The organism is Mesorhizobium carmichaelinearum (genome assembly GCF_900199455.1).
GTDB lineage: Bacteria > Pseudomonadota > Alphaproteobacteria > Rhizobiales > Rhizobiaceae > Mesorhizobium > Mesorhizobium carmichaelinearum.
On record NZ_FZQR01000010.1, the window covers coordinates 113981 to 169325 of the forward strand.

General features: G+C 63.6%; 54 protein-coding genes and 1 other RNA gene (2 of these 55 cut by a window edge). 38 read left to right on the forward strand and 17 right to left on the reverse strand.

All coding sequences use genetic code 11. The features are described 5' to 3' along the window. Positions 1–147, reverse strand: partial view of a hypothetical protein gene (locus CKW40_RS22880; protein ID WP_095202128.1) — the 5' end (the start) only. 276 nt of this gene lie to the left of the window's left edge; only the first 147 of its 423 coding nucleotides appear in the window; its start codon is at positions 145–147; its stop codon lies off the left edge, out of view. A gap of 196 nt (positions 148–343) precedes the next feature. Here CKW40_RS22880 and CKW40_RS22885 point away from each other — a divergent pair, with 196 nt between their 5' ends. Next, positions 344–901, forward strand: a complete 558-nt coding sequence (locus CKW40_RS22885; protein WP_244571255.1) for a TetR/AcrR family transcriptional regulator — start codon at positions 344–346, stop codon at positions 899–901. Positions 902–918: 17 nt separating this feature from the next. After that, the gene (locus CKW40_RS22890) at positions 919–1536 is read left to right on the forward strand and encodes an MOSC domain-containing protein (protein ID WP_095202130.1); all 618 of its coding nucleotides are present in this window, start codon (positions 919–921) and stop codon (positions 1534–1536) included. Between the two features lie 67 nt (positions 1537–1603). On the opposite strand, the gene CKW40_RS22895 is transcribed toward CKW40_RS22890, so the two are convergent. Both CKW40_RS22895 and CKW40_RS22900 read right to left on the reverse strand, forming a co-directional pair. Beyond that, positions 1604–2443: an SDR family oxidoreductase gene (locus CKW40_RS22895; RefSeq protein WP_095202131.1), complete on the reverse strand. Its 840-nt coding sequence runs from the start codon at positions 2441–2443 to the stop codon at positions 1604–1606. Between the two features lie 132 nt (positions 2444–2575). Continuing rightward, entirely contained in the window at positions 2576–3538 is a 963-nt protein-coding gene (locus CKW40_RS22900) for a D-amino acid aminotransferase (protein ID WP_095202132.1), read from the reverse strand. Between the two features lie 158 nt (positions 3539–3696). Here CKW40_RS22900 and CKW40_RS22905 point away from each other — a divergent pair, with 158 nt between their 5' ends. After that, positions 3697–4206 (forward strand): hypothetical protein, encoded by a 510-nt coding sequence (locus CKW40_RS22905; RefSeq protein ID WP_095202133.1) that lies wholly within the window; start codon positions 3697–3699, stop codon positions 4204–4206. Between the two features lie 5 nt (positions 4207–4211). Here the strand turns inward: CKW40_RS22905 and CKW40_RS22910 are convergent, their stop codons facing one another. Together CKW40_RS22910 and tsaA are read right to left on the reverse strand one after the other, a co-directional pair. Then, positions 4212–4526 carry a DUF2293 domain-containing protein gene (locus tag CKW40_RS22910; protein ID WP_095202134.1) on the reverse strand — a complete coding sequence of 105 codons (315 nt, stop codon included), beginning with the start codon at positions 4524–4526 and terminating at the stop codon, positions 4212–4214. Next, positions 4523–5062 carry a tRNA (N6-threonylcarbamoyladenosine(37)-N6)-methyltransferase TrmO gene (gene tsaA / locus CKW40_RS22915; RefSeq protein WP_095202135.1) on the reverse strand — a complete coding sequence of 180 codons (540 nt, stop codon included), beginning with the start codon at positions 5060–5062 and terminating at the stop codon, positions 4523–4525. The genes CKW40_RS22910 and tsaA overlap by 4 nt, the downstream gene beginning before the upstream one ends. 192 nt (positions 5063–5254) lie before the next feature. Here tsaA and CKW40_RS22920 point away from each other — a divergent pair, with 192 nt between their 5' ends. Both CKW40_RS22920 and metF read left to right on the forward strand, forming a co-directional pair. Further along, the gene (locus CKW40_RS22920) at positions 5255–6271 is read left to right on the forward strand and encodes an ArsR/SmtB family transcription factor (RefSeq protein WP_095202136.1); all 1017 of its coding nucleotides are present in this window, start codon (positions 5255–5257) and stop codon (positions 6269–6271) included. Then, positions 6271–7188, forward strand: a complete 918-nt coding sequence (gene metF / locus CKW40_RS22925) for a methylenetetrahydrofolate reductase [NAD(P)H] (RefSeq protein WP_095202137.1) — start codon at positions 6271–6273, stop codon at positions 7186–7188. The genes CKW40_RS22920 and metF overlap by 1 nt, the downstream gene beginning before the upstream one ends. A gap of 482 nt (positions 7189–7670) precedes the next feature. Here the strand turns inward: metF and CKW40_RS22930 are convergent, their stop codons facing one another. Continuing rightward, the gene (locus tag CKW40_RS22930) at positions 7671–8588 is read right to left on the reverse strand and encodes a DMT family transporter (protein ID WP_095202138.1); all 918 of its coding nucleotides are present in this window, start codon (positions 8586–8588) and stop codon (positions 7671–7673) included. A 222-nt stretch (positions 8589–8810) separates the two neighbouring features. Between CKW40_RS22930 and CKW40_RS22935 the strand changes: the two genes are divergently transcribed. Then, positions 8811–10031: an alanine racemase gene (locus tag CKW40_RS22935; protein WP_095202290.1), complete on the forward strand. Its 1221-nt coding sequence runs from the start codon at positions 8811–8813 to the stop codon at positions 10029–10031. 97 nt (positions 10032–10128) lie between these two features. Here the strand turns inward: CKW40_RS22935 and CKW40_RS22940 are convergent, their stop codons facing one another. Continuing rightward, a complete protein-coding gene (locus CKW40_RS22940) occupies positions 10129–11307 on the reverse strand; it encodes a lytic murein transglycosylase (protein WP_095202139.1) in 1179 nt (392 codons plus the stop codon). 239 nt (positions 11308–11546) lie between these two features. Beyond that, positions 11547–12347: a glycoside hydrolase family 25 protein gene (locus CKW40_RS22945; protein WP_095202291.1), complete on the reverse strand. Its 801-nt coding sequence runs from the start codon at positions 12345–12347 to the stop codon at positions 11547–11549. Between the two features lie 282 nt (positions 12348–12629). Between CKW40_RS22945 and CKW40_RS22950 the strand changes: the two genes are divergently transcribed. Then, positions 12630–14009, forward strand: a complete 1380-nt coding sequence (locus CKW40_RS22950; protein ID WP_095202140.1) for a serine hydrolase domain-containing protein — start codon at positions 12630–12632, stop codon at positions 14007–14009. Positions 14010–14022: 13 nt separating this feature from the next. On the opposite strand, the gene CKW40_RS22955 is transcribed toward CKW40_RS22950, so the two are convergent. The 6 genes from CKW40_RS22955 to CKW40_RS22980 form a co-directional block, all read right to left on the reverse strand. Continuing rightward, positions 14023–14331 (reverse strand): HigA family addiction module antitoxin, encoded by a 309-nt coding sequence (locus CKW40_RS22955; RefSeq protein WP_095202141.1) that lies wholly within the window; start codon positions 14329–14331, stop codon positions 14023–14025. Positions 14332–14339: 8 nt separating this feature from the next. Beyond that, positions 14340–14636: a type II toxin-antitoxin system RelE/ParE family toxin gene (locus CKW40_RS22960; protein WP_095202142.1), complete on the reverse strand. Its 297-nt coding sequence runs from the start codon at positions 14634–14636 to the stop codon at positions 14340–14342. 129 nt (positions 14637–14765) lie between these two features. After that, positions 14766–15449, reverse strand: coding sequence for a class I SAM-dependent methyltransferase (locus tag CKW40_RS22965; protein WP_095202143.1), 684 nt, complete (start codon positions 15447–15449; stop codon positions 14766–14768). Then, on the reverse strand, positions 15446–16744 hold the full coding sequence (locus CKW40_RS22970) for a BtaA family protein (protein WP_095202144.1): 1299 nt from the start codon (positions 16742–16744) through the stop codon (positions 15446–15448). Before CKW40_RS22970 ends, CKW40_RS22965 begins: the two co-directional genes overlap by 4 nt. Positions 16745–16804: 60 nt before the next feature. Then, the gene (locus CKW40_RS22975) at positions 16805–16999 is read right to left on the reverse strand and encodes a hypothetical protein (protein ID WP_095202145.1); all 195 of its coding nucleotides are present in this window, start codon (positions 16997–16999) and stop codon (positions 16805–16807) included. A gap of 13 nt (positions 17000–17012) precedes the next feature. Beyond that, a complete protein-coding gene (locus tag CKW40_RS22980) occupies positions 17013–20885 on the reverse strand; it encodes a hydantoinase B/oxoprolinase family protein (RefSeq protein WP_095202146.1) in 3873 nt (1290 codons plus the stop codon). 180 nt (positions 20886–21065) lie between these two features. On the opposite strand from CKW40_RS22980, the gene CKW40_RS22985 reads away from it, so the two are divergent. The 7 genes from CKW40_RS22985 (at position 21066) to CKW40_RS23015 (ending at position 25041) form a co-directional block, all read left to right on the forward strand. Further along, on the forward strand, positions 21066–21275 hold the full coding sequence (locus tag CKW40_RS22985; protein ID WP_095202147.1) for a hypothetical protein: 210 nt from the start codon (positions 21066–21068) through the stop codon (positions 21273–21275). Positions 21276–21435: 160 nt separating this feature from the next. Then, positions 21436–22155 (forward strand): J domain-containing protein, encoded by a 720-nt coding sequence (locus CKW40_RS22990; protein WP_095202292.1) that lies wholly within the window; start codon positions 21436–21438, stop codon positions 22153–22155. Beyond that, on the forward strand, positions 22152–22907 hold the full coding sequence (locus CKW40_RS22995) for a peptidoglycan recognition protein family protein (protein ID WP_095202148.1): 756 nt from the start codon (positions 22152–22154) through the stop codon (positions 22905–22907). The genes CKW40_RS22990 and CKW40_RS22995 overlap by 4 nt, the downstream gene beginning before the upstream one ends. 211 nt (positions 22908–23118) lie before the next feature. Further along, positions 23119–23820, forward strand: coding sequence for a lytic transglycosylase domain-containing protein (locus CKW40_RS23000; protein WP_095202149.1), 702 nt, complete (start codon positions 23119–23121; stop codon positions 23818–23820). Between the two features lie 77 nt (positions 23821–23897). Beyond that, positions 23898–24297, forward strand: an RNA gene (rnpB, locus tag CKW40_RS23005) — RNase P RNA component class A. Between the two features lie 168 nt (positions 24298–24465). Then, a complete protein-coding gene (locus CKW40_RS23010; protein WP_095202150.1) occupies positions 24466–24741 on the forward strand; it encodes a type II toxin-antitoxin system ParD family antitoxin in 276 nt (91 codons plus the stop codon). Between the two features lie 96 nt (positions 24742–24837). After that, positions 24838–25041: a type II toxin-antitoxin system RelE/ParE family toxin gene (locus CKW40_RS23015; RefSeq protein WP_244571256.1), complete on the forward strand. Its 204-nt coding sequence runs from the start codon at positions 24838–24840 to the stop codon at positions 25039–25041. Between the two features lie 9 nt (positions 25042–25050). On the opposite strand, the gene CKW40_RS23020 is transcribed toward CKW40_RS23015, so the two are convergent. Further along, complete coding sequence (locus CKW40_RS23020) at positions 25051–26166, reverse strand: cystathionine gamma-lyase (protein WP_095202151.1); 1116 nt, start codon at positions 26164–26166, stop codon at positions 25051–25053. Positions 26167–26574: 408 nt separating this feature from the next. Between CKW40_RS23020 and mraZ the strand changes: the two genes are divergently transcribed. From mraZ to CKW40_RS23125, 21 genes are all read left to right on the forward strand, one after another. Next, a complete protein-coding gene (gene mraZ, locus CKW40_RS23025) occupies positions 26575–27033 on the forward strand; it encodes a division/cell wall cluster transcriptional repressor MraZ (RefSeq protein ID WP_019859099.1) in 459 nt (152 codons plus the stop codon). Continuing rightward, positions 27030–28046 carry a 16S rRNA (cytosine(1402)-N(4))-methyltransferase RsmH gene (gene rsmH / locus CKW40_RS23030; RefSeq protein ID WP_095202152.1) on the forward strand — a complete coding sequence of 339 codons (1017 nt, stop codon included), beginning with the start codon at positions 27030–27032 and terminating at the stop codon, positions 28044–28046. The genes mraZ and rsmH overlap by 4 nt, the downstream gene beginning before the upstream one ends. 5 nt (positions 28047–28051) lie before the next feature. Beyond that, the gene (gene ftsL, locus CKW40_RS23035) at positions 28052–28447 is read left to right on the forward strand and encodes a cell division protein FtsL (protein ID WP_095202153.1); all 396 of its coding nucleotides are present in this window, start codon (positions 28052–28054) and stop codon (positions 28445–28447) included. Further along, positions 28444–30153 (forward strand): peptidoglycan D,D-transpeptidase FtsI family protein, encoded by a 1710-nt coding sequence (locus CKW40_RS23040; RefSeq protein WP_095202154.1) that lies wholly within the window; start codon positions 28444–28446, stop codon positions 30151–30153. The genes ftsL and CKW40_RS23040 overlap by 4 nt, the downstream gene beginning before the upstream one ends. A gap of 54 nt (positions 30154–30207) precedes the next feature. Further along, the gene (locus CKW40_RS23045) at positions 30208–31662 is read left to right on the forward strand and encodes a UDP-N-acetylmuramoyl-L-alanyl-D-glutamate--2,6-diaminopimelate ligase (protein WP_095202155.1); all 1455 of its coding nucleotides are present in this window, start codon (positions 30208–30210) and stop codon (positions 31660–31662) included. Then, positions 31659–33110: a UDP-N-acetylmuramoylalanyl-D-glutamyl-2,6-diaminopimelate--D-alanyl-D-alanine ligase gene (locus CKW40_RS23050; RefSeq protein WP_095202156.1), complete on the forward strand. Its 1452-nt coding sequence runs from the start codon at positions 31659–31661 to the stop codon at positions 33108–33110. The genes CKW40_RS23045 and CKW40_RS23050 overlap by 4 nt, the downstream gene beginning before the upstream one ends. 18 nt (positions 33111–33128) lie before the next feature. After that, positions 33129–34211, forward strand: coding sequence for a phospho-N-acetylmuramoyl-pentapeptide-transferase (mraY, locus tag CKW40_RS23055; protein ID WP_095202157.1), 1083 nt, complete (start codon positions 33129–33131; stop codon positions 34209–34211). Between the two features lie 9 nt (positions 34212–34220). Beyond that, positions 34221–35621: a UDP-N-acetylmuramoyl-L-alanine--D-glutamate ligase gene (gene murD / locus CKW40_RS23060; RefSeq protein WP_095202158.1), complete on the forward strand. Its 1401-nt coding sequence runs from the start codon at positions 34221–34223 to the stop codon at positions 35619–35621. Next, positions 35621–36772 (forward strand): putative lipid II flippase FtsW, encoded by a 1152-nt coding sequence (gene ftsW / locus CKW40_RS23065; protein ID WP_095202159.1) that lies wholly within the window; start codon positions 35621–35623, stop codon positions 36770–36772. Before murD ends, ftsW begins: the two co-directional genes overlap by 1 nt. A 1-nt stretch (position 36773) precedes the next feature. Then, a complete protein-coding gene (gene murG, locus CKW40_RS23070; RefSeq protein ID WP_095202160.1) occupies positions 36774–37901 on the forward strand; it encodes an undecaprenyldiphospho-muramoylpentapeptide beta-N-acetylglucosaminyltransferase in 1128 nt (375 codons plus the stop codon). Further along, positions 37898–39298 carry a UDP-N-acetylmuramate--L-alanine ligase gene (gene murC / locus CKW40_RS23075; protein ID WP_095202161.1) on the forward strand — a complete coding sequence of 467 codons (1401 nt, stop codon included), beginning with the start codon at positions 37898–37900 and terminating at the stop codon, positions 39296–39298. The genes murG and murC overlap by 4 nt, the downstream gene beginning before the upstream one ends. After that, positions 39295–40260 carry a UDP-N-acetylmuramate dehydrogenase gene (murB, locus tag CKW40_RS23080; protein WP_095202162.1) on the forward strand — a complete coding sequence of 322 codons (966 nt, stop codon included), beginning with the start codon at positions 39295–39297 and terminating at the stop codon, positions 40258–40260. The genes murC and murB overlap by 4 nt, the downstream gene beginning before the upstream one ends. Positions 40261–40563: 303 nt before the next feature. Then, positions 40564–41490, forward strand: a complete 927-nt coding sequence (locus CKW40_RS23085) for a D-alanine--D-alanine ligase (protein WP_095202163.1) — start codon at positions 40564–40566, stop codon at positions 41488–41490. Then, positions 41478–42419: a cell division protein FtsQ/DivIB gene (locus CKW40_RS23090; protein ID WP_095202164.1), complete on the forward strand. Its 942-nt coding sequence runs from the start codon at positions 41478–41480 to the stop codon at positions 42417–42419. Before CKW40_RS23085 ends, CKW40_RS23090 begins: the two co-directional genes overlap by 13 nt. Next, positions 42416–43723, forward strand: a complete 1308-nt coding sequence (gene ftsA, locus CKW40_RS23095; RefSeq protein WP_064988167.1) for a cell division protein FtsA — start codon at positions 42416–42418, stop codon at positions 43721–43723. Before CKW40_RS23090 ends, ftsA begins: the two co-directional genes overlap by 4 nt. 66 nt (positions 43724–43789) lie before the next feature. Then, on the forward strand, positions 43790–45475 hold the full coding sequence (gene ftsZ, locus CKW40_RS23100; protein ID WP_095202165.1) for a cell division protein FtsZ: 1686 nt from the start codon (positions 43790–43792) through the stop codon (positions 45473–45475). Between the two features lie 279 nt (positions 45476–45754). Next, entirely contained in the window at positions 45755–46705 is a 951-nt protein-coding gene (gene lpxC, locus CKW40_RS23105) for a UDP-3-O-acyl-N-acetylglucosamine deacetylase (protein ID WP_095202166.1), read from the forward strand. 263 nt (positions 46706–46968) lie between these two features. Beyond that, the gene (locus CKW40_RS23110) at positions 46969–47838 is read left to right on the forward strand and encodes an outer membrane protein assembly factor BamD (RefSeq protein ID WP_095202167.1); all 870 of its coding nucleotides are present in this window, start codon (positions 46969–46971) and stop codon (positions 47836–47838) included. A 217-nt stretch (positions 47839–48055) separates the two neighbouring features. Continuing rightward, the gene (gene recN / locus CKW40_RS23115; RefSeq protein ID WP_095202168.1) at positions 48056–49729 is read left to right on the forward strand and encodes a DNA repair protein RecN; all 1674 of its coding nucleotides are present in this window, start codon (positions 48056–48058) and stop codon (positions 49727–49729) included. Positions 49730–49862: 133 nt separating this feature from the next. Beyond that, positions 49863–52067, forward strand: coding sequence for an NAD-dependent DNA ligase LigA (gene ligA / locus CKW40_RS23120; protein WP_095202169.1), 2205 nt, complete (start codon positions 49863–49865; stop codon positions 52065–52067). Next, on the forward strand, positions 52067–52750 hold the full coding sequence (locus CKW40_RS23125; RefSeq protein WP_179298074.1) for a DUF2461 domain-containing protein: 684 nt from the start codon (positions 52067–52069) through the stop codon (positions 52748–52750). The genes ligA and CKW40_RS23125 overlap by 1 nt, the downstream gene beginning before the upstream one ends. Positions 52751–52773: 23 nt before the next feature. Here CKW40_RS23125 and CKW40_RS23130 read toward each other — a convergent pair whose 3' ends face one another. Next, complete coding sequence (locus CKW40_RS23130; protein ID WP_095202293.1) at positions 52774–53532, reverse strand: SDR family NAD(P)-dependent oxidoreductase; 759 nt, start codon at positions 53530–53532, stop codon at positions 52774–52776. Positions 53533–53653: 121 nt separating this feature from the next. Here CKW40_RS23130 and CKW40_RS23135 point away from each other — a divergent pair, with 121 nt between their 5' ends. Beyond that, positions 53654–54382 (forward strand): AzlC family ABC transporter permease, encoded by a 729-nt coding sequence (locus tag CKW40_RS23135; protein ID WP_095202171.1) that lies wholly within the window; start codon positions 53654–53656, stop codon positions 54380–54382. Continuing rightward, positions 54379–54675 carry an AzlD family protein gene (locus CKW40_RS23140; protein WP_095202172.1) on the forward strand — a complete coding sequence of 99 codons (297 nt, stop codon included), beginning with the start codon at positions 54379–54381 and terminating at the stop codon, positions 54673–54675. Before CKW40_RS23135 ends, CKW40_RS23140 begins: the two co-directional genes overlap by 4 nt. Here the strand turns inward: CKW40_RS23140 and CKW40_RS23145 are convergent. Further along, a complete protein-coding gene (locus tag CKW40_RS23145) occupies positions 54650–54892 on the reverse strand; it encodes a hypothetical protein (protein ID WP_143748363.1) in 243 nt (80 codons plus the stop codon). The genes CKW40_RS23140 and CKW40_RS23145 overlap by 26 nt on opposite strands. Before the next feature lie 113 nt (positions 54893–55005). Between CKW40_RS23145 and CKW40_RS23150 the strand changes: the two genes are divergently transcribed. Then, positions 55006–55345 carry the beginning of a LysR family transcriptional regulator gene (locus CKW40_RS23150; protein ID WP_095202174.1) on the forward strand. The gene runs 527 nt beyond the window's last position, so 340 of the gene's 867 nt are visible here — the first part of the coding sequence; it begins with the start codon at positions 55006–55008; its stop codon lies off the right edge, out of view.

The window sequence follows — 55345 nt, forward strand, 5'->3', positions numbered from 1 at the left end:
GTGGACCGTGCCACCGACAATCGCGGTGAAGAAGGAATTGCCGGTGGCGCCGGAGGCTTCGATGAGGGCGGCGCTGAGGCGCGGCAGGATCTCGCGTTCTCCGGCCCCTGTCAGTACGCCTTCCGGCGCGGTCACGGTGATGGGCATTCGGTCTCTCCTTGTCCTCGGGCTGCACGGCCTTGCCGGAAGATCGTCTTCCGGCTTGCCATGTTTCGTATCAATTGTTACGTTATTCTCGCCGAGCAAGTCAACAGGTTTCGTATCGATCAATATGGATAATTTGGAAAAGGCTAGGGGTGGTCGTCCCCGCGCGTTCGACCCCGACCGGGCGCTGGATGCGGCGATGCATCTGTTTTGGGAGCATGGCTATGAGGCGACGTCGCTGGCCATGCTGCGCGAGGCGATGGGGCTGACGCCGCCGCAGATCTACAACGCCTTCACTGACAAGGAGACTTTGTTCCGCAAGGCACTGACGCGCTACCACGAGACGGAGATCGGCTTTGCGCTCGACGCGCTGAGCGCGCCGGTGCCGACGCGGGAGGCTATACGGCGGTTGCTGCTGGGGGCGGCGGAGGCCTATTCTAGGCCTAGCAAGCCGGGCGGATGCCTGTTCGTCAGCGGTGCGCTGGCGGCCTCGCCGCAGGCGCAAGCCATTGCCGATGAACTCAAGGCCTATCGCAAGGCAAGCGAAGCGGCGATCGCCGAGCGACTGGCCAAGGGGAGGGCGGCGGGCGATCTGCCGGAAGGCTTCTCCGTCGAAGGCTTCGCCAAATATATTGCAGGCGTTATGAACGGCATGTCGATCCAGGCGCGGGACGGCGCATCGGTCGAAGAGCTGCGCATTTTGGCCCAAACCGCTCTTGCGGCCTTGCCGGCCGAAGAGCAAAAACGGGAAGCATGATTCAAGGACGGAACGCCATGCTGGATCTCTTCCCCGAGGCCGAGAAACCGGTCGACATCATCCCGGCCAAGAAGCTTTCCGCCCGCGCGGCAGCGCTCTATGTCGCGCCGGCGGATCATTTCCAGACAAGGCCGGTGGAGGAATTGCGGCTCGGCTTCGACGGCATATCGGGCGATTTCCACGCCGGCCCAACGCGGCGCTCGGGCGGGCGCGAGCCCTGGTATCCGCGCGGCACCGAAATGCGCAATGAGCGGCAGCTGTCCATCGTGGCTGCGGATGAACTGGCCATTGTCACCGAGCGGATGGGTTTGGCCGAGATCAAGCCGGAATGGATCGGCGCCAATCTGGTGATCGAGGGCGTGCCGCATCTGTCGATGCTGCCGGCCGGCACGCTGCTGTTCTTCAAGGACGGCGTGACCCTCAAGGTCGACGCCCAGAACGGACCATGCCGCATCGCCGGGCGATCGATCGCCGAAAATGCTGGAATGGCCGACATCGAAGCCGGCGCACTGTTGTTTCCAAAAATGGCGAAGCGGTTGCGTGGCGTGGTCGCCTGGGTCGAGAAGCCCGGAACGATCAGCGCCGGCGAAGAGATTTCGGTGCGGGTGCCGGAACAGCGGATTTATCAGGCGTAGCTGCGGGTTCTCCTCGTGGCCGAAGAGCTACGCCGCCCACTGAGCGGCGTAGCAGAAGCGCTGGGCCTCAGCCCTTACGGTTCTTCCTCGCGCCTTGCGCCATGACGGAAACGTGGTCCCACTTGTCCCAGGTGGCGAGGCGGTTGGCGTATTCCTGGCGGATCATCGGCAGGCCGCCGTCGCCGAAGAACACGCGCAGCGGCGGCTCGGCGGCGTCGACGATGGCCAGCATCGCCGGACCGGTCGCCTCGGGATCGCCGGCGACCGAGTTGGCGCGGCGCTCGGCCATCTTGGCGCGGGCAGGCGCATAGGCCTCGATCGGCTTGGAGACCTTGGCAGAGGCGCCGGACCAGTCGGTGGAGAAGCCGCCCGGCTCAACCAGCGTGACATGGATGCCGAATTCCCCAACCTCGATGCTGAGCGACTGGCTGAAGGCTTCCAGCGCCCATTTCGAGGCGTGGTAGAGGCCGAGCGAGGCGAAGGCATTGACGCCGCCGATCGACGAGATCTGGATGATGTGGCCGGAGCGCTGCGCCCGCATGATCGGCAGTACCGCCTGGGTGACCCACAGAGCGCCGAACACATTGGTTTCGATCTGGTCGCGGGCTTCCTGCTCACTGACCTCCTCGATGGCGCCGAAATGGCCATAGCCGGCATTGTTGATGACGACGTCGAGCCGGCCAAAGCGCTTGTGCGCCTCGGCGACAGCGGCATCGACGGCTTTCTTGTCGGTGACGTCGAGCTTTATCGCGGCGATGTTGTCGCCATATTTTTCGACCAGATCGGCGAGCGTGCCGGCGTCACGGGCTGTCGCGGCAACACGGTCGCCACGCGCCAATGCGGCCTCGGCCCAGACGCGGCCAAAACCCTTCGACGATCCGGTGATGAACCAAACCTTGTTTGTCATGATGTGGAATCCTTGCCCCTTCGGGCGTGATTTTGGACGAAAGCGGAGGCTTCTCCGCTTTCGCGCATATACGGTCTATCCCGTGATTTTCCAGAGGCGAGGGGAAATCTTTTTGAACAAGACGCCCTTTGATTAGGGATACTTCACCTGAGACGACCACGCCGGGTCGTCGTGCTTTTTCCAGTAGAGCGCCATCAGCCGGCTGGTGACGGGTCCGACCTTGCCATCGGCGATCGCCGCGCCATCGATCTCAGTCACCGGCATGATGCCGCCGGCGGTCGAGGTGATGAAGACTTCGTCGGCCGCCTTGAGCGCGGCGACGCCGACATCGGTGGCGTCGGCGACAAGACCTTCTTCGGCGCAAAGATCGAAGACGGTGCGGCGGGTGATGCCGGGCAGCACGCCGATGGCCGGCGTCGACAGTTTGCCATCCTTGACGCAAAAGACGTTGAAGCCCGGGCCTTCGGCGACATTGCCGTTGAAGTCGAGGAGGAGCGCGGTCTCGGCACCTTGGTCATAGGCGTCGTAGAGGCCGCGCACCAGATCGAGCCAGTGGTAGTTCTTGATCGCCGGATCGATCGAGGCCGGCGGGATGCGCACCTTGTCGCTGATGGCGACGCGCAAGCCGCGTTGCAGCTGCTCGGCATTGGCGACCGAGCCGAAAGGCACGGCGAAAGCCATGAAGCGGTTGATCGCCTGGCGCGGATCACGGCTGAAGGTCGGCGAGGCGCCGCGCGTGCACAGCATTTCGACATAGGCGGCGCGATGACCCGAAAGTGCGACGCAATTGTGCAGGATTTCAGCCACGCCATCCCGGTCGAAGGGGATGGTCATGTGCAGCTTTTCCAGCCCGCCGAAGAAGCGGTCGAGATGCAGGTCGAGGCGGAAGAAGCGGCCCTCCCAGACATGCACCGTGTCATAGGTGGCGTCGGAATGCAGGAACCCCCAATCCAGCACCGACACCTTGGCTTGCGACATCGGCAGGTACTGGCCGTCGAGGAAGGCGATGCCATCGGGATAGGCATGCGGGTCGATATGACGATCGCTGACCACAGGCAGCGGCTTTGAAGCCTGTGTTGCCGTTGTCTGGTCCATCGGGGCCTCCTCTCGCGCAGGGCGGGTCATCAGCCTATCGGCACCGGGCAGAAGACATAGAGCCAGCCGCCCGGCGCCGTTCGTCCTCCATGACGGTCTGGCCGATACACTGGATTGGAATTGCCTTATGATCCGATGGCTTGGAATGGGGAGGGGAAATGGGCAGGCTTGGGACCATCATCGCAGCCATGGCGATTTTCGCCGCCGCGGGCGAGGCCAGCGCGCAATGCACGAAACAAGGCGACGAACTCTGCCAAAACGGCCAGACCTATCGCTGCGAGAAGACCGGCAGTGAACTGACGCCGATCTTCCAGAATGTCCCTTGTGCGGTGAACGTGCCGGTGCCCACGCTTACCGGCATTTGGGTCGGCAGCGGCCACCAGAGCCCGGCGGGTGACGCCGGCGCCGACTGGTCGATCGCCATGACCATCAGGGATGACGGCGGATCGATCGACTATCCCTCACTCGGCTGCGGCGGATCGCTGTCGCAGACGTCGAGGGATGAGACGTCGGCGGAATTCCACGAGAGCATCACTTATGGCCAAGACAAGTGCATCGACGGCGGCGACATCACCGTCCGCTTCTTCAAGGGAAACCTGTCCTGGACCTGGGTCGGCCAGGCCGACGGCCAGCCTTACAATGCGATCGCCGTTTTGACCCGGCAATAGCCGCCTCATTCCTCTTCGTCGTCGGCGTCGAGCAGCCGTGTCGCGCGCCAGCGGGTGAGCACGATGTTGGTTTGCTCGATGACGAAGAAGCGGGCGGAGTCGCGGTCATAGCCCTCGGCCAACAGCTTTTCGTAGTCGGTGTGCATGTGGCGGATGTGGGCAATGGTTGCCAGCCACACGGCAATGCCTGGCGGCAAGGTCTTCATATGCACCGCGCCGGCGTCAGTGCGGATCTTTTCCATGTCGGCGTAAGGCGCCAGCGGCAGAAGTGCGGTCAGCGCCTTGGCGATGGCGCGGCGGCGGCCGGTTGGTGCCGTCATCGTAGGATCCGTTTGGGCTCATCACGCCCTTCGATGGTCGCCTCCGGTATGGCGTCGGTCGAGGCGAAGTAAGGCTTGATGTCGATGACCGGCGTGCCGTCGAGCACGTCGATGGCGTCAAGGTCGATGCGTCCGGTGGTGATGTCCAGCCCGACGAGCCTTGCCACATGCAGGCCGACCGGATTCGGCCGGGCAGGGGAGCGCAAGCCGAATACGCCTTTCGCTTCAGCCGCATGGCGGGGTTTCTGCACAATCAGATTGCGCGGCGCATGATGCAGCCAGGACAGGATGATGACGTGGCTGGCACGCTCCAGGCCTTGCAAGCCGCAGCGATAGGGCGCGTCGATGGTCAGCACGGCTGGCTGCCCGGTCTCGCGGGCCGTGCGCATGTTCTTCGGGCAGCTCTCCCTTGTCGTCCAGGGCGAGGCGATGCGGCCGATGAAGACGACGCCGCCATCCGCGGGCATCACAGCCGGATCCTGTTCCAGCCTCTGCTCGCCTTCGCGTGCCTCGAACATTTCGCATGGCCCGCTCATTCTGCCCATCTCTGTGTTGGTGCCTGTCATTGTCCCAAGACCGCACCACATTTTTGGGCGGCACGCACCGGAAAATCACGCATGCGGCATTTTCTTGTCCGCAAGCGACATAGCGCTTGCAAGGTTTTGAAAATCGACATAAACATATGTTTATATCTTTTTCAAAGTGAATGCGCTGAAAAGAGTACGCTGATGCATGTCTCGCTCGACACCATGGTGGATACGCTGAAGGCGGCGGCCGAATCCAGCCGCCTGCGCATATTGGCACTGTTGTCGCGCGGCGACCTCACCGTTTCCGATCTTACCGAAATTCTCGGCCAGTCGCAGCCGCGCGTCTCGCGGCATTTGAAGCTGCTGCTCGAGGCCGGGCTGATCGACCGCTACCAGGAAGGGTCATGGGCGTTCTTCCGCCTGTCGGATGCCGATTCCGCGCGTGACTTCGTCATGGGGCTGGTTTCCAGCATTCGCGGTGCCGATCCGCAGGTCGAGCGCGATCTCGAGCGGCTGGCCTCGGTCAAGCGCAAGCGGCAGGACCGCGCCACCGAGTATTTTTCCGTGAATGCGGCAAGCTGGGACCATATCCGTTCGCTGCATGTGCCGGACCGCGCGGTCGAGGCGGCGATGTTGAAGCTGGTCGGCAAGCGGCCGTTCCAGTCGATGCTTGATCTCGGCACCGGCACCGGCCGGCTGCTCGAAATCTTCTCGCCGCTCTACCGGCGCGGCGTCGGCATCGACATGTCGCGCGAGATGCTGACCGTGGCGCGCGCCAATCTCGACAAGGCTGGCGTTTCGAACGCGCAGGTGCGGCAGGGCGATATCTTCTCGCCGCCGGTCGAGCGCGATGCCTTCGATCTCGTCACCATTCACCAGGTGCTGCACTATCTCGACGATCCGGCCCGCGCCATCCACGAGGCGGCGCGGCTTTTGCGCCCGTCGGGCCGGCTGGTCATCGTCGATTTCGCGCCGCACACGCTGGAATTCCTGCGCGATGAGCATGCGCATATGCGGCTCGGCTTTTCCGACCGGCAGATTGGCGAGTGGTTTGCCGAGGCCGGGCTCGATCTCGAGGATGCCCAGGAGTTCGAGCCGCGCGGCGGCAACGAGGCCAGGCTTACCGTAAAACTCTGGCTTGGCCGCGACCGGCGCCTGCTGATCGCCGATCCCGCCAATGAGCAGACCAAAGTGAACTCGATAGGGGAAATCGCCTGATGAACCAGTTCCGCTTTTCCCGCCGCCCCGACATTGGCGACAAGGTCAAGGTTTCCTTCGAATTCTTCCCGCCCAAGACCGACGAGATGGAGGCGCGGCTGTGGGACACGGTCACGCGGCTGGAGCCGCTGAAGCCGAAATTCGTCTCGGTGACCTATGGCGCCGGCGGCTCGACGCGTGAGCGCACGGCGCGCACCATCGGCCGCATCCTGAACGAGACCAGCCTGACGCCGGCCGCGCACATGACCTGCGTCGATGCCGCCCGCCATCAGGTCGATGCGGTGATCCAGGAATTCGTCGATATGGGGGTCAAGCGCTTCGTTGCCCTGCGCGGCGATCCGGCCGCCGGCGTGGGCACCGCCTACCGTCCGCATCCGGACGGCTACGCCAATGGTGCTGAACTGGTCGGTGCGCTGAAGGACGCCGGCGATTTCGACATTTCGGTCTCGGCCTATCCGGAGAAGCATCCGGAAAGCCCGGATTTCGCCACCGATATCGACATGCTGAAGCGCAAGGTCGACAATGGCGCGACGCGGGCGATCACCCAGTTCTTCTTCGACAATGATCTCTACGAGCGCTATGTCGAGCGCGCTCGCCGGGCCGGCATCTACATCCCGATCGTGCCCGGCATCCTGCCGGTGCATAATTTCACCCAGGTCGCCAATTTCTCGGCACGCTGCGGCGCGTTGGTGCCGGCATGGCTGGCCGAGCGCTTCGACGGCTTGCAGAACGACCCGCAGACCCATGCGCTGGTTGCATCGGCCGTCGCCGCCGAGCAGGTGCTCGACCTGGTCGAGCGCGGGGTGGGCGATTTCCACTTCTACACGATGAACCGCGCCGATCTCGTCTTTGCGATCTGCCACATGATCGGCATCCGCTCGCACGAGGCGGAGGTGGCAGGCTCGGCCGCTGCGTAAGGCAGCGCCGAACAGCAAAAGGCCGGGTAAAAACCCGGCCTTTCGAATTGCTTAGACTATCTGGTGCTGGTCTTCCCCGTCTTGGCGGGTTCAGGGAAGGACGCCCATAATGAGGGCGCCGATGAAAGCAAACGCAGCACAAATCATCAATGCGTTGATCGGCCTCGTAAGTCCCATGACATAGCCTCCTCTTAAAGAGCTATGCCTGAGAGTCTAGGGTCATTTGTGCCACAGGCAAGCGGAAAATGTGCTGCATTGCGACGTGATTGTGAGATTTGCGACCTCGGTTTTGCCGTTAGCCGTTGAAACTTCTCGGCAAAAACCCGCTTCAGACCTGTGAATAAATTGTGGCGGGATGGTGTCGCTACCGTGTCATGGCAGCGCTACCACCGCGAAAGTCAACTTCGACTTTCGCGCCAATGCCGGGATTTGGTTAAGTCGTTAGAGCGTCCTTTGTGCGTCCAATTTAGACGCGCGGCGCTCTACCGTCGGCCAAACAGCCGTCCGTCGATGGTGACCAAGCCCAGCGCGATCAGCACCACGCCGCCGATCTCGAACAGTTCCAGCCGCTCGCCCAGGAAAAGAAAACCGAGCAGCATGGCGCTGGCCGGGACGATCAGCGTGACCAGCGAGGCATTGGTGGCGCCGGCCGAGGCGACCAGGTTGAAATAGAGGATATAGGCAAAGGCGGTGGAAAGCAGCGCCAGCGCCAGCACCGCCGCCCAGACTGGGGGCGAGGCCGAAAACAGGCCGGCGGGGCCGTGCGCCAATAGCACGACCGGGATCATGATGATGGTCGAAGCGGTCAGCTGCCCGGTGGCGATGACCGGCGAGGGCACGCCCTTGAAGCGGCGGGCGACCATCAGCGCGACGCCGTAGGACAAGGACGCGCCGATCAGCGCGAATTTCGCCCAGACCGGGCCGCCAAGCCCGGCGAGCAGGCCGGGACCGATCATGACAGCGGTGCCGGCAACGCCGAGCCCGATGCCGGCGAGCTTGTTCCACGAGAGCTTCTCATCCGAGGTCAGCGCGTTGGCGAGGATCAATGTCCAGAACGGCGTCGTCGCGTTGAGCACCGAGGCGACACCGGCGCCAAGCTCGGTCTGGCCGGCGAAGATCAACGAGAAAGGCACGACATTGTTGGTGAAGGCCAGCAGGAAGAACAGGCCGGCATGCGGAAAGGCGAGGCGGAAAGACGGGCCACGAATGGCCAGATACAGCTGCAGCGCGATCGCGGCGATAGCGACGCGAAACAGCACCAGCACCAGCGGGTGGAGTTCCGCCACCGCGATGCGGGCAAAGAAGAACGAACCGCCCCAGATGGCTCCAAGCAGCAGCAATTGCCCCCAGTCGGTGAGCGTCATGGGTCCGCGTGGTGTTGATGTCGCGGCTATTGCCATGCCTATCGTCCTCCCCCGGATGGCCGACATGCCGGCCCGAATGCCGGCCGGTCAGGAAGATGGCATAGCCGGTCTGATGACAAGGGCCACCCGAAACCTGATCGCTGGCAAACGATGCTGCCAAAAACTAGAGCCGCTGCGTGAGTGCCGCGAGACACAGAATTGTTTTCATTAGTCGCTAGCTTGGATTAATTGTGCGCAGCCGAGATCGAGGATTCGTCCATGCAGCGATTCGAGAATGCCCGCGAGGCGGCACTGGCGCTTCGTCCGGACGATCCGGTCTATTGCTTCCGCCCGCAGGTGCTGAAGGCCGATGCCAGGCAGTTCATGGGCATGTTCCCCGGCAAGACCGCCTATGCGGTCAAGACCAATGGCGAGCAGATCGTGTTGAAGACTTTGGTTGAGGCCGGCGTCACCGCCTTCGACGTCGCTTCGCCCGGTGAGTTCGCCGCCGTGCGCGCCGTCTCGCCCGATGCCGAGATGCTCTACATGCACCCGGTCAAGGCGCAGTCCGACATCAAGCTGGCTTTGGAGAAATACGGCATCCGCGTCATCTCGCTCGATCATGAGGACGAGATCACCAAGCTGACGCGCGTGGTGCGGGCGCTCGACATCGATCCTGGCGCCATCAGCGTCTTCGTGCGCATCCAGACGAAAGGATCGGCGGCCTACGAATTGTCGAAGAAGTTCGGCGCCGGCCCGGCCTATGCCGTGGAACTCGCCGAGCGGCTGCACCGCACCGGCTACAAGGTCGGCCTCTGCTTCCATGTCGGCAGCCAGATCGAGGATCCCGACACCTATGAGCGGGCGCTGGCTTCGGCCGACTGGGTGCGCAACCGGCTGACCTTCGACCTTGCCGGGCTTGACGTCGGTGGCGGCTTTCCGGCCGAGTACGGGCACGATCCCAACCGCAAGCTGATCGAGATGCCATCGCTCGGCCAGATCATGTCGCGGCTTTCCGGCGACCTGAAAGAATATCAGTTCGACCAGATGCCGCTGGTGGCGGAGCCGGGCAGGGTGATCGTGGCGCGCTGCCTGTCGCTGATCGTGCGCGTGCTCCTGCGCAAGGGCAAGCGGCTCTACATCAATGACGGCATCTGGGCGTCGCTGTCCGACTCATGGACCGGCAAGATCACACTGCCGGCGCGCTTCATTCCCGATCCGGCGATCAGGACCCGCAATGGCGATGAAAAGAACATCGTGCCGTTCAAGGTCTGCGGCGCGACCTGTGATTCCGTCGACATCCTGTCCAGGCCATTCTGGCTGCCGGAAACCGTCGATACCGGCGACTGGATCGAGATCGGCCATATCGGCGCCTATTCGCTGTCGCTGCGCACGCGCTTCAACGGCTTCTATCCCGACACGTTCGTCGAGGTGACGACGCCCTTCGACGAGGGCGATGCGCCGCAGGGATTTGCCAGTTTGGAGACGATGGCGGATTAGGAAAAAGAGTGAGTAGTCAGTAGTCAGTAGGGAATTCTCTGTATTCCACTACTCACTACTCACTACTCACTACTCACTACTCACTACTCACTCTCTATCACAGCTTCCCCAACAGCTCCGGCGTCGGCCATCCGTCCACGGGCAGACCCAGCCGCATCTGCTCCTTGCGGATGGCTTCGCGGGTGTTGGTGCCGAGAATGCCGTCGACCGTGCCGACGTCGTAGCCTCGGGCTTCGAGCTTGGTCTGCAGCGCCTTCATCTGCTCGTTGTTGAGACCTTGTTCCGGGTTGCGCGGATCAAGCGGCGGCGCGCCAGCGAGCCGCGCAGCGAGGTTGGCCGCGGTCAGCGCATAGGTGAAGGACTGGTTCCATTCGAGATAGACGTCGAAATTGTCGTAGGTGAGGAAGGCCGGGCCCTTGCGACCCATGGGCAGCGCCAGGCCGGCCTTCAGGCCCTTGTCGACCAGCGGCGAGCCGTCGGGATTGGTGACGCCCCACTGCGCCCATTGCGTCAGCGGCAATTTGTTGGTGCGCCCGGTCTGGTCCCAGGGCATCTCGTCCGGCACGCGCACTTCCTGGATCCAGGGCTCATCGCGCTTCCAACCGCGCGACAGAACCTTGCTGGCCGTGGTCATGATCACATCGGGCACGCTGCCGCGCAGGTCGACCTTGCCGTCGCCATCGCCGTCGACGCCGTGTGTCAGATAATCGGAAGGCAGGATCTGCGTCTGGCCGATCTCGCCGGCCCAGGCGCCCTCGACGTCGGCCGGCAGCACGCCGCGATCGATCAGCTCGAGAAGCGGCACCAGCTGCTGACGGAACAGCTGCGGGCGCCGGCAATCGTGGGACAAGGTCACCAGCGCGCTCAGCGTGTGGAAATCGCCCTGCACGGCGCCAAAATCGGTCTCCAGCGCCCAGAAGGCGGTGATGACCGGTGCCTGGACGCCGAACTGCTGGTCGGCGCGGGCGAAAATATCGGCGTATTTCTTCATGTTCGCCGCGCCTTGCTTCAGCCGGTAGGCCGAGATCATGCGGTTGGAGAATTCGATGAAGGTCTGGGTGAAGACGCCCTGGGCGCGGTCGCGCGCCAGCGCCCGCTCGTCGAAGGTGGCATCCTCCAGCGCGTCGAGGCCGACCGCGCCGACACCGGCCGCCTTGGCTTCCGCCGCCACGCCCTGTTTCCAGGTTTCGAAGTCGCCGCCGCATTCCTGCGCCATCGCCGGCAAGGCCGTGGCGCACAGGAATAGCGCCGCGAGGGCTTGAGAACGCAGTCGCATCAGCTTCCTTTCGAAACGAAGAGGGCATTGTCGTGCTTGGCTGGATGCCCAACGCCCTGAATTACCGGCGGTTGCACTCTTTACCGCTGGCTGTGTCGAAAAGCAGGCGGCAGGCCCGGTGTCAACGGTTCTTCTGCCGCAGTCCTTCGTTGAATGCCGTTCGCTGGCGTTGAACCCGGTTCAACGGGAGCTCTGCTGGGGCGATTTGATCCAGGGCGGTGCTGCCGTTGAACCCGACGTCAGCGGGTGTTCTGCCGCAGCCACTTGTTCCATGCAGCTTCGCTGCCGTTGAAGACGTTGATGTCGGACTTGCCGGTCATGCCGGGAACGATGCCGGTTCCGGTGTACTGCCAGAAGGTGAAGGGGTGGCTGCCATATTTCTCGCGCGGGTGGCCGGCGACGGAACGCAGCCAGTAGGGGTAGCCGCGGAAGGTCGACAGCTCGTTGTCGTCGAAGAAATCGACCGAGGTGTAGATGATCGGTTTCTTGCCGTAATGGCGCTCGACGATCTGGAGGAAGGTGGTCATCTCCGCGCGCACCGTGGCAGCGTCGGGACGCAGCCTGCAGGTCGGCGATTTCGGGTTCCATTCCATGTCGAGCACCGGCGGCATCGCCGAGCGGTCGACGGGAACATTCTGGATGAACCAGCGCGCCTGCTGGGCGGCCGGGGTGCAGAAATAGAAGAAATGATAGGCGGCGCGCGGAACGCCGGCGGCTTTCGTGTTCGCCCAATGCTCGTTGAAATATTCGTCGAAGCGGTCGCCGCCTTCGGTCGCCTTGATGAAGGCGAAGGAAATGCCGCTTGCCTTGGCCATCGGCCAGTCGACCGAGGTTTGGTACTTGGAGACGTCGGTGCCATGAACGGCATAGTTCCACGGTGCGCCGCTGTCCCATTCATGCGGCTTAGAATCGGCGAAGCGCGGCGCGCGCACGGCCACCGTCGGGCTGCTCGACGAAGAGGGTGACAGCGGCGACAGATCGTCGACGGTCGAGCAGGCGGCAAGCAGCGTCAGCATGAAAAGAGCCGCAAGACGGCGCATCACAACTTCCAAGCCGGAATCAGCCGGTCGCTGATGGGTCTGTGAACTGATGGCCGGTCTGGCCCCCTCCGAACGATCGCCCCACGCATCGTCCAGCATATCCTTTTTTTGTGCATGTCGTGGTCCCAAAACCGCTGCGCACTTTTGGGCGACATGCATCCATGTGATCGCCGATCATGGTTGATAATCCGTTGACGGCGCTCGACAAGTGCCCCGATTTTGCGGAAGCAATGGCGGCAATTCGATGACATAAGGGTCGGGCGAAAGCCTGGGAGGCAACGGATGCGAGTGGTCGTCAAGATCGTCAAATGGCTGCTTGGCCTGATCGTGCTGGCGGTCGCCGCGCTGTTTGCCTGGCTTTACATCGCGCCGCCGGAATTGATCCGCGTCGGTTCCGGCTATTCGGCCAAGATCGTCTGCTCCAACGTCTTCATCGCCGGGCGCGACCCCAATGACGTGCTTGCCGTCGATGTGCAGGCGCCCGGTCACCCGCTGCTGCGGCTCATGCGGGTCTCGGTCGACAAGAACCGGGGGACGGTTTCGGCGGGCCTGCTTGGCTTCCTCGGCAAGAGCGAGGCGGTTTCCCGTGACGGGCTGGGCTGCGCCTCGGTTCCCGACGGCGATGTCGGCAAGGCACGGCGCACGGCAGTCCATGCCGAGCCCGCGGCAACCAGTCAGGACACGCTGTGGCCGGAAGGCGAACGCGTCGAGGCCTCTCAGGATCCGGTGATTGCCAAGCTGCTCGACGATGCGGCGCTGATCGGCACCGGCATGCGCGCGGTGGTCGTGGTCAAGAACGGCCGTGTCGTCGCCGAACGCTATGGCGACGGCTTTTCCGCCAAGACGCCGCTGCTCGGCTGGTCGATGACCAAGACGGTGAACGCCGCCATCATCGGCACGCTGGTCAAGGACGGCAAGATGGCCATCGACAACAAGGGCCTGTTCGTTCCCTGGAAGGCCGATGGCCGCGGCGCGATCAGCCTTGCCGACATGATGGCGATGTCGAGCGGGCTGGAATTCAACGAGGATTATGGCGACGTCGCCGATGTGACGCGCATGCTCTATCTCGAACCCGACATGGCGGGCTTTGCCGAATCAAAGCCACTGGCGGGCGAGGTCGGCAAGGTGTTTTCCTATTCGAGCGGCACGGCGGTGATGCTGTCGCGGCTGTGGCAGGACGCGATCGGCGACAAGGCCAAGGCGCTGACATGGCCGCGCACGGCGCTGTTCGAGCCGCTCGGCATGCACAGCGCGGTGCTCGAAACCGACGAGCAGGGCACGTTCGTCGGCTCGTCCTATCTCTACGCCACCGCGCATGACTGGGCGCGCTTCGGCCAGTTCCTGCTGCAAAGCGGGGTGTGGAACGGCAACCAGGTGCTGCCGGCCGGCTTCGTCGACTGGATGCGCGAGCCGGCGCCGGCTTCGAAAGTCTACAGCAAGGGCCAGCTGTGGATCGAGGCACCGGGCGATGAGGAGAACCCTGGCGCCGGCGTCGCGGCCGGCCTGCCCAAGGACACGTACTGGATGGAAGGGCATGACGGACAGACGGTCGCCATCATTCCCTCGGAGCAGTTGGTGGTGGTGCGGCTGGGGCTGACGCCTGCCAAGCTCGGCTATCGCCCGCAGACGATGGTGGGCGCGCTGGTGAAGGCGCTGCATTAGCCTTGCAAATTGTCTATGCGGCTGTCGGCAGAGGCCTAGCGCGGTCAACACGCGCCCGTTCGTCGGGCGAATTCATAACGGCCCAAAGATCGCTTCGGCGTTGGACGTTCAGCCAGAAGTCGGGACTGTTGCCAAACACCCGCGCCAGAATGAGCGCGGTTGCCGCCGTCACGTTGCGGCGGTCGTTGCACAATTCGTTCACATGCTTGCGCTGAACACCCATCGCCTCGGCTAAAGCCGCCTGCGTCAAGCCGAGCGGCTGCATGAATTCTTCCGTGAGAATCTCGCCAACCGTTGCCGGCTTGCGTGCGGTCATCAACATGTCTCACCTCACTTGTAACTGTGGTCGTCGAGATAGATATCCGACGCCTCACCGCGACCGCCGTCCCAGTGGAAGACCAGCCGCCATTGTTTGTTGACGCGGATCGAATGGAAGCCTTCCAGATTGCCGCGCAACTTCTCGAAATGGTTGCTGGGCGGCACGCGCAAATCCAGATCGGTCACAGCGTCGTCAACCATCTGGAGCTTGCGGAACAAGCGGCGTTCGAGATCGGACGGGATGTTGCGGGAGCGGGTGTCGTCTACAAAGAAAGCCCGGAGCCATCCGTCTCTAAAGCCAACGATCATTGCATACTTCCAGCGTGGAGCTAATGTACCACTCCGTGGGGCATGTGGCAATGTGCCAACAGTTTATGCACCTCATGGAGGGTGGGAGAAGCAGGCCTTCAGATTGCAACTCAGAACATTGCTATCAGATCAGCTAGCGATCTTGATCACCGCCAGCCAGGCATAGCCGCGATAAAGCGTGCGGAAACGGAAGGTTGCGCCGGTTCGCCGAGATTCCGATTCCAGGACTTCGCGCAGCGATTCACGCGGCGAGACGTGGAATTTTTTCAGCCAGCCGCGCAGCAAGGTCCGGAACCAGCCCGGCAGGCCTTCCTGCTGGCCGAAATCGACGACATGCAGCGAGCCGTTGGGGGTGAGTGCCGCCAGTGCCGCCGACACCGTCTTTTCCCATCCCGGGATCATCGACAGCGAATAGGAGACGAAGACGCGGTCGAAGCGCTCGATGCCGTAAAGGGCTGCGGCATCGAAATCGGTGGCATCGCCTCGTGCCAGCGTGACGCGGCTGGACAGGCCTTCGCGGTCGATCGCCTTGACCGCTGTCTCCAGCATCTCGGCCGAGATATCGAGGCCGAAGAAGCGGGCGTCGGGGTAGCGGCGCGCGGCCAGGATGATGTTGCGGCCGGTGCCGCAGCCGAGTTCCAGCACGGTGCCGGCCTGCGGAACCTCCAGCCCATCGATCAGCCGATCGCGGCCGAGCAGATAGTATTTGCGAGTCAGGTCGTAGATGTGGCGCTGCCAGCGGTAGACGCCGTCCATCAGTTCGGCATGGTTGGCTTTGAATTCGGGGCTGGCCGGCAGCTCAGTCGTGCTCATGCGGCGCGTTTCACATAGAGATGGAAGCCGCCATAGATGGCGGAACGGTCGCGAGCCGAGAATTCGCGCGACGCCTCGTCCTGATAATCCCACTGGTCGAGCAGCGAGGTCGAGACGCGGCCCGGCAGCAGGCTGGGCTCGGCTGCGGTGCGGAAGATGACGCGGGCGCCAGCCGAGGCGGTGCGGCTGATTTCCGACCACAGCGCATTGAGCTGGTCATCGGTCATCCAGTCCTGCGCGTCGAGCAGGATGAAGCGGTCGACGGTGCCCGCATCCTTGCCGGCCAGGAACTCGATCAGATTGGCATGGTGGATGGCGACGCGGTCAATATTGCCGCGGATAGTGTCGTAGTTCTGCTTCTCCAGATAGGCAGGCAGGGCGGCTTCGCCGGGCTCGGGATAGCGGCGGGCGAAGGCCTGCCAGGCGAAGTAGTTGTTTTGCAGGGGAAAATCGCAGGCGAGCTTTTCCAGCCGGGCCTTCAGCACGCTGGCCATTGTGCCGTCGCCGGAGGTGATCAGCGAATCATACTGCGCCGGCGGAATGCCGAGGCCGAAGAGCGAAGCTTTGCGCGACGTTGCCCATTTCAAAAGCTTCTTGTCGAAGACCGGCGCCAGCTCCTCGTTGAAGAAACGGCGCTGTTCGCCGATATTCCTGGCTTCCATCATGTGGGCCGGGTTGACGCCGAAGAATTTGGCTGTGCGATGGCCCATGGCGATGAACAGGCCGAGCAGGCCGGTCTGGTAGAAATTGCGGTCGAAGACGGCAATGCGCCGGCGGCCGCGCCAGCTGCGGTGTTCCCAATAGTGGCGGCTGACCGGATCGAGATGCGGCGCGATGAAACGGTCATAGGCTTGCGAATTGTGGCTGGTGTCGGCGGCGCCGAAGAAGCGGAACAGGTCGCCCTGCGAGGGCAGGCGGCGCACCGCCTCAAGCTTCATGCGGTTCAGCGCGACATGGGCAGTGTTGAGGTCGACGGCGTCGACCCTTGCCGGCGAACGGGTGAGGTAGGCCAGGATGTTGCAGCCGCCGGAAGCGATGGTGACGACGCGGTGGCCCTGGCCGAGCTGCATGGCCTCCATGTCGACATCGGGGTCTTCCCATATCTGCGGATAGACGAGGCCGGAAAACAGGAAGGCGAACAGCCGCTCGGAGATGCCGGCTTTGGAAAGCGCGCGGTTCTGGTAGACGGCCTTTCCAACTTCCTTGCCGCGGCGAAAAACCAGATCCGAGGAGACGTCCGTCATGACAAAGTGATTCCCCATTTGCTTTGGCGCAAGCGGGTAGCGCAGCGTCATGACAGGCCGGTGACAGCCTGTTGACGCCTCCTTTACGTGAGGCAGCCACAAACGCGCCCGTTACGGCGAGCCAACTGCGCGCGCGTCATCCTCTCCAAGCGTAAAGCCCCATTGATACGGCGTGAGGCCGACTGGCACCTTGTTGTAGGATGGCACTGACGGGACGACGCCGGGCCTGAGTGACTGGTAGCCGTCAACATAGCCGTCGTTGAAGGTCTTGCCCGGATAGGCGGGAATGTTCTTCACGATGGCCATGGCGGCTTATCCCTCACTGCCGTCCAAATCCGCCCGGCGTCGGCGTCGTCAGGATGACAGCTTCACCGGCGTCGAGCACGGTCTGGTCGCAGGCCTTCAGCACCTCGACCGTCCCGTCCTTGCGACGAACCTTGGTCGAGCCGACCTCGCCGTTACCGCCACCATCCAGCCCCTGTGGCGGGCGGTTGCGATGCGAGGACAGGATGGCGCATTCCATTTTCTCGAGGAAGCGGATGCTGCGTTTGGTGCCGTCGCCGGCGCTCCATTTGCCCTTGCCGCCAGAACCCTCGCGTATGTGGAAATCCTCGAGCACCACGGGAAAACGCAGTTCCAGCACTTCGGGATCGGTGAGGCGCGAATTCGTCATGTGGGTGTGCACGCCCGAGGTGCCGGCAAAGCCGCGACCGGAGTTCATCTGGCCGGCCGGCGAGCCGGAGCAGATGGTTTCGTAATATTGATACTTCTTGTTGCCGAAAGTCAGGTTGTTCATCGTTCCCTGCGCATTGGCCATGGCGCCCATGGCGCCGAACAGCGCATTGGTGACGTGCTGCGAGGTCTCGACATTGCCGGCAACGACGGCGGCGGGGTAGGCGGGCTTCAGCATGCAGCCGTCGGGAATGATGATGTTGATGGGCCGCAGACACCCGGCATTCATCGGGATCATGTCCTCGACCATGACACGGAAAGCGTAGAGGACCGCGGCGCGGGCAACGGGCTCCGGCGCATTGAAGTTGTTCTTCATGACAGGCGACGTGCCGGTGAAGTCGACCGTCGCTTCGCGCTTTTGCCGGTCGACCGATATCTTCACCTTGATCACCTGGCCGGTGTCCGTGGGATATTCATAGGCCGATGTGTCCGGCAGCCGCTCGATCACCCGACGCACGCTTTCGGCGGCGTTGTCCTGGACATGGCCCATATAGGCCTCGACGACATCGAGACCGAAATGCGTGACCATCTTGCGCAGTTCGGCGACGCCTTTCTCATTGGCGGCGATCTGCGCCTTGAGGTCGGCGATGTTCTGGTGCGGGTTGCGGGCCGGGTAAGGGTGGTCGGTGAGCAGCGCATGCAGCTCTTTTTCACGGAATTTTCCGCGGTCGACGATGCGGAAATTGTCGAACAGCACGCCTTCCTCGTCGACGGTGGTGGCGAGCGGCGTCATCGAGCCGGGGGCGGTGCCGCCGATATCGGCGTGATGGCCGCGCGAGGCAACGTAGAAGAGAATTTCCTCCCCCATTGAGGGGGAGGTGGCGGCGAAGCCGCCGGGGGGGGTCGGATCGACCGGGCTCGACGCTTTTGCGGTGCCTTCTGAGAGAACCCCACCCGGCCGCTGCGCGGCCACCCTCCCCTCGAGGGGGAGGGAAAACACCGGCGTCACCACGGTGATATCAGGCAGATGCGTGCCGCCATTATAGGGGGCGTTCAAGGCAAAGACGTCGCCGGGATGGATGTCGCCGGAGTTCAGCCGGATGATGGTTTCAACCGAGCGGTCCATCGAGCCGAGGTGCACCGGCATGTGCGGTGCGTTGGCGACCAGCGCCCCGGTGTGGTCGAAGACGGCGCAGGAAAAATCCAACCTTTCCTTGATGTTGACGGAGTAGGCGGTGTTCTGCAGAGTGACACCCATCTGTTCGGCGATCGACATGAACAGATTGTTGAAGACTTCGAGCATGACCGGATCGGCTGATGTGCCGAGGGCGGCGGCCCGCGCCTTTCTTTCGGTGCGGCGGATCACGACGTGGTTGAGGTTGGTGATTTCGGCTTGCCAGCCCGGCTCGACGACGATGGTCTGGTTCGGTTCGATGATGAGGGCGGGGCCTGCGACCAGATTGGATGGGCGCAAATTCTCGCGACGATGGATACCGGCTTCATGCCACCGGCCTTCGGTGTAGATGCGGCGTGTTCCGGAAGCGCCGGCTTCAATCCTTGCCGGTCCGGCGGGCGCATAGGCTTCGGCGCTGCTTTCGCCGATTTCTGCGCCCTCGACACCGACCGTCTCGACGATCATCGGCTTGTCGTCATAGACGAAGCCGAATTGTGCCTTGTGGGCGATTTCGAAGTCGCGCTTGGCCTGGAAAATCGAGTCGCTTTCGAAATTCACCGGCAGCGTCGTGTCGGTGCCGTCATAGCGAATGTGCAGCACGGGCTTGGTGGCAACCGCCTCCTCGGCGATGCCTTGCGCTGCCAGCTCGGCAATGACGGCCTTTTTCAAGATGGCGATGAGGCTGCCGATCTCGGTTCTGGATTCCTCTGCAAGCGGCTTGAGCAGCGCCTGCTGACGCGAGGCAAAGACCGACGCCAGGCCGATGCCATAGGCCGAAAGCAGGCCGGAGAAGGGGTGGATCAGCACCGCCTCCATGCCAAGCGCATCGGCGACCAGGCAGGCGTGCTGGCCGCCGGCGCCGCCGAAGCAGTTCAAGAGATATTCGGTGACGTCGTAGCCGCGCTGCACGGAAATCTTCTTGATGGCGTTGGCCATGTTCTCGACAGCGATGGTGACGAAGCCCTCGGCAACCGCCTCCGGTGAACGGCCATCGCCGATTTCAGCGGCCAGGGCCACGAATTTTGTGCGCACCGTCTCGATGTCCAGCGGCTGGTCCTGGCCGGGGCCGAAGATCGCCGGGAAGAAATCCGGCTGCAGTTTGCCGAGCATCACATTGGCATCGGTGACGGCCAGCGGGCCGCCGCGCCGGTAGGCGGCGGGGCCGGGATTGGCGCCCGCGGAGTCCGGTCCGGCGCGAAAACGGCCGGCCTCGTAATGCAGGACCGAACCGCCGCCGGCGGCAACGGTGTGGATGCGCATCATCGGGGCGCGGACGCGAACGCCGGCGACTTCGGTGTCGAAGGCGCGCTCATACTCGCCATCACAATGGGCGACGTCGGTGGAGGTGCCGCCCATGTCGAAGCCGATGACCTTGTCGAAGCCGGCGAGCTTCGCCGTCTCGACCATGCCGACGACGCCGCCGGCCGGACCGGACAGCAACGCGTCCTTGCCCTGGAACATGTCGGCGGCGGTGAGTCCGCCCGAGGACATCATGAACATGAGATGGGGACTTTCCCTCCCCCTTGAGGGGAGGGTGGCGGCGAAGCCGCCGGGTGGGGTCCGATCGACCGGGCTCGACGTTCTGGCGGTGCCTTCTGAGAGGAGCCCCTCTGGCCGCTTCGCGGCCATCTCCCCCTCGAGGGGGGAGAGGACGCCGAGCTCTTGGCCCACTCTCTGCACATACCTTGACAGGATGGGTGAGAGATAGGCGTCGACCACGGTGGTGTCGCCGCGGCCGACCAGTTTGATCAGCGGCGAGACCTCGTGGCTGACAGAGACTTGGGCGAAACCGATCTTACGGCAGACCTTTGCCACCGCCTTCTCGTGGTCGGGATATTTCCAGGCATGCATGAAGACGATTGCCACGGCATCGATGCCGTCGGCCTTCGCCTGCTCGATCGCCGGCCGGCACGCGGCGATGTCGAGCAGCCGTTCGACGGAGCCATCGGCGAGCACGCGCTCGTTGATTTCGATGACGCGTTCATAGAGCTGCTCGGGAAGGATGATCTCCTTGGCGAAAATGTCGGGACGCGCCTGGTAGGCGATCCTGAGCGCATCGCGAAAGCCCTTGGTGATGAGCAGGAGCACGCGGTCGCCCTTGCGCTCCAGCAGCGCGTTGGTGGCGACCGTGGTGCCCATCTTGATGTCGCCGATCTGGCCGGACGGGATCGCGGTGCCCGGTTCAACGCCGAGCAGGTCGCGGATGCCCTGGATGGCGGCATCGGCATAGGCTTCGGGATTCTCCGAAAGCAGCTTGCGCGGATGCAGCCCGCCTTGCGGGTCACGGCCGATGACGTCGGTGAACGTGCCGCCGCGATCGATCCAGAAATCCCATTTCGCGGCCATGGCTTTAGTCTCCGGCAATTTCGTTTCCAGCTTTCGTTGTTAATGCGTCAAATCGCCGGCAGCAACGCATCCCGTTGATGTTACACGCGGAAACGCAACGTTACGAAACTCATGGCCGCGTGGTGCATTGTTTCTCCGAGCGCTCACCGTAATTTGAGCGTGTATTGAAGGAGAGATATTATGAAAAAGCTCATTCTAGCTTCTGTGTCCGTCCTTGCCCTGCTGGGCGTCGCAGCCTGCAGCGACAGCGGCAAGGGCACAGACACCACCACCACGCAGAGCACCAATCCGCCGGCCGCGGAGCCGATGAAGCCTGCGGCCCCTGCCGACAATTCGACCAAGCCTGCCGAGCCGGCTCCGGCAACGCCTGCTCCTGCGCCCGCGCAGTAGTTTGTAAAGCAGTAGAAGTGTCTTGGGAGGAAGGGCCGGCGTTTCGCCGGCCTTTTCTTGCAAGACGGCTGTCTGGGCCGCAAGGTGCCTCTCGTTCACCGACCTGACAGCGGCCGTTATTGCTTGATAGCGGGGACCGGTTGGCTCTATGAAGCGGGCCATGTCGATTTGGGACCGCCTCGGCGAGTTTATCACACGGGTATCGTCTTCAGCGACGTCGGGTGTTGCCGACGTTGTCGAGGCCGTGCGCACAGTGTTCTCCGGCGATGCCGACCTGCGCCGCCGCGTCGCCTTTTCGGTGGCGATGATCGCGCTGTCGGCCAAGATGGCCAAGGCCGACGGTATCGTCACCCAGGACGAGGTGCGCGCCTTCCAGGAAATATTCGAAGTGCCGCCGAAGGAGACGCGCAACGTTGCGCGTCTGTTCGATCTCGCCCAACGTGACGTGGCCGGTTTCGAAACTTATGCCGAGCGCATGGCGCAATTGTGCGGCTCCGGGCATTCCAATTGCGTGATGCTGGAAGACATACTCGACGGCCTGTTCCACATCGCCAAGGCCGACGGGCTGGTTCATGAACGCGAAGGCATCTTCCTGCACCGTATCGCCGAGATCTTCCGCATCGACGAGGCGCATTACGAATCGATCCTGGCCCGGCACGTCAATCTTGGCGCCGGCGACCCCTATGTGGTGCTCGGCATCGAGCGCGGCAAGCCGTTCGAGGAGGTCAGGAAGCGGTACCGCAAGCTGGTGTCCGACAATCACCCCGACCGGCTGATCGCGCGCGGCCTGCCGCAGGAATTCATCAAGATCGCGACGACCAGGGTCGCGGCGATCAACGCCGCCTATGAGATGATCGAGCGGGGCCTGCGGCACGTATGAGCGGCTTCCTGCCCGACGAGCCTGGTGCCGAGGTCAGGGTGTCGCCGAATTTCGGGCCAAGGCGCGATACGCTGAAGCCCGACATGATCGTGCTACACTATACCGGCATGGCGACGGGTGCCGGGGCGGAGGCGTGGTTGTGCGACCCTGCGAGCGAAGTCTCGTCGCATTATCTCGTCCATGAGAATGGCCACATCGTGCAGATGGTCCGGGAAAGCGACCGCGCCTGGCACGCCGGCAAGAGCTCTTGGTTCGGACGTACCGACGTCAATTCCTGCTCGGTCGGCATCGAGATCGTCAATCCTGGCCATTCGCTGGGCTATCCCGGGTTTCCTCGGCGCCAGATTGAGGCGGTCATCGGCCTGTGCAAGGGGATTGCCGCGCGGCATGCGATCCCCGCCATGCGGGTGCTGGCGCATTCCGACGTGGCGCCGGGGCGCAAGATCGATCCGGGCGAGAAGTTCCCTTGGGCCGCCCTGTTCAAGGCCGGTGTCGGCCATCTCGTGCCGGCCGCACCCATCAGGCGCGGGACTGCGCTGAAGCCAGGTGACAGCGGTGCGGATGTCGAAGCACTGCAGTCGATGCTGGTGCTCTATGGCTATGGCGTCGAGATATCGGGTGTTTTCGACCATCAGACACGGATTGTCGTCGAGGCCTTCCAACGGCATTTCCGGCCACGCCTGGTCGACGGGCTGGCCGACGGCTCGACCATGCGCACGCTGCAAAAATTGCTTGCTTCCATGGGCCGCTGACCCAGGGGCAAGGCGCTGCCCAAGTAATCTTTTCCTCTGTCAGGTTACAAACTGTCACTCAAAGTGACTTGCCCCGCCTTCATTGGCGCCAATTCGGGCTTCAAAGGGCAATTCGTACAGTTTGTCGGACGTCTAGCCCCCCGGATGTTCCGATATTAATCAAGCAGCGCCGCGCGAACATCTTCGCGTGGTCCAGACAGAACAGGATCACATGCAGAAATTGACCGTTGTAACGGCAGCTCTTGCTGCCGGCGTAATGACTTTTGCCTTGAACGCGGCCGACGCCGCGCCGGTAAGCCCACGGGCCGATCAGGGGCTCGTCGCGGTGACCGCCAAAGGCAAGGCCATTTCCGCCAAAAGCAGCAGGAGTGCGAAAGCGACGGCGAAGCAGGCTTCCGCAAAGGTGGAAAAGGCCAGCTGGGCCAAGGCGAAGAAATCTTCCGCCAAGGCCAAGCGCGGCCGCAAAACCGTCGACATGACGACAACGGCATCGATCGGCCTCAGGAACGTGGCTGCGTCGACGGCAGCGGTGGCCAGCAGCGGCCAGTACTCCGCGATCGTCGCCCGCTATGCGGCGAGCTACGGCGTTCCGGTGTCGCTGGCCCAGGCCGTCATCACGATCGAGAGTAACTACCGGCCGAACATGGTCGGCAGCGCCGGCGAGATCGGCCTGATGCAAATCAAGCCGGCGACGGCGCGTATGATGGGATACAACGGTTCGGCCAAGGGGCTGTTCGATCCCGATACCAACATCAAATACGGCATGAAGTATCTCGCTTTGGCGCAAAACCTTGGCGGTGGCACCACCTGTGGCACGATCTTGAAATACAATGCCGGCCATGCCGCGACGCGGATGAACCCGATCTCGGCCGCCTATTGCAGCAAGGTCAAGGTTCAGATGGCGGCACTTTGATTACAAGTTGCGAGAGCCGGCGGACAAGCCGGCTTTTTCGTTTGCGTTTTCCCGGCTGAACCCCTTTATACGCCGTGCCAGCTGGCTGGGCGGCCGCACTCGCAAACGCCGAAAGGCCGCGAGTGAGGAAAGTCCGGGCTCCATGGAGACACGGTGCCGGTTAATGGCCGGCGGGGGCGACCCCAGGGAAAGTGCCACAGAAAGCAAACCGCCACGACTTTGTCGGGGTAAGGGTGAAAGGGTGGGGTAAGAGCCCACCGCGCGACTGGCAACAGAAGCGGCACGGTAAACCCCACCGGGAGCAAAACCGAATAGGGGCGGTGCGAGGGGCAACCCTCGAGGGCTGTTTCCGGCTCACCGTCCGGGTAGGTTGCGTGAGGCGCATGGCAACATGCGCCCAAGATGAATGGCCGCCACGTTCTCGTCCCGCAAGGGGCGAGGGCCATACAGAACCCGGCTTACAGGCCAGCTGGCAGTTTCGCCCTCGAAAAGAGAAATCCTTTGAGATCAGCAGGTTGCGCCCTCGGGTGCGCCTGTCGATTCAAGTCTTTCATCCGTTTGCCCATAAGAGCCAGGCTCGGCCGTCGCTTGAAGCTGGTGCGATTAAATCGTACCATGGTTCGAGAACGGTATCGGGAGCCTATCATGGGACAGGTCGACAAACGCAGCATCACGCTGTCGCCGGAACTGGCGCAAGCGGTGGACGATGTGGTCGCTGCAGGGGAGTACGCCTCGGCGAGCGAAGTCATCCGCGATGCGCTGCGGCAATGGAAGGACCGCCGCGATCTCTTCGGTTATACGATCGAGGAGTTGCGCAAGCTGGTGCAGGAAGGCATCGATAGCGGGCCGGGGCGATTTGCATCGATGGATGAAATCAAAGCCGAGGCACGGAGGCGCTTGCGATCTGACGGCGCAGCATGAATCTGCTGCCCATCGTCCGGAACGCACGCGCAGAAGAAGATTTGATCGCGATTTGGCAACATATTGCCCGCGATAGCGAGGCTGCAGCCGGACCGGTTGCTCGACCGCTTCGAGGCGCGGTGGCAGCAACTGGCTTCCTTTCCCTTCTCAGGCGCGCCGCGCGACGACATCGCGCCCGGCATCCGTCATCTGGTCGTTGGCGACTATCTCACTTTGTATCGTGTGAACGACGACGTAATCGAAATTCTTCGCGTGCTGCATGGGCATCGCAACATCGAAGCTGAGGATGTCGGCTCGTGACCGGTTCGGTCAGCCGCTGATCCTGTCCAGCGACATCTCGATGGCCTTCCAGAGTTCTTCCACCGGTTCACAGCCGATCGACAGGCGGACAAAGCCTGGCGGCACCGCATCGCCTCGCTTCGAACGCCGCTCGGCCGAAGTGTGGACGCCGCCGAAGGAGGTCGCGGCCTCAATCAGTTGGCAATTGTTGATGAAATCCTCGGCCTTATCCTCCGAGGCGAGTTCGAAGGAGATGAGGAAGCCGAAGCGCTCCATCTGGGCGCGGGCAAGGTTGTGTGACGGATCGCCATTCAGGCCGGGAAAACGCAGGCCACTGACCGCGCGATGTCCCTTCAGCCGTTGCGCGATCGCCTCGGCCGACGAGCACATGCGGTCGAAGCGCACCTCCAGTGTTTCGAGGCCGCGATGCACAAGCCAGGCCTCGAACGGACCGGGAATGCCACCGGCCATTGCGCGCCAGTCCGTCACCTTGGTGATGATGTCGGCGTTGCGGCTGGCGACATGGCCGAACAGCACGTCCGAGTGGCCGTTGACCGCCTTGGTGTCGGCGGAGACGACGATATCGGCGCCGAAGTCGAGCGGACGCTGGCCGAAGGGCGTCATCGTCGTGTTGTCGACGACAAGGATCCCGCCTTGCTCGTGGACAGCCTTGGCGATCGCCGAGATGTCGCAGATGTCCAGCCGCGGGTTGGACGGGGTTTCCACGAAAACCAGCGAATAGCCTTCGAAGCCGCCGTCAAGGAAGGTCGGCGTCGGCCTGGTGTCGCAGATGATGCCGAGCGGCTTCAGGAAGCGTTCAGCCATCGCGCGCGTGGCGTGATAACCATCCGCCGGCAGAAGCACGCGATCGCCCGATTTCAGCAGCGCGAAAAACACCGACGAAATCGCGCCCATTCCAGAGGGAAAACTCACACATTGCGCATCTTCCAGATGGCCGAGCACGTGTTCCACGGCGCGCCATGTCGGGTTGTCGTAGCGGCCATATTGATCGACCCCGGTCTCGACGCCGGGCGTGTGAAAGATCGAAGCCATGGTCAGCGGCAAGGGGATCGGATCGCCAGCGGCGAAATCGCGGCTGCGCAAATGGGACAGTTCGGCGGCGCGTGACTTTGCCGTCTCGGACATGAGCTCGATCCTTGTTATCTGGGCGGAAGACGTCGCTCGACGCTATGCGGGTGGGTGATCCGCGGCAAGCCCAAGTCTTTTGGGCCAGAGGGCTCTAAACGCTTCGTTAGGCTTAATGATCCATAAAGACGAGACGTGCCGTAACGGCTGCTCGGATTGGTCGCGCTGCGCGTGTTTGTGAAGCCCATTCCCGTTGACGCCCATAGTGCCCCATGATATCCCATCAAGACATCAAAGCCTTCGTTCCGCGTCAGGGTAAAGCGTACGCCAATCGGGCAGCCGCGGCGGCTGCGCGTTTGCCGGTTTTTGCCCGTGTGGGCGAGGCTGATACGGGGCAGGGAACGCGCGGCAGTGGCGCGTGCGATACAATGAAAAGGGGTGCGGCGGCGCAAGCGGCTGTAACGCGTGATGGACCGGTTTCTGTCGAACACGGTGAGCAGGATCGATGCGAAGGGGCGGGTGTCCGTTCCGGCGCATTTCCGCGCCGTCGTGCAGAAGCGCGGCTATTCGGAACTCTATGCACTGCGCTGCCTGGACCTGCCGGCGATGGATGTCGGCGGGCTGGACCTGCTCGACCGCTACGAGCAGCGCATCGCGCAGGAAGATCCATTCCTGCAGACGGCGGACGACATGTCCTTCTTCTGCCATGGCGATGGAGCGTTCCTGAAACTCGATCAGGACGGCCGTATCACCATGAGCGATTTCATTCGCGAACACACCGGCATCTCGGCGGAGGTGGCCTTTGTCGGGCGCGGCAATTTTTTTCAGATCTGGGAGCCGGGACGGCTTGCGGCCTATGGGGCGCAGGCGCGGGCCAGGCTTTTGCAGCTTCGGCAGGGGACGAAGCCTGGGGAGCGACCGGAATGACGGTGGGCCACGGCGATGACATCCACGCCGTTGGCGGATCGGTCCGCCACATTCCGGTCCTCCTTGGCGAAGTGCTCGAGGCACTGGCGCCGGTGGAGGGCGACATCATCATCGACGGCACGTTCGGCGCTGGCGGCTATACGAAAGCCATTCTGGCGACCGGCGCTTCGGTCGTCGCCATCGACCGCGATCCCGACGCCATTGCGGCCGGGCGCGATCTCGAGGCGCAATCGGGCGGTCGGCTGAAGCTGGTGCAGGCGCCATTCTCGACGCTGGACGAGCATGTCGAGAGCGCCGATGGCGTCGTGCTCGACATTGGCGTCTCCTCGATGCAACTCGACCAGGCCGAGCGGGGCTTTTCCTTCCGGTTCGACGGGCCGCTCGACATGCGCATGGCGCAGGCGGGCCTGAGTGCCGCCGATGTCGTCAACAGCTTCAAACCCGGCGACCTTGCCCGTATCTTCGGTTTCCTCGGCGAGGAGCGCCACGCCGGGCGCATCGCCCGCATGATCGAGGCGCGCCGCGAAAAGCGGCCGTTCGAGCGCACGCTGGAACTGGCGGACGCCATCGAGACGCATATCGGCCGCGCGCCGAAGGACAAGATCCACCCAGCGACCCGCGTCTTCCAGGCGCTGCGCATCTACGTCAATGACGAGCTCGGCGAACTGGCCAAGGCACTGTTCGCGGCCGAACACGCATTGAAGCCTGGTGGACGGCTCGTGGTGGTGACGTTCCATTCGCTGGAAGACCGCATCGTCAAGCGTTTCATCGCCGACCGGGCCGACGTCGCCACCGGCTCACGTCATCTGCCCGAGGCGCATGCGCGCACCGCGACCTTCCGCAAGGCCGGTGGCGGCGTGACGGCTGATGATGCCGAGGTCGCGGCCAATCCGCGGGCCCGTTCGGCCAGGCTGCGCGCGGCAATCCGTACCGAGGCGCCGGCGCGCGCCGGCGATTTTTCGATTTTCGGCCTTCCAAAGCTTCCCGGCATCAACCTGCCGGGGGAGAGGTAAAGCACGTGTTCCGTACCAGCGACATTGTCCTGATTGCCGTCATGGTTTCGGCGGCGGCCCTGACCTACAAGACCAAGCGCGAGGCCGAGGATCAGCTGGCGGCGGTGCAGAAGATCCATAACCAGATACGTTATGAGGAGGAGACGATCGACCTGCTCAAGGCCGACTGGAGCCTGCTCACCCAGCCGTCGCGGCTGCAGAAGCTCGCGGAACTCTACAAGTCGCAGCTTGCGCTCGAGCCGGTCAGTGCCCGCCAGATCGTCGGCTTGAGCGACCTGCCGGCCAAAGCCCTGGATATTCAGGACATCCTGAAGGGGCGCCAGGACAGCATGGCCGACAATTCCGACAAGGCGCCGTCTGGCGACAAGGATCCCGTCGTGACCGGAGACATCGCCCAATGATCGGCAAACTGCTGAAGCGCCGCGCCAGGGCGGGTGAAGACGGATCGATCGTCGTCGAAGGCGCCCGCAAGGCGACAGGCGGCAAGGGCAAGGCGCGCATCGTGATGACGATGGCCGTGTTCTTCGGCATCTTCTCGACCATTTCAGGGCGATTGGTCTATCTCGGTTTCCAGACACCTGACCTGTCGGGCGGCCCGCAGAGCCGGATCACCGCCTCGCGGCCCGACATTGTCGACCGCAATGGCGAAGTGCTGGCGACCGACATCAAGACGGCGTCGCTGTTTGCCGAGCCGCGCCGCATCGTCGATGCCGACGAGGCGATCGAGAAACTGTCGACCGTGCTGCCCGAGATCGACTACGAGCAGACCTACCACAAGCTCAAGAGCGGCGCCGGCTTCGTCTGGCTGCAGCGGCAGCTGACGCCCAAGCAGCAGGCCGATATCATGCAGCTCGGCATTCCCGGCTTCGGCTTCCGCACGGAGAAGCGCCGTTTCTATCCGAGCGGCGAAACCTCTTCCTACATTGTCGGCCTGACCAACATCGACAACCAGGGCATCTCCGGCATGGAGAAATATATCGACGAGCAGGGCCTGAGCGACCTGCAGGCGTCGGGCCTGGCGGTGGCCAAGGATCTCAAGCCGGTGAAGCTTTCGATCGATCTGCGCATCCAGCATGTGGTGCGCGACGAGATCGCCGCCGGCCTGGAGCGCTACCGCGCCATCGGCGCCGGCGCCGTCGTGCTCAACGTCAAGACCGGCGAAGTGGTGGCCATGGCCTCGGTGCCGGATTTCGATCCGAACAATCCTTACAATGCACAGGAAAAGGACCGGCTGAACCGGATGTCGGCGGGGCTCTATGAGATGGGCTCGACCTTCAAGAGCTTCACCTCGGCCATGGCGCTCGATTCCGGCAAGGCAACGATGAACAGTCGTTTCGACGCTTCGCATCCAATCCGGGTCGGCCATCAGGCCATTCACGATTTCCACGGCAAGAACCGTGTGCTGTCGTTGCCGGAGGTTTTCCTCTATTCGTCCAACATCGGATCGGCTCGCGAGGCCGAGCTGGTCGGCATCGAAGGGCACCGGGAATTCCTGCATCGCCTTGGCATCTTGGAAAGGATGCAGACCGAACTGCCGGAAGTCGCCCGCCCGACCGAACCGAAGGTCTGGAAACAGGTCAATTCGTTCACCATCGCCTTCGGCCACGGCGTGTCGACGACGCCGTTGCAAGCGGCTGTCGGTTGCGCCGCACTGATGAATGGCGGCTTCCTGATGAACCCGACCTTCCTGGTGCGTACCCAGGAAGAAGCAATGGCCACCGCCAAGAAAGTTGTCAGCGAAAAGACGGTCGAGGGCATGCGCTACCTCTATTCGCTCAACGCCGAGAAGGGTTCGGCTAGAAACGCCAGGGTCCCCGGCTACCGCGTTGGTGGCAAAACCGGAACGGCCGAGAAGGTCATCAACGGGCGCTACTCTAAAGAGTTGAATTTCAATACCTTCGTCGCCGCCTTCCCGATGGACGACCCGCAATATCTGGTGTTTACGATTGCCGACGCCCCGCACCCGGAAAAGCCCGGGATGACCGACGTCGCGGCCTCGAATGCTGGGGTTATGGCCGGCAATATCATCAGGCGTTCGGCGGCCATGCTTGGCGTGAAGCCAGATTTCAGCCATGAAAATGGTGCAACGCTGGTTTCCTATCAGTGATTCTTAGGGCGCGCCGGCAACTGCGCGCTATTTTGTTGCGGTGAACGGAACTCGATGAAGCTCAGAGATCTAGCCGGTGTCCTGCCAGTCGAAGGAACAGCTTCCGCCGATCTGGAGGTTACCGGGATTTCGTCCGATTCCCGCCAGGTAAAACCGGGCGTCGTCTTTTTTGCGCTCGCCGGCACCAAGGCGGACGGTGCGGCCTACGCTGCCGATGCGGCCAGGCGTGGCGCGCTGGCGATCGTGACAAGCAAAGGCAGTTCCGTCGCCGGACTGCCGGTTCCGGTGCTGGCGGTCGATGATCCGCGCCTGGCGCTGGCACTGAGTGCTTCCCGCTATTTCGGCAAGCAACCTCAGACCATGGTCGCCGTCACCGGCACCAGCGGCAAGACCTCGGTCGCCGCCTTCACCAGGCAGATCTGGGAGCAGGCAGGATACGCCGCGGCTTCCATCGGCACCACCGGTGTGGTCGCGCCCGGCCGCAACGAGTATGGCTCGCTGACGACGCCCGATCCGGTCGCCTTGCACCAGTTGCTCAGGGAATTGGCCGATGCCGGCGTCACCCACGCTTCGATGGAAGCGTCCAGCCACGGGCTCGACCAGCGCCGCCTCGATGGCGTGAAGCTGGCAGCCGGCGGCTTTACCAATCTCGGCCGCGACCACATGGATTATCATCCGACGGTCGAGGATTATCATCGCGCCAAACTGCGCATGTTCGACACGCTGCTGCCGAAAGCCGCGCCGGCGGTCATCTTCGCCGACGATCCTTGGTCGGCGCCGACGGTTCAGGCGGCGAAGGCAGCCGGGCTCAATGTGCTGACGGTTGGCCGCCATGGCGATTTCCTCACGCTGAAGCGGGTCGAGCACGAGCGCCACCGCCAGCGCGCCGAGGTCGAGGCTGATGGCGTGCTTTACGAAATCGACCTGCCGCTGGCTGGCGATTTCCAGATTTCGAATGCGCTGGTTTCGGCGGGACTTGCCATTTCCACCGGAACACCTGTCGCCAAGGCCTTGATGGCATTGGAGAAACTCAAGGGCGCGCCGGGCCGGCTCGACCTCGTCGGCACCACCGCCAGCGGCGCGCCGGTCTATGTCGACTACGCCCACAAGCCCGACGCGCTGGAAAACGTGCTGGCCTCGGTGCGGCCGTTCACCACCGGCCGCGTGATGGTCGTGTTCGGCTGCGGCGGCGACCGCGATCGGGGCAAAAGGCCGATCATGGGCGAGATCGCGACCCGGCTTGCCGATGTCGTTATCGTCACCGACGACAATCCGCGCTCGGAAGTGCCGGAAACCATCCGCGCCGCCATTCTAGCCGCTGCCCCGGGCGCCATCGAGATCGGCGACCGCCGCAAGGCGATCCACGAAGCTGTCGCCATGCTTCATGCCGGCGACACGCTGATCGTCGCCGGCAAGGGGCATGAGGAAGGCCAGACGATCGGCTCCGAAACCCTGCATTTCTCAGACCACGAGGAAGTCCGCGCCGCTTTGCGGGAGCGTGCAGCATGAGCCTGCTGTGGACCTCCGAGGCACTGGTTGCCGCCATGGATGGGCGGCCGCTCGGGCCTATGCCCGAGGGCATATCGGGCATTTCGATCGACAGCCGCAGCCTGCAGCCGGGTGACGCCTTCTTTGCCATCAAGGGCGAGGTGATGGACGGCCATGACTTCGCCACCGCTGCCATCAAGGCCGGCGCCGGCGTGCTGGTGGTGGCGGAAGGCAAGCTGCCGTCGCTCGGCCGGCTGACGGCGCCAATCATCGTCGTCGAGGATGTGCTGGTCGCGCTGGAGAAGCTCGGTGTCGCGGCACGCGCCCGCTCTCAGGCCAAGATCATCGCGGTCACCGGCTCGGCCGGCAAGACCACCACCAAGGAAGCGCTCCGCCACGTGCTGTCGGCCGTCGGCAAGGTGCATGCCTCGGCGCAGTCGTTCAACAATCATTGGGGCGTGCCGCTGACGCTGGCGCGCATGCCCGAGGATTGCGACTATGCCGTCTTCGAGATCGGCATGAACCACCCTGACGAGATCCGGCCGCTGGTGAAGATGGTGCGGCCGCATGTCGCCATCGTCACCATCATCGCGGCCGCGCATCTCGGTTTCTTCCGCAATCTCGACGAGATCGCCAAGGCCAAGGCCGAGATTTTCGAGGGGCTGGAGCGCGAGGGCGCTGCGGTCCTCAACCGCGATGATGCGCGCTTCAAGTTGCTCGACAAGATGGCGCATGCCGCCGGCGTCGAGCATGTCTACGGCTTCGGCGAGAATGCGCGCTCGACCTTCAAGCTCACCAAATGCGAATTGCATGCCGACCATTCCGACATTGCCGCCAGGATCGGCGGCCATGACATGATCGCCCGTATCGGCGCGCCCGGCCGCCACATGGTGCAGAACGTGCTGGCGGTTCTCGGCGCGGCGCAGCTGGTTGGCGCCGATCTCGACAAGGTCGCAATCGCGCTGAACGATCTCTCGGCCGAGCGCGGTCGTGGCAAGCGCCATGTGTTGCGCCACCCCGGTGGCTCGAGCCACCCCGGCGGCCAGATCACCCTGATCGACGAGAGCTACAACGCCAATCCGGCCTCGATGGGTGCCGCCATGGCGTTGCTCAACGCCACGCCGGTGACGGGCGAGGGGCGCCGCATCGCCGTGCTTGGCGACATGCTGGAACTCGGCGAGCATTCGGCCAAGCTGCATGCCGCACTGGCCGATCTCATCGTCGGCACCGGCACGCAGACCGTCTTTCTCGGCGGCCCGGAAATGCGGGCGCTGGTGGAAGCGCTGCCTGAAGATATCAAGACGGAATACCGCGCCGGCGTCGAGGAATTGAAGCCGGTGCTGCTTGCCGCGCTGAAGCCGGGCGACGTGGTGATGATCAAATCGTCGAAGGGCATCGGTTTTGCAAAACTGGTCGATGCGGTGCTGGGCAAATACCCGGCTGAAACGACAACCAGCAAACTGACCTAAGTCGGGGGACGAAAGCGCATGTTTACACTGCTGGTCGATTTCGCGGACAAGATTTCGGTCTTCAATGTCTTCCGCTACATCACGTTCCGCACCGGCGGGGCGCTGATCACCTCGGCGCTGATCGTCTTCATCTTCGGGCCGACGATCATCAATTCGCTGCGGCTACGCCAAGGCAAGGGCCAGCCGATCCGTGCCGACGGGCCGCAGACGCATTTCAAGAAGGCCGGCACGCCGACGATGGGCGGGCTGATGATCCTGTCCGGCATCATCGGCTCGTCGCTTCTATGGGCGAACCTGTCGAGCATCTATGTCTGGGTGGTGCTGCTGGTGACGCTGGGCTTCGGCTCGATCGGCTTCTATGACGACTACCTGAAGGTGACCAAGCAGTCGCATCTCGGCTTCTCCGGCAAGGCGCGGCTGGGGCTCGAATTCATCATCGCCGGCATCGCCGCCTGGGTGATCATGCATAACGGCCAGGCGCCGTTCTCGTCGTCGCTGACATTCCCCTTCGCCAAGGAATTCATCGTCAATCTCGGCTGGTTCTTCATCCCGTTCTCCTGCTTCGTCATTGTCGGCGCCGGCAACGCGGTGAACCTGACCGATGGCCTCGACGGTCTGGCGATCGTGCCGATCATGATCGCGGCGGCGTCTTTCGGCGTCATCGCCTATCTCTCGGGCAACGCGGTGTTCGCCGAATATCTGCAGATCCATTTCGTTCCCGGCACCGGTGAACTGGCGGTCGTGCTCGGCTCGGTCATCGGTGCCGGCCTCGGCTTCCTCTGGTTCAATGCACCCCCGGCGGCGATCTTCATGGGCGACACCGGTTCGCTCGCCATGGGCGGCTTGATCGGCACGGTGGCGGTCGCCACCAAGCATGAGATTGTGCTGGTCATCGTCGGCGGTCTGTTCGTGGTCGAGATCCTGTCGGTCATCATCCAGGTCGGCTACTTCAAGATGACCGGCAAGCGCGTGTTCCTGATGGCGCCGATCCACCATCATTTCGAAAAGCTCGGCTGGACCGAGAGCCAGGTGGTGATCCGTTTCTGGATCATCGCCGTCATCCTGGCGCTGGTCGGCCTGTCCACCCTGAAGCTGAGATAGGAAACCTCCTTGATCCCCGCCGCATCCTTCGCAGGCAAGCACGTTTCGCTCTTCGGGCTCGGTGGCTCGGGGATCGCGACCGCGCGGGCATTGATCGAGGGTGGGGCGGATGTGCTGGCCTGGGACGACAATCCCGACAGTGTCGCCAAGGCGGCCGCCACCGGCATCGCAACCGCCGATCTGCGCGGCGCCGACTGGGCTAAATTCTCGGCCTTCGTGCTGTCGCCCGGCGTGCCGCTGACGCATCCCAAGCCGCATTGGACGGTGGAACTGGCGAAGGGCGCCGGCGTCGAGGTGATCGGCGACATCGAACTCTTCTGCCGCGAGCGGATCTTGCAGGCGCCGACGGCGCCTTTCATCGCCATCACCGGCACCAACGGCAAGTCGACGACGACCGCGCTGACCGCGCATATCCTCAAATCTGCGGGCCGTGACACCCAGATGGGCGGCAATATCGGCCGCGCGGTGATGACGCTCGATCCGCCGAAGCCTGATCGGCATTATGTCGTCGAGTGCTCGTCCTACCAGATCGACCTCGCGCCCTCGATCAATCCGACGGCCGGCATCCTGCTCAATCTGACGCCGGATCATCTCGACCGTCACGGCACCATGCAGCATTACGCCTCGATCAAGGAGCGGCTGGTGGCGGGCAGCGAGACGGCGATCATCGGCATCGACGATTCCTGGTGCGCGCAGATCGCCGAGCGGCTGGAGCGGGCAGGGCGGCAGGTCATCCGCATTTCCAAGCGGCTGCCATTGACCGACGGCTATTTCGCCGACGGCACCAATCTGATGGAAGCCGTGCATGGCCGCTACAGCAAGGTCGCCTTCCTCGAAGGCATCGGCTCGCTGCGCGGCCAGCACAATGCGCAGAACGCGCTGGCCGCGGTCGCCGCTTGTCTCAAGGTCGGGCTCGACCTCGGCGAGATCCAGTCGGGGCTCGAAAGCTTCCCCGGTCTCGCCCACCGCATGGAGCAGGTCGGCCGCAAGGACCATGTGCTGTTCGTCAACGATTCCAAGGCGACCAATGCCGATGCGGCGGCACCCGCGCTGTCCAGCTTTCCGCGCATCTACTGGATCGCCGGCGGCCTGCCCAAGGAAGGCGGCATCGAGCCGCTGCGCGGCTTCTTCCCGCGCATCGCCAAGGCCTATCTGATCGGCGAGGCGGCGCCCGCCTTTTCGGCGACGCTGGGCGAAGCGGTGCCCTACGAGATCTCGGGCACGCTGGCCGCGGCGGTCGATCACGCCGCGCATGATGCGGCCAGGGACGACAGCGGCGAGGTGGTGGTGCTGCTGTCGCCGGCCTGCGCCAGTTTCGACCAGTTCAAGAATTTCGAAGTTCGCGGCGAAGCCTTCAGGCAAGCTGCGAGCGCTATAGATGGCGTCAAACCCATCGGAGGGGCACGATAATGCAGAGCCGTCTCGATAAAAGTCCTGTCGCAACCTGGTGGTGGACGATCGATCGCTGGTTCCTGGCGGCGTTCCTGTCGCTGATGGGCCTCGGCATCGTGCTGTCCTTCGCCGCCAGTCCCGCGGTCGCCGAGCGCATCGGCCTCGACAGTTTCCACTTCGCCACCAGGCAAATCATCTTCACCGTGCCGGCTCTCGGGGTGATGCTGGCCGTCTCCTTCCTCGATTCCAGGCAGATCCGACGCATGTCGCTGATCATGCTGTGCCTGATGCTGGTGCTGATGGTGGCGGTGCTCTATGTCGGCGTCGAGGTGAAGGGCGCGCGGCGCTGGGTCTCGCTCGCCGGCCTGTCGATCCAGCCGTCGGAATTCCTCAAACCCGCCTTCGTCATCATGTGCGCCTGGCTGTTCGCCGAGCACAAACGCCAACCCGACATTCCGGGCAACCTGTTTGCCATGCTGCTGCTGGTGCTGGTCGTGTCGCTGCTGGTGGCGCAGCCGGACCTCGGCCAGACCATGCTGACGACCGGCACCTGGGGCATCATGTTCTTCATGGCCGGGCTGCCCTGGCTGTGGATCATCGTGCTGGGTGCCGCCGGCGTCGGCGGCGTCTTCGCCGCCTATACGGTGTTTCCGCACGTTGCCTTGCGCATCGACAAGTTCCTCACCGGCGAAGGCGACACGTTCCAGGTCGACATGGGACGCGACGCGCTGATCAATGGCGGCTGGTTCGGCGTCGGGCCGGGCGAGGGCACGGTCAAGCGGGTCATCCCCGACAGCCATGCCGACTTCGTCTTCTCGGTCGCGGGCGAGGAATTCGGGTTGATCATGTGCTTCTTCATCATGTCGATCTTCGCCTTCATCGTGCTGCGTGGTCTCAACACGGCGCTCAAGGAACATGACGACTTCACCCGCTATGCGGTCGGCGGCCTCGTCACCGTGTTCGGCCTGCAGGCCGTCATCAACATGTGCGTCAACCTGCAGCTGGTGCCGGCCAAGGGCATGACGCTGCCCTTCATCTCCTATGGCGGCTCCTCGCAGATCGCCATCGCCATCTCGATGGGCATGGTGCTGGCGCTGACGCGCAAGCGGCCGGAAAAGCGCAAGCAAATGGGCTTTACGATGCCGCAGCGCGCCATGCCGGCGGAGTGACATGGCGAGGGGCGTCATCCTTCTCGCGGCGGGCGGAACCGGCGGACATCTGTTCCCGGCCGAAGCGCTGGCGCATGAGCTGAACGGGCGCGGCTGGACGGTGCATCTGGCGACCGACGACCGCGCCGAGCGGTTTGCCGGCCACTTTCCGGCTGCCGCCATCCATCCGATCCAGTCGGCGACGATGGGTTCGAAAAATCCCATCGCCGTGCTTGGTGCCTTCTGGAAAATCTGGCGCGGCGTGCGCCAGGCCTCCGCCATCATCGGCAGGATCAAGCCGGATGCTGTGGTCGGCTTCGGCGGCTACCCGACCTTGCCGCCGCTCTATGCGGCGACGCGGCGCAAGGTGCCGACGCTTATCCATGAACAGAACGCGGTGATGGGGCGCGCCAACCGGGCACTGGCCGGCCGTGTGGATGCCATCGCCGGTGGCTTCCTGCCGCAGGATACGAGCGCCATCGGCGAAAAGACGGTGACGACAGGCAATCCGGTCCGGCCGGCGGTGCTGGAGGCGGCCAAGACGCCTTACGCGGCGTCGACCGGCGAGGAGCCTTTCCGCCTGCTGGTGTTCGGCGGCAGCCAGGGCGCGCAGTTCTTTTCCGACGCTATGCCGGGGGCCATCGCGCTGCTTTCCGATGCGCAGCGCAAGCGGCTGGTGATTACACAGCAGGCCCGCGCGGACGACGTGGCGCGGGTGAAGACGGCCTATGCCGCGCTTGGCGTCGCCGTCGAGGTTTCGCCCTTCTTCACCGACATGGCGGCGCGGATGGCGGCGGCACATCTGGTGATCTCGCGTTCCGGCGCTTCGACCGTCTCGGAGATCGCCGTCATCGGCCGGCCGGCGCTGCTGGTGCCCTATCCCTATGCGCTCGACCATGACCAGGCGGCGAATGCGGCCGCCCTTGCCGCTGCCGGTGGCGGCGAGGTGCACCCGCAATCGACGCTGTCGCCCGAGCGCATTGCAGCCCTCATTGGCGGGCTGATGGACATGCCTGAGCGGCTGGCGGCGATGGCCGCGGGCGCGAAATCGGCCGGCAGGCCGGACGCGGCACGGTTGCTCGCCGATCTCACAGAGGCTATTGCGTCCCAAAAAACCGTTACGGATTTCAGGAAGGGGACGCACCCATGAAGATGCCGCAGACCATCGGCCTTGTGCATTTCATCGGCATTGGCGGCATCGGCATGAGCGGCATCGCCGAAGTGCTGCACAATCTCGGCTACAAGGTGCAAGGATCCGACCAGGCCGACAGCGCCAATGTGCAACGGCTGCGCGACAAGGGCATCGAATGCTTCGTCGGCCACAAGGCCGAGAATCTCGGCGATGCCGAGGTGGTCGTCGTTTCGACGGCGATCAAGAAATCCAATCCGGAACTGAAGGCCGCGCGGGAAAAATTGCTCCCCATCGTGCGCCGCGCCGAGATGCTGGCCGAGCTGATGCGCTTCCGTCAGGCGGTGGCGATCGGCGGCACGCATGGCAAGACGACGACGACCTCGATGGTTGCGACGCTGCTCGAAGCCGGCGGGCTCGATCCGACCGTCATCAATGGCGGCATCATCAATGCCTATGGTACCAATGCCCGCATGGGCGACGGCGAGTGGATGGTGGTCGAGGCCGACGAGAGCGACGGCACGTTCCTCAAGCTGCCGGCCGAAATCGCGGTCGTCACCAACATCGATCCCGAGCATCTCGACCACTATGGCAGTTTCGACAAGGTGCGCGAGGCGTTCCGCCAGTTTGTCGAGAACGTGCCGTTCTACGGTTTCGGCGTGATGTGCACCGATCACCCGGAAGTGCAGGCGCTGGTCGGCCGCATCGAGGATCGCCGCGTCATCACCTATGGCGAGAACGCGCAGGCCGATGTGCGCTTTACCAACCACCGCATGGCAGGCGCCACGTCCGAGTTCGACGTGGTGATCCGCGACCGCAAGACCGGCAGCCAGACAACGATAGCGGATCTGCGCCTGCCGATGCCCGGCCGCCACAATGTCTCCAACGCCACCGCCGCCATCGCGGTCGCGCATGAGCTTGGCCTGTCCGCTGACGCGATCAAGAAGGGCCTGTCGTCCTTCGCCGGCGTCAAGCGCCGCTTCACCAACACCGGTTCATGGAACGGCGTCGATATCTTCGACGACTATGGCCACCATCCGGTCGAGATATCGGCGGTGCTGAAGGCGGCGCGCAGTGCCACCAAGGGGCGCGTCATCGCCATTGCTCAACCCCACCGTTTCACCCGGCTGCATGATCTCTTCAACGAGTTCTCCGCCTGCTTCAACGACGCCGATACGGTGATGGTCGCCCCGGTTTATGCTGCCGGCGAAGACCCGATCGACGGCGTCACGTCGGACGAGCTGGTGTCGCGCATCCGCGCCGGCGGCCATCGCGACGCCCGCTATATAGAGGGCCCAGCCGCAATCGCGCCGATCATTCGCGGTCTGGCCAAGCCAGGCGATTTCGTCGTCTTCCTCGGCGCCGGCAACATCACCCAATGGGCCTATGCTCTGCCAAAGGAGCTTGCCACCTCATGATGCACGGCCAGGCCCTGATCGACAGACTCGGCGACCGGCTTGCCGGCCTGCGCGGCCGCCTCACGCCGAATGCCGAGATGGACAAGATCACCTGGTTCCGCGCCGGTGGCCTGGCCGAGGTGCTGTTCCAGCCGGCCGACGAAGAGGATCTTGCCGCGTTCCTGCGCGCGGTTCCCGAAGAGATTCCCCTGACCATTGTCGGCGTCGGCTCGAATCTTTTGGTCAGGGACGGCGGCATTCCGGGTTTTGTCATCCGGCTTTCGGCCAAGGGCTTTGGCGAGGCCGAAGCCATCGGGCCAACCAGCATCAAGGCGGGCGCCGCCACGCCCGACAAGCGTGTCGCGGCGCTGGCGCTGGAAGCGGGCATTGGCGGTTTCCATTTCTATCACGGCATTCCGGGCGCCATTGGCGGGGCGCTGAGGATGAATGCCGGTGCCAATGGCGTCGAGACGCGCGAGCGCGTCGTCGAGGTGCGGGCACTCGACCGCAAGGGCAATGTCCAGACGCTGAGCAATGCCGAGATGGGCTACGCCTATCGCTATTCATCCGCCCCCGCCGGGCTGATCTTTACCTCGGCCGTGTTCGAAGGCTTTGCCGAGGACAAGGCCACGATCAAGGCGGCGATGGACGCGGTGCAGAACCACCGCGAGACCGTGCAGCCGATCCGTGAGAAGACCGGCGGTTCGACCTTCAAGAATCCCGAAGGCACGTCGGCCTGGAAGGAGATCGACAAGGCGGGCTGCCGTGGCCTGATGATCGGCGGCGCGCAGATGTCGCCGATGCACTGCAACTTCATGATCAACACCGGAACCGCGACCGGTTACGACCTCGAATATCTCGGCGAGACGGTGCGCGCCCGCGTGCTCGAGCATTCGGGTATCCGCCTGCACTGGGAGATCAAGCGCATCGGCAATTTCCGGCCCGGACATGCCGTGCAGGAGTTTCTTGGGCAGTTGCTTTAGCTTCCAGCGAAGTTCATGTGATGCATGAACTTCAACGCGCTCACAAAACGCGCAAAACCGTTGCTGCAAAGACTCAGCGACGCGGTTTTCGCAGCCATTTTCTCACAAAGTGAATCTCTCGGATTCATAAGCACTTGCCAGTGAATCAACTCTCTGATTCTCTGCTCAAAAGCGTTTCCTGATTTGAGTCGTTCGACGCGTTACCCGCGTTTTTCCGTCTGGGGGGGCAACCTGCCGGGAGACTCGGACTCAATGTTGCGGAAATCTTGGTTTTTGGTCCGCCGTGAGAGGGGATGACGGGGAATGAAAAGCAAGCATGTGGCCGTCCTGCTGGGAGGTTTTTCGTCCGAGCGGCCCGTGTCTCTGTCTTCCGGAAAGGCCTGTGCCGATGCGCTTGAGCAGGAAGGCTACCAAGTCACCCGTGTCGATGTCGGGCGCGATGTCGGCTCCGTGCTCGCCGAGCTCAAGCCGGACGTTGCCTTCAATGCGCTGCATGGCCCCTTCGGCGAGGATGGCACTATTCAAGGCATCCTTGAATATCTCGGCATCCCTTACACCCATTCCGGCGTGCTTGCCTCGGCGCTCGCCATGAACAAGGAGCAGGCGAAGAAGATCGTCAAAACGGTCGGCGTTCCCGTCGCCGAATCGAAGGTCGCCAATCGCTTCGCCATCCAGAACAAGCACCCGATGAAGCCGCCCTATGTGATCAAGCCGGTCAATGAGGGGTCGAGCTTCGGCGTCGTCATCGTGTCGGAGGGGCAGTCGCATCCGCCGCAGGTGGTCGGCTCGTCGGAGTGGAGATATGGCGATACCGTCATGGTCGAGCGCTACATCCATGGCCGCGAGCTGACCTGCGCCGTCATGGGCGATGTGGCGCTCGGTGTCTGCGAGATCATTCCGACCGGCCATTCCTTCTACGATTACGATTCAAAATATGTCGCGGGCGGATCAAAACACGAATGCCCCGCAAAAGTTTCACCGAATATTTACCAAAAAATACAGACACTGGCGCTCAAGGCTCACCAAGCTGTCGGCTGTCGGGGCGTTTCCCGGTCGGACTTCCGTTATGACGATCGTCACTCCGAAAATGGCGAGGTTGTATGGCTCGAGGTCAACACTCAGCCGGGCATGACGCCGACGTCTTTGGTGCCTGAAATCGCTGCCCATGCCGGGCATTCGTTTGGTGAGTTGTTGAGTTGGATGGTGGAGGACGCTTCGTGTCTGCGTTGAAATGGGGACAAGGCAAGGGGAGGGGCGCGGCTGGACCGTCGCTGTTCGGCTTGTCGTTGTCATCAGGCCATTTCGTGCTGCCGCGCGTGCTTCGCCGCCCGGTGCGCATCCTGGCGCGCCTGGGTGATGGCGAATTCGAGGCGCCGCGCTTCTCCGCTGCGATGATGTCGGCGGTGCTGCTCGCTTCGAGTGGCGCCTATGGCGCCTATCTCGGCGGCCATGCCGACGGCATCATCCAGAGCATCACCGCGCGGACCGGCTTTGCCGTCGACCAGGTCAAGGTGGTCGGCAACCGCCAGACCTCCGAGATCGACATTCTCGACAGGCTCGAACTCGATGGCTGGACCTCGCTGATCGGCTTCGATGCCGAGGCCGCGCGCGAGCGCATCTCCGGCCTGCCATGGATCGAGGTTGCGGCGGTGCGCAAGGTCTATCCGCATACGCTGGAAGTGCGTGTCGAGGAGCGCGAGGCCTTCGCGCTCTGGCAGCAGGGCAATGATCTCTCGGTTATCGAGAAGGATGGCGCCGTCATAGCGCCTTTCTCGGGTGGCAAGCAGGTGATGTTGCCGCTGCTGATCGGCGACGGCGCGCCCGCCAAGGCGCCTGACTTCCTGGCCAAGGTCGAAAAATATCCCGACCTGGCGAGCCGGATCAAAGGCTATATCCGGGTTGGCGATCGGCGCTGGGACCTGAAGCTGGATAACGGCATCACCGTCAAGCTGCCCGAGGACGGAGAAGACCAGGCGCTCGCCGAACTCGTCAAGATGGACAAGGACAAGGGCTTGCTGTCGCGCGACATCGCTGCTGTCGACATGCGCCTGACAGACCGGCTGGTCGTGGAGCTGACGCCCGAAGCGGCGACGCAGCGCGAGGCCGCGCTCTACGAGAAGCCGAAGACCCTCAAGCGCAAGTCGGAGACGAAGATATGAGCTGGCTTGGCGGTTCAGGCGATGCCTCGTCGCGCCGGTCCGGCACTCTGACGGTGCTGGATGTCGGCTCGAACAAGGTCTGCTGCATGGTGGCCAAGCTCAAGCCGAACGATGACGGCAAGCTTTTGCGCGGCCGCTCGCACCGGATCCAGGTGATCGGCATCGGCCACCAGAAGTCGCAAGGCGTGAAGTCGGGCGTGGTCGTCGATCTCGACCGGGCCGAGCATGCCATCCGCCTGTCCGTCGATGCCGCCGAGCGCATGGCGGGGCTGACGGTCGATTCGCTCATCGTCAACATGACCGCCGGCCGGCTGAAGAGCGAAAGCTTTTCGGCGACCATCAACCTTGGCGGCCACGAGGCCGACGAGGCCGACATCAAGCGCGTGCTGGGCGCCGGTGCCAAGCAGGCGCTGAAGGCCGAGCGCGAGGTGATCCATTCGCTGCCCGTTGGCTTCTCGCTCGATGCCGAGCGCGGCGTGCGCGATCCGCGCGGCATGGTCGGCGACGCGCTTGGCGTCGACATGCATGTGCTGACGGGCGATGCCGCCCCGATGCGCAATCTGGAGCTTTCCATCAACCGTTCGCACCTGTCGGTCGAGCGCATGGTGGCAACGCCCTATGCCAGCGGGCTCGCGGCACTGGTCGACGACGAGCTGGAACTGGGTGCAGCCTGCATCGACATGGGCGGCGGCACGACGACCATCTCGGTGTTTTCGGAAGGCAAGTTCGTCCACGGCGACGCCATCGCCATTGGCGGCAACCACGTCACGCTGGATATGGCCAAGGGGCTCTCGACCTCGCTCGATGCCGCCGAACGGCTGAAGGTGATGCATGGTTCGGCGCTGCCGGGCAGTGCCGACGACCGCGACCTGGTCTCGATCCAGCCGATCGGCGATGATGGCGACGTGCCGCTGCAGATCCCGCGCTCGGTGATGACGCGCATCGTGCGCGCCCGCATCGACGAAACGCTCGAGCTCCTGCGCGACCGGCTGAACAAGTCCGGCTACGGCAATGCGGTCGGCAAGCGCGTCGTGCTCACCGGCGGCGCCAGCCAGCTGGCCGGCCTGCCGGAGGCGGCGCGCCGCATCCTGGGACGCAATGTACGCATCGGCCGCCCGCTCGGCGTGGCGGGCCTGCCCGAAGCGGCGAAGGGGCCGGCTTTCTCGGCCGCCGTCGGGCTTCTGATCTATCCGCAGATGGCGAGCTTCGAGAGCCATCCGGCGAAAGGCATTTCCGGTCTCAGGATGACCGGAACGGGTGGAAAACTGCATCGCATGAGTCAGTGGTTGAGAGACAGTTTCTAATTGACGGGGACAGCCCCATAGGCGGCCGCGGCGGCGAAGCGGCGTGAAAGGCAAAGGACGGAGACAATGACCATCAATCTGCAGAAGCCGGACATCACCGAGCTTAAGCCGCGCATCACCGTGTTCGGTGTCGGCGGCGGCGGCGGCAATGCCGTGAACAACATGATCACCGCCGGCCTGCGCGGTGTCGAGTTCGTCGTGGCCAACACCGACGCGCAGGCGCTGACCATGTCTAAGGCCTCCCGGCTGATCCAGCTCGGCGCGCATGTCACCGAGGGGCTCGGTGCCGGATCGCAGCCGGAAGTCGGCCGCGCGGCGGCTGAAGAGTGCATCGATGAGATCCTCGATCATCTCACCAACACCCATATGTGCTTCGTCACCGCCGGCATGGGCGGCGGCACCGGCACGGGTGCTGCTCCGGTCGTTGCCCGCGCCGCGCGCGAAAAGGGCATCCTCACCGTCGGCGTCGTCACCAAGCCGTTCCACTTCGAAGGCCAACGCCGCATGAAGACGGCCGACATGGGCATCGAGGAACTGCAGAAATGCGTCGACACGCTGATCGTCATCCCCAACCAGAACCTGTTCCGGCTGGCCAATGACAAGACCACCTTCGCCGATGCCTTCGCCATGGCCGACCAGGTGCTCTATTCCGGCGTTGCCTGCATCACCGACCTGATGGTCAAGGAAGGCCTGATCAACCTCGACTTCGCCGACGTGCGTTCGGTGATGCGCGAGATGGGCAAGGCGATGATGGGCACCGGCGAGGCTTCGGGCGAGGGCCGTGCAATGGCCGCCGCCGAGGCCGCCATCGCCAACCCGCTGCTCGACGAGACCTCGATGAAGGGCGCCAAGGGCCTGTTGATCTCGATCACCGGCGGCCGCGACCTGACCCTGTTCGAAGTCGACGAAGCGGCGACCCGTATCCGCGAGGAGGTCGACCAGGATGCCAACATCATCCTGGGCGCCACCTTCGACGAGGAACTCGAAGGCGTCATCCGCGTCTCGGTGGTTGCGACCGGCATCGACAAGTCGGCGGCTGAAATCGCCGCTGCGCCGATCTCGATCCGTACCGCACCGCCGAAGCCGGCCGCTCGTCCGGCAGTGGCTGCCGTGGAAAGCCGCCCGGCACCGGTGCAACAGCCTGTCTATGAACCGCGCGCCGCCGACCCGGTCGCCGAAGCCATCCAACTGGCCGAGGCAAACGCCGCGGCCATGGCGCAGGCCCGCCCGGCTCCTGTCGCCCATGCGGACGATTTCCGCCCGCAGAGCAAGATCTTCCAGGCGCCCCCGGCACAGCCGCAGCCAATGCTGCAGCCGGTCGTCCAGCAGATGCAGCCGGCCCCGCAGCCGCGGGAAATGCTGCGCGAGATCCAGCAGCCGGTGGCGATGGCGCCGCAGCGCATGCCGCGCGTCGAGGACTTTCCGCCGGTCGTCAAGGCCGAGGTCGACGCCAAGAGCCGCCCTGTGGACCACGAGAACAACAGTGGACCGATGGGCCTGCTGAAGCGCCTGACCAACGGCCTGACCCGCCGCGAGGAGGAACCAGCAAGGCTGCAGCCGGCACAGCCGCGCGAGCCCAAATTGCGCCAGGCCGCCCCCGAAGTGCGCCGTCTCGCCAGCCAGGACGCCCAGCTCTACGCGCCGCGCCGTGGCCAGCTGGATGACCAGGGCCGCCTGACGCCGCAGACCAGGGCGACTCAGGACGACGATCAGTTGGAGATTCCGGCGTTCCTGCGCCGTCAGGCCAACTGAGCGGTTAACGGACTGTAACAATTGTTAACAGGCAGGCAAGGAATTGCTTGCCTGTTAACGTTTTAGATGTAGTAAAATCAAAGGGTTATAATATCGAGCTCGCTCTGGTCTGCGGTTACAAAGGGTAAGAAACCGTGATTTGGAGTCTCCCTGCCGGAACATTATCTTCGCTGCCTACCATAGTCGGTCTGCCGGGATTTCGGGGAAGTGGCCCTGCCTGCCGATTTAACAAGAGCCGCGCCCTCGGGCTGGAGAAGCGGACCTAGGCATTTCGGGCTTATGGGGATTGTCTTGCACGACTATCAGACGACAGTGAAGGCGCGCGCGTCGCTTACGGGCACCGGCGTTCACAGCGGCAAAGAAGTTTCCATCAGTTTCCTGCCCGCGGATGCCGACACCGGCATCGTGTTCCAGCTTGTCAACGGAGAAGGGCAGGGCCGCGAGTTCCGCGCCTTGGTTGCCGAGGTCGGCGCCACCGATTTGTGCACCATGCTTGGCGATCCCGCGGGCGAGCACATCGCCACGGTCGAGCACATCATGGCTGCCCTGTTCGGGCTTGGCATCGACAATGTCGTCATCGAGATCGACGGTTCCGAGGTTCCCATCCTCGACGGCAGCGCCATGGCCTTCGTGGAAGCCATCGATCAGGCAGGCATCGAGACGCTATCGGTCAAGCGGCGCTACATCAGGGTCATCAAGCCGGTCCGTATCGAGAACGGTGCGTCCTGGGCGGAGTTCAGGCCCTATGACGGCACCCGTTTCGAGATCGAGATCGATTTCGAAAGTCCGGCCATCGGCCGCCAACTGTTTGCCTCCGACCTCAATGCCGATATTTTCCGCCGCGACATTGCGCGGGCCCGCACCTTCGGCTTCATGAAGGATGTCGAGCGACTGTGGGCCGCCGGCTATGCGCTTGGCTCCTCGCTCGAGAATTCGCTGGTGATCGGCGACGACAACCGCGTCATCAATATGGGCGGCCTGCGCTATCCCAACGAATTCGTGCGCCACAAGACGCTCGACGCCATGGGCGACCTGGCGCTGGCCGGAGCCCGCTTCATCGGCTGCTTCCGCTCCTATCGCGGCGGTCACAGGATGAACGCCGCCGCGCTGCGGCGCCTGCTGTCGGACCGCACGGCCTTCGAGATTGTCGAGACGACGCGCCGCGAGCGTGGCCGCGCGGCAGAGATGAGCGCCGTCAATGCGCCGCTCTACGCGCCCTGGATGATCTGAACTCCTCACGTTTCGCACCTTGTGGCGGGATGCCCTAGTGTTGCAGGAATGCATCATCGGTTGGTGAAATCACAGGGATGCTCCGGCGCCGCCGCGCCGCCACAAAAATGCGCGATTGCCTAGACATAGCGTTGCCCGGCAAGGCGGTTATGGTTTATGGCTGCTGCCGTCGATTAGTGCATGTCGCTCAAAAGTGGGGACCAGTTTTGGGACAACAGCATGCAAGAGGCATTAAAATAACGCCGAAAGGGCGCAATCCAATCATGTTCTTTAAGCGAGCCGGTCGATCGAAAGCGCCCCAGCGGTCTGTTATCCTGGCGCTTTCGCTGGTTGTTCCTTCGCTCTTTCTGTCGGCCTGCATGTCGTCGGAGAAAGACATCGACCTGTCGAAATATGTCGACCAGACCGAGCCGGCCGACGTTCTCTACAATCAGGGACTCGCCAATTTGAATGCCGGCCGCCTGGACGAGGCGAGCAAGAAGTTCGACGCCGTCGACCGCCAGCATCCCTATTCGGAATGGGCTCGTAAATCGATGGTGATGGGCGCGTTCGCCGACTATCGAAAGGGCAGCTACGACGACGCGATCTCGTCGGCCAAGCGCTATCTGGCGCTGTATCCGTCCACCGATGATGCGCCTTACGCACAGTACATTATCGGCCTGAGCTACTATCGCCAGATCAAGGATGTGACGCAGGACCAGAAGGAAGCGCGCCAGACCCTGCAGACGATGCAGGATCTGGTCACGCGCTGGCCGACATCGGAATATGTCGACGACGCCAAGGAGAAGATCCGCTTCGCCAACGATCAGCTCGCCGGCAAGGAAATGCAGATCGGCCGCTACTATCTGGAGCGCCGCGAATACATTGCCGCCGTCAAGCGCTTCCGCACCGTGGTGGAGAACTATTCCAACACGCGTCACGTCGAGGAAGCGTTGGCCCGCCTGACCGAAAGCTATTACGCGTTGGGCCTGACCTCGGAGGCCCAGACGGCCGCCGCGGTGCTCGGCACCAACTATCCCGACAGCCCATGGTACAAGGATTCCTACAAGCTCCTGCAGAGCAACGGGCTTTCGCCGCGCGAGAATGCCGGATCGTGGATTTCCAAGGCCGGCAAGCTGATCACCGGCGCCTGATCCCTGAAGCGCGTCGCAGCGACGCGCTTTTTCGGATTGATCCGATGCTGAAACAAAAAGATAGTGCGGCGCTGCGACTCCAATTGGTCGCGTGCTGCTCCACGGCGGTTCAGTGGTTTGATTGAAGCGCTGAGCCGTCCCAACTTTTTGTTCTACGCAATTCCGGTGGGAAAAACGCTACGCACTTTTCCTGGAGTTGCCTGAGGTCCGGGTTCTGATGCTTTCCAGACTGTCGATCCGCGATATCGTCCTGATCGAGAAGCTGGATATCGACTTCCAGCCGGGCCTTTCCGTGCTGACCGGCGAAACCGGCGCCGGCAAATCCATCCTGCTCGATGCCCTGTCGCTGGCGCTCGGCGCGCGCGGCGACGCCTCTTTGGTGCGCCATGGCGCGGCTCAGGGCCAGGTGATTGCCGTGTTCGACGTGCCGCGCAACCATCCGGTGCGCGCGCTGCTTGTCGAAAACGCCATCGAGGATGACGGCGACATCATCCTGCGCCGCGTGCAGACGGCCGACGGCCGCACCCGCGTGTTCGTCAACGACCAGCCATCCAGCGTGACCCTGATGCGTGATGTCGGCCGTGCGCTGGTCGAGATCCACGGCCAGCACGACGAGCGCGCCTTGGTCGATCCCGGCGCCCACCGTGACGTGCTCGACGCTTTCGGCGGCCATCTCGGCGCCGTTCGCTCGACCGGCGAGGCCTGGCGGCATTGGCGCGCCTGCGAGCAGGAGCTGACGCGCCATCGCGCCAAGGTGGCGGCCGCCGCGCGCGAGGCCGACTATCTGCGCGCCGCGGTGGCGGAACTGACCAAGCTCGATCCGCAGCCCGGTGAGGAAACGGAACTTGCCGAACTGCGCGCCCATATGATGCGCGCCGAAAAGATCGCGTCCGAAATCCACGACGCGCAGGATGTGCTGTCCGGCCCGTCCTCGCCCTTGCCGCAACTCGCCAGTCTGCTGAGACGGCTGCAGCGCAAGGCGACGGAGGCGCCCGGCCTGCTCGAAGACGTGGTCAAGTCGCTGGACGAAGCCATGCTGTCGCTCGACGCGGCGCAATCCGGTGTCGAGGCGGCACTTCGCGCCACCGAATATGACCCGCAGCGGCTGGAGAAGGCGGAGGAGCGGCTGTTTTCGCTGCGTGCGGCGTCGCGCAAGCACAGTGTCGCCGTCGACGATCTGGCGCAACTGCGCGACACGATGGTTGCCGATCTGGCCGATCTCGATGCCGGCGAGGAACGCCTGCATGGGCTGGAAAAGCAGGCCGCCGCGGCACGCGAGGCCTATGACATCGCCGCAGCACAGCTTTCCTCGCTTCGCCACGCGGCGGCGGTCGGCCTGACCAAGGCCGTGATGGCCGAATTGCCGGCGCTGAAACTCGAACGCGCCGCCTTCATCGTCGAGATGAAGAGCGAGGCCGAGACCCGCATGGAAGAGGGCATCGACCAGATCGAGTTCTGGGTGCGCACCAACCCCGGCACGCGGCCAGGGCCGATGATGAAGGTGGCGTCCGGCGGCGAGCTGTCGCGCTTCCTTTTGGCGCTGAAGGTGGCGCTGGCCGACCGTGGCTCGGCACCGACGCTGGTCTTCGACGAAATCGATACCGGCGTGGGTGGCGCCGTGGCGGATGCCATCGGCCAAAGGCTGGCGCGGCTGTCGAAGCGCGTGCAGGTGCTGTCGGTCACCCACGCGCCGCAAGTGGCGGCGCGCGCGGCGACGCATTTCCTGATCTCCAAATCGGGCAGCACCGACCGCGTGGCGACGGGCATTGCCGAGATGGACAGGACGGCGCGGCAGGAAGAGATCGCCCGCATGCTGGCCGGCGCCACGATCACCGACGAGGCACGCGCGGCCGCCGAGCGGCTGCTGCGCGAAAATACAAACGCGGCATAGATTATCCAGTGTCATGAGCCGAGTCAGGATATGGCTCCATCCTGCTGTTCAGGAATGATCTTTTCCGAAAACCGGTTCCCACATTTCCTGATCATGCTCTATTGTGACGCGCCACCGTTCGGGGGAGAAAAGCATGGCCGAAAAACCTGTCGATACGCTCAGCGAAAGCGAGGCTGAAGCCGAACTCCAGCTTCTGGCCGAGGAGATCGCCGGGCACGACCGGCGCTACCATACCGAGGACGCGCCCACGATCACGGACGCGGAATATGATGCGCTGCGGCGGCGCAACCTTGCCATCGAGGAGCGTTTTCCAGGGCTGGTGCGCGAGGATTCGCCGTCGCGCAGGGTGGGTGCTGCGCCGGCGGAGGGCTTCGCCAAGGTGCGTCATGCCGTGCCGATGCTCAGCCTCGCCAAGGCCTATACCGACGAGGACGTTACCGATTTCATCGATCGCGGCCGGCGCTTCTTCGACCGCGACAAGGATCTCGACATCGCCTTCACCGCCGAGCCGAAGATCGACGGGCTGTCGGCATCGCTGCGCTATGAGAAGGGCGTGTTCGTGCAGGGCGCGACGCGCGGCGACGGTGCCGTCGGCGAGGACATCACCGCCAATCTCAGGACCATCGCCGACATTCCCGCCAAGCTGCAAGGCTCGGGCTGGCCCGACACCATCGAAATCCGCGGCGAGGTCTACATGACCTATGCGGAATTCGAGGCGCTGAAGCAGCGCTCGGCCGCGGCTGGCGGCCAGGATTACGTCAATCCGCGCAACACGGCCGCCGGCTCGCTGCGCCAGAAGGACGCCTCCGTCACCGCCAGCCGCAACCTCAAGTTCTTCGCCTATGCCTGGGGCTTCACGACGGCAGATCCGGCCCCGACGCAGTACGAATCGGTGCAAAAATTCGCCGACTGGGGCTTCAAGATCAGCCCTTTGATGGTGCGGGCGAAGTCGGCCGAGGAACTGGTCGCGCATTATCATCTGATCGAGGAGCAACGCTCCTCGCTCGGCTATGACATAGATGGCGTCGTCTACAAGGTCGACCAGCTGGAGCTGCAGCGCCGCTGGGGGTTCGTCACCGGTGAGCCGCGCTGGGCCGTTGCCCACAAATTCCCGGCCGAGCAGGCAATGACGACGGTAGAGAAGATCGACATCCAGGTCGGCCGCACCGGCACGCTGGCGCCGGTGGCGCGGCTGGCGCCCGTCACGGTCGGCGGCGTCGTGGTCGAGAACGTCACGCTGCACAATGAGGATTACATCAAGGGTTTCGACAGCAATGGCCTGCCGATCCGCGACGGCATCGACGTGCGCATCGGCGACACGGTGGTGATCCAGCGGGCAGGGGATGTCATTCCGCAGATCGTCAGCGTCGTCATCGACAAGCGTCCGGCCAATGCCGTGCCTTACGACTTCCCGCATACTTGTCCGGTGTGTGGTTCGCCGGCCACGCGCGAGATCAACGAGAAGACCGGCAAGGAGGATTCGCGGCGGCGCTGCACCGGCGAGCTGATCTGCGCGGCACAGGCCGTGGAAAGATTGCGCCATTTCGTCTCGCGCGGCGCCTTGGATATTGAAGGCCTTGGCGCGGAGAACATCGATACGTTCTTCAACGCCGGACTGATCAAGACGGCCGCCGATATTTTTACGCTCAGGGACCGTCGCCCCGCCGTCACCAAGGCACTGGCCGAGCGGCGCGAGGAGCAGGCCAGGCAGCGCGAGGCGGCGTCCGGCAAGACACGCAAGAATGTGCGCAGTGTCGAAGACCGCAACTATGAAGGCCTCGACAAGCTGTTTTCAGCGATCGATTCGCGCCGCGAGCCGGAACTGGACCGCTTCATCTTCGCGCTCGGCATCCGTCATATCGGCGAGACGACGGCGGCCGTGCTTGCCAAGACTTTTTCCACCATCGAGGAGCTGATCCGCGTCGGCAAGGAGACAGCCGCAGCGGAAGATCCGCACACCGTTTTCCCGTCGGTCAACGGCATCGGCGACACGGTGATCGATGCGCTACGCGATTTCTTCGGCAATGAGCGCAATGACGACGTGCTCGACAAGCTGCTCGAACAGGTCAAGCCGAAGCCGTATATCGTCACCGTCTCGGCCGACAGCGAGGTCGCCGGCAAGACCATCGTCTTCACCGGTTCATTGGAAAAGATGACGCGCTCGGAGGCCAAGGCGATGGCCGAACGTCTCGGCGCCAAGGTTGCCGGCTCGGTTTCGGCCAAGACCGACCTGCTGGTGGCCGGCCCCGGCGCCGGCTCCAAGCTCAAGCTTGCCAGCGACCTCGGCGTCGAGGTCATCGACGAGGACACCTGGCTGCAACGGGTCGGCAAATCGTGATGGCGTTCAAAGGGTTCGGGCCAAAAGCCATTCCGTTCCTGAAGGCGCTGGATTTCCACCAGAGCCGGGAGTGGTTTTTGGAGAACCGCGACCTGTTCGAACAGGAATTGCGCGATCCTCTGGGCGATCTCGTCGAGACGCTGACGCAACGCTTTGCAGAGGCGGGTCTCGGTCTGCGCGGTGACCGCAAGAAGTCACTGTTCCGCATCAATCGTGACGTGCGCTTCGCCAAGGACAAGCGGCCTTATAACCGGCATGTCTCGGCGATCCTGTCGCCGGATGGCAGCAAGGCCGTGCAGGGCGTGTTCTACATTCATATCGGGCTTGAAGGGTGCTTTGCCGGCGTCGCCTGGTGGCAGCCGGAAGCCGCGCTGCTGCTGGCGATGCGGCGCGCCATCGAGACGTGGCCCGACAGGTTTCGCGCCATGGGGAAGGCGTTGAAGAAGAACGGCCTTGAACTGGATGCAGAGGATCGCATGAAGCGCACGCCGCGTGGCTTCGAGCATGTCACCGACCAGGATCTTGTCGCTGCCATCCGCAACCGGCATTTCGCGGTCCGCCACGCAATCGATCCGGCTGCGATCCACAGCCCGGCACTGGTCGAGGAACTCGTCGATTTCACCTTGCGCGCCAAGCCGCTGCTCGACTGGGGCAGGGCGATCGAGGGCCAGGCGTTGGATTAGGCACTCGCGGGGTCGAGTGCAAGCTACATCCGCATCAACAGTCCACCATCAACGGCGAGCTCAATTCCGGTGATGTAACTTGCGGCGTCGGAGAGCAGGAAGAGCGCAGCGTTGGCCATGTCTTGCGGCGTGCCGATCCGGCCTAGCGGCGTGTAGTCGGCAACGGCAGCGCGTTTCTCCTCGGTATCCCAGCGGGCCTGCAAGGGGGTGAGCGCCATGCCCGGGCAGATCGCATTCGAACGGATGCCCTCGCTTGCAAGCTGCATCGCCAGCGACTTCGAAAGCGCACAGACGCCGGCCTTGGATGCCTGATAGGCGTCCTGGGGTTTCGGATCGCCGCGGTACCATTGGATCGTCGAGAAGTGCACCATCGCCCCACCGCGTCCGCCCGAGCGCATATAGGGAACGACCGAGCGCGCGGTGTGCACGAAGGATTTCAGATTGATGTTGAAGACCTGGTCCCAGACGTCGAGATCCATTTCCAGTGCCGATCTGTCGCGACCGAACCAGAGCACGCCGGCGACATTGGCGAGATAGTCAATGCCGCCGTGCTTACGGCCCGCCGCACTCACGACCTGCTCGACAAAGGCAGCGTCGGTGAGGTCGCCCTGTGCAAAGGTGAGCCTGTCTCCGAATTTGGACAGCGAGGTCGGAACGGGCTTGACGTCAATGGCGGTAACCGACGCGCCGGCTTCGAGCAGCGCGAGCGCGATCGCCTCGCCCATGCCGCCACCAGCGCCGGCGACGACCGCGTGCCTACCGGTGAAATCATAAACGATCATCTGGAACCTCATTTGCTTGCGCGACCCAAGACATCAGTTTCGCTGATCTGTTGGCTCAAACGAATTCGTCTGACTTTCCAACCGCTCGCCCCTACATATCAGTGCAACTTGGGAACGGGATATGTCTGCTGAGACCTTGAGCGAAAATTCTTTGGCCGGCGATTTCTGGAGCGGCGTGCGGCTGTCGATGCCTGTCGTGGTGGCGTCGGCGCCGTTCGCGGTGCTGTTCGGGGCGCTTGCCGTCGACAATGGCTTCTCGGTCCTCGAAGCCTTCCTGATGAGCGCGCTGGTGTTCGGCGGCGCCAGCCAGATGGTCGGTATCCAGCTGTTCGGCCAGCATGTCGCGCCGTGGCTGATCGTGCTGTCGATCTTCGCCGTCAATTTCCGCCATGTGCTCTACTCCGCCGGCATCGGCCGGCGCATCGCGCACTGGCCTGTCGTCTGCCAAGCGCTCGGCTATTTCATCCTCACCGATCCGCAATACGCCGTGGCCGAAGCCCGGGCGCAATCCGGCCAGACCGTCGGCTTTGCCTGGTATCTCGGGCTTGGCCTGCCGGTCTATGTGTTCTGGGTGATCGAAAGCGCGCTCGGTGCGGTGTTCGGCAAGCTGATCCCCGACACGCATGCGCTGGGCATCGATTTCCTGCTGCCGATCTATTTTCTTGGCCTCGTCATGGGCTTTCGCAAGCGGCCGCTGTGGCTGCCGGTGGTGGTCGCCAGTGCCTGCGCCTCGATCATTGCCTACAAGACGGTCGGCTCGCCCTGGCACGTCTCGATCGGCGCCATTGCCGGCGTTTTGCTCGCCGTCATCCTGCCGCCGCATCATAGCGGCGTGGGAGAACGGCCATGAGCACGACATTCTGGATCATCATCGCCGGTGCGATCGCCACCTATCTCACGCGCATCGGCGGACATCTGGTCATCTCCCGCTTCGACAACATCCATCCGCGCGTCGAGGCCGGCCTCAACGCCGTGCCGGCGGCGGTGCTGACGACGCTGGTGGCGCCGGAACTGCTGAATGCCGGACCCGCCGAATGGGCGGCTCTGGTCGTCACAGCCGTGGTCTCGCTGCGCGGCGGGCTGATGTCGATGTTCCTGGCGGGGACTGCGGTGCTGATCATCGCTCGACAGTTCGTCGGCTGATCGATTTTTTGGCAGGGAGTCCACACACGCGCTTTGCCGCCTCCCTGTCAGGCGCACGCTTCCTGAAAATCGAAGCGATCCACGCAATGCTCAACCAGATCGCCTCCGATCTCTCCTGACGGGCGCGACGCACGGCGTCGGCATAAAGGGCCTCACGCTGCTTCGGCGTCAACGCGTCAAGATCGATCGGCCAGATGTCGAGGGGCTCGGGCGACATCTCCATCTCCCTGGTCGGCTGTGCTGATTGGCGCCGACGGCAGCCGATTTACGGGATATGTTCCATCATATAAAATGAATAATTTGGATGCTTTTATTCTTCGGGAGAGATGAATGGATTTGTCCGATCTGCGCATCTTCCGCATGGTGGTGCGCGAGGGCGGAATCACCAGGGCGGCGGAGAAACTGTCACGTGTGCAGTCGAACGTGACCACACGCATCCGGCAACTTGAAGAAGATCTGGGCGTGCGGTTGTTTATCCGCGAAGGCAAGCGACTGCAGGTGTCGCCTGCCGGCCAGAGGCTGATCGGCTATGCGGACCGGTTGCTGGCGCTCGCCGAGGAAGCGCGAATGGCAGTGCTTGATCCGCGCCCGCGCGGCGCGCTGCGCCTTGGTGCCATGGAGAGCACCGCAGCGGCGCGGCTTCCATCTCTGCTCGCCGAGTACCACGCAC

What these genes read in the sequence shown, in the direction of transcription:
- CKW40_RS22885 (WP_244571255.1), top strand. Translation starts at nt 344, where the DNA reads ATGCATCTGTTTTGGGAGCATGGCTATGAGGCGACGTCGCTGGCCATG.
- CKW40_RS22890 (WP_095202130.1), top strand. Translation starts at nt 919, where the DNA reads ATGCTGGATCTCTTCCCCGAGGCCGAGAAACCGGTCGACATCATCCCG.
- CKW40_RS22895 (WP_095202131.1), bottom strand. Translation starts at nt 2,443, where the DNA reads ATGACAAACAAGGTTTGGTTCATCACCGGATCGTCGAAGGGTTTTGGC.
- CKW40_RS22900 (WP_095202132.1), bottom strand. Translation starts at nt 3,538, where the DNA reads ATGGACCAGACAACGGCAACACAGGCTTCAAAGCCGCTGCCTGTGGTC.
- CKW40_RS22905 (WP_095202133.1), top strand. Translation starts at nt 3,697, where the DNA reads ATGGGCAGGCTTGGGACCATCATCGCAGCCATGGCGATTTTCGCCGCC.
- CKW40_RS22910 (WP_095202134.1), bottom strand. Translation starts at nt 4,526, where the DNA reads ATGACGGCACCAACCGGCCGCCGCCGCGCCATCGCCAAGGCGCTGACC.
- tsaA (WP_095202135.1), bottom strand. Translation starts at nt 5,062, where the DNA reads ATGAGCGGGCCATGCGAAATGTTCGAGGCACGCGAAGGCGAGCAGAGG.
- CKW40_RS22920 (WP_095202136.1), top strand. Translation starts at nt 5,255, where the DNA reads ATGCATGTCTCGCTCGACACCATGGTGGATACGCTGAAGGCGGCGGCC.
- metF (WP_095202137.1), top strand. Translation starts at nt 6,271, where the DNA reads ATGAACCAGTTCCGCTTTTCCCGCCGCCCCGACATTGGCGACAAGGTC.
- CKW40_RS22930 (WP_095202138.1), bottom strand. Translation starts at nt 8,588, where the DNA reads ATGGCAATAGCCGCGACATCAACACCACGCGGACCCATGACGCTCACC.
- CKW40_RS22935 (WP_095202290.1), top strand. Translation starts at nt 8,811, where the DNA reads ATGCAGCGATTCGAGAATGCCCGCGAGGCGGCACTGGCGCTTCGTCCG.
- CKW40_RS22940 (WP_095202139.1), bottom strand. Translation starts at nt 11,307, where the DNA reads ATGCGACTGCGTTCTCAAGCCCTCGCGGCGCTATTCCTGTGCGCCACG.
- CKW40_RS22945 (WP_095202291.1), bottom strand. Translation starts at nt 12,347, where the DNA reads ATGCGCCGTCTTGCGGCTCTTTTCATGCTGACGCTGCTTGCCGCCTGC.
- CKW40_RS22950 (WP_095202140.1), top strand. Translation starts at nt 12,630, where the DNA reads ATGCGAGTGGTCGTCAAGATCGTCAAATGGCTGCTTGGCCTGATCGTG.
- CKW40_RS22955 (WP_095202141.1), bottom strand. Translation starts at nt 14,331, where the DNA reads ATGTTGATGACCGCACGCAAGCCGGCAACGGTTGGCGAGATTCTCACG.
- CKW40_RS22960 (WP_095202142.1), bottom strand. Translation starts at nt 14,636, where the DNA reads ATGATCGTTGGCTTTAGAGACGGATGGCTCCGGGCTTTCTTTGTAGAC.
- CKW40_RS22965 (WP_095202143.1), bottom strand. Translation starts at nt 15,449, where the DNA reads ATGAGCACGACTGAGCTGCCGGCCAGCCCCGAATTCAAAGCCAACCAT.
- CKW40_RS22970 (WP_095202144.1), bottom strand. Translation starts at nt 16,744, where the DNA reads ATGACGCTGCGCTACCCGCTTGCGCCAAAGCAAATGGGGAATCACTTT.
- CKW40_RS22975 (WP_095202145.1), bottom strand. Translation starts at nt 16,999, where the DNA reads ATGGCCATCGTGAAGAACATTCCCGCCTATCCGGGCAAGACCTTCAAC.
- CKW40_RS22980 (WP_095202146.1), bottom strand. Translation starts at nt 20,885, where the DNA reads ATGGCCGCGAAATGGGATTTCTGGATCGATCGCGGCGGCACGTTCACC.
- CKW40_RS22985 (WP_095202147.1), top strand. Translation starts at nt 21,066, where the DNA reads ATGAAAAAGCTCATTCTAGCTTCTGTGTCCGTCCTTGCCCTGCTGGGC.
- CKW40_RS22990 (WP_095202292.1), top strand. Translation starts at nt 21,436, where the DNA reads ATGTCGATTTGGGACCGCCTCGGCGAGTTTATCACACGGGTATCGTCT.
- CKW40_RS22995 (WP_095202148.1), top strand. Translation starts at nt 22,152, where the DNA reads ATGAGCGGCTTCCTGCCCGACGAGCCTGGTGCCGAGGTCAGGGTGTCG.
- CKW40_RS23000 (WP_095202149.1), top strand. Translation starts at nt 23,119, where the DNA reads ATGCAGAAATTGACCGTTGTAACGGCAGCTCTTGCTGCCGGCGTAATG.
- CKW40_RS23010 (WP_095202150.1), top strand. Translation starts at nt 24,466, where the DNA reads ATGGGACAGGTCGACAAACGCAGCATCACGCTGTCGCCGGAACTGGCG.
- CKW40_RS23020 (WP_095202151.1), bottom strand. Translation starts at nt 26,166, where the DNA reads ATGTCCGAGACGGCAAAGTCACGCGCCGCCGAACTGTCCCATTTGCGC.
- mraZ (WP_019859099.1), top strand. Translation starts at nt 26,575, where the DNA reads ATGGACCGGTTTCTGTCGAACACGGTGAGCAGGATCGATGCGAAGGGG.
- rsmH (WP_095202152.1), top strand. Translation starts at nt 27,030, where the DNA reads ATGACGGTGGGCCACGGCGATGACATCCACGCCGTTGGCGGATCGGTC.
- CKW40_RS23040 (WP_095202154.1), top strand. Translation starts at nt 28,444, where the DNA reads ATGATCGGCAAACTGCTGAAGCGCCGCGCCAGGGCGGGTGAAGACGGA.
- CKW40_RS23045 (WP_095202155.1), top strand. Translation starts at nt 30,208, where the DNA reads ATGAAGCTCAGAGATCTAGCCGGTGTCCTGCCAGTCGAAGGAACAGCT.
- CKW40_RS23050 (WP_095202156.1), top strand. Translation starts at nt 31,659, where the DNA reads ATGAGCCTGCTGTGGACCTCCGAGGCACTGGTTGCCGCCATGGATGGG.
- mraY (WP_095202157.1), top strand. Translation starts at nt 33,129, where the DNA reads ATGTTTACACTGCTGGTCGATTTCGCGGACAAGATTTCGGTCTTCAAT.
- ftsW (WP_095202159.1), top strand. Translation starts at nt 35,621, where the DNA reads ATGCAGAGCCGTCTCGATAAAAGTCCTGTCGCAACCTGGTGGTGGACG.
- murG (WP_095202160.1), top strand. Translation starts at nt 36,774, where the DNA reads ATGGCGAGGGGCGTCATCCTTCTCGCGGCGGGCGGAACCGGCGGACAT.
- murC (WP_095202161.1), top strand. Translation starts at nt 37,898, where the DNA reads ATGAAGATGCCGCAGACCATCGGCCTTGTGCATTTCATCGGCATTGGC.
- murB (WP_095202162.1), top strand. Translation starts at nt 39,295, where the DNA reads ATGATGCACGGCCAGGCCCTGATCGACAGACTCGGCGACCGGCTTGCC.
- CKW40_RS23085 (WP_095202163.1), top strand. Translation starts at nt 40,564, where the DNA reads ATGAAAAGCAAGCATGTGGCCGTCCTGCTGGGAGGTTTTTCGTCCGAG.
- ftsA (WP_064988167.1), top strand. Translation starts at nt 42,416, where the DNA reads ATGAGCTGGCTTGGCGGTTCAGGCGATGCCTCGTCGCGCCGGTCCGGC.
- ftsZ (WP_095202165.1), top strand. Translation starts at nt 43,790, where the DNA reads ATGACCATCAATCTGCAGAAGCCGGACATCACCGAGCTTAAGCCGCGC.
- lpxC (WP_095202166.1), top strand. Translation starts at nt 45,755, where the DNA reads ATGGGGATTGTCTTGCACGACTATCAGACGACAGTGAAGGCGCGCGCG.
- CKW40_RS23110 (WP_095202167.1), top strand. Translation starts at nt 46,969, where the DNA reads ATGTTCTTTAAGCGAGCCGGTCGATCGAAAGCGCCCCAGCGGTCTGTT.
- recN (WP_095202168.1), top strand. Translation starts at nt 48,056, where the DNA reads ATGCTTTCCAGACTGTCGATCCGCGATATCGTCCTGATCGAGAAGCTG.
- ligA (WP_095202169.1), top strand. Translation starts at nt 49,863, where the DNA reads ATGGCCGAAAAACCTGTCGATACGCTCAGCGAAAGCGAGGCTGAAGCC.
- CKW40_RS23125 (WP_179298074.1), top strand. Translation starts at nt 52,067, where the DNA reads ATGGCGTTCAAAGGGTTCGGGCCAAAAGCCATTCCGTTCCTGAAGGCG.
- CKW40_RS23130 (WP_095202293.1), bottom strand. Translation starts at nt 53,532, where the DNA reads ATGATCGTTTATGATTTCACCGGTAGGCACGCGGTCGTCGCCGGCGCT.
- CKW40_RS23135 (WP_095202171.1), top strand. Translation starts at nt 53,654, where the DNA reads ATGTCTGCTGAGACCTTGAGCGAAAATTCTTTGGCCGGCGATTTCTGG.
- CKW40_RS23140 (WP_095202172.1), top strand. Translation starts at nt 54,379, where the DNA reads ATGAGCACGACATTCTGGATCATCATCGCCGGTGCGATCGCCACCTAT.
- CKW40_RS23145 (WP_143748363.1), bottom strand. Translation starts at nt 54,892, where the DNA reads ATGTCGCCCGAGCCCCTCGACATCTGGCCGATCGATCTTGACGCGTTG.